Genomic DNA, 57,671 nt, shown 5'->3' with positions numbered 1-57,671 from the left:
ATGTCGCTTATCGCGGCTTCGGGCTGCAACGTCTGATCCCGGAGATGAATCTCGCTCCAGCCCGAAGCTCGTCTGCCTAGCCACCGCACTTCGCGGTGCGCTCGGCGGTGATGTCGGTCGCCGTTTCGTCTTTGAAATCGATGAAGCGCTTGGGCTGCGTCGCCGCGCAGAAGCGCGCCTGCAGGGCGTCGGGCGTTTCGCCTTCCACGGCCTTGATCGACATGTCCCGATAAACCACGCGAAGGGACGCGCCCGGACCATAGGAAATCGGGTTGTAAATGGGTTTCGCTCCTGAGACGAATACCGTCGTACCTCGCTCGACCTGACCCAGCGCCGCCTGAGCCGATTGGAGCTGCTTTTGATTAGTCATCCCCAACGTGCTGTAATACGTCACGATATCGAGGTATCGGCCGGTCGCAAGCGGAACGGCGAATATCGATACGCAGAGGAGAACCGAAAGCGCTTTGCCGGCATGCTTTTTCGAATAGACGGCGCCGAGGCTAATCGCGAGAAAGAAGTGCGGCGCGTACAGGTAAAGCTCGTCGCGATGCTTCGGAATGAGCAAGGTCGGTCCGAGCATGGCCGCAAATCCGAGTACGCCGAATCCGACGATCAGCCATTGCTTGCGCGACAAGGTAAATGCAGAAAGCAGTGTCAAGACAGCGAGCGCCAGCGCCCACCATTTACCAAAAAGATTGAGGTAAAGAAGGGTAGACGCATAGAACCACAAATTTCCGATGATCGAGAGCGGATTGAAATCGAGGCTATAAGGATTCGCGCTATCGAGAGGTTTGTGGGTCTGAAGAAAACCGTAGCAGACCAGATAGGCGAGAAATACGGCGAGGTAAGGCGCGAGTTGCTTTACCGCGAGTCCCGGTTTCTTTTGCTCCATTAACAGGCTAAGCACGAAAAGCAGCGCGATGTTGGCGAGCGCGAATTCCTTCGTCCTGATCGACAGCGCGAGAAGAATCGCACCACACAGATCGAGCAGCAACACGCCGCCACGTTGTATGGAGAGTTGTCGAACGAGGAGTGTGAGAAGACAAAGCGTTGCCCCGAGCACATCGAATATCGCTGCAGACCAGGTGAGCGAGGTTTGCGAGGACAGCCACGTAGCTGCGAGCAGGGCACTGAGAAGCGCGCCGGCACGCGGCATGAAGCGCGACGCGATCGCGTAGACCAGCATGCAGTTGAGCGTGTGCAGGCCGAGGAAAACCGCGGCATAGGCCTGATGGTTCAAGCCGAATAACTGGTACATGAGCTTGATCAACGCGCCGCCGACCGGTCGATCATTGTAGATCATGCTTGGGAATATCTTCAGATACGTAGGCCACGGCCAGGAGAGCGCGTGTTCGAGCCAGTTCCAGTCGTCGAAATAAAAGTACAGCTCATGCCCGATCAGCCACCGGTTATAAAGGAAACTCATCAGGATAATGGCGACGAGACACGACACGCCTTGCAGCGCGTTTGTACGGTCGGGCGTTGCAGCTTCACCGCCGCTCAGTATTCGGTTCAGCACATGTTCTCCACGTTTCAGAAGGCGCTATCAGGCCTGCTTCACAACTCTCGCCAGCGCGGCGATCGCATTGTCTGACTGGGTGCGAGCGGTTCAGGATCGCCGCTCTCCGGCGCGAAAACGCGCTCGCACGAGATAGACGGGTCGATGCTTCGACTCCATATAAATGCGCCCGACGTATTCGCCGACGATGCCGATTCCGATCAGTTGTACGCCCCCGAGAAACAGGATCGCGGTAATGATCGAGGCGTAGCCGGGGACGTCGATGCCAAGCACGATTGTGCGTATGACGAGATAACTCGCATAAACGAGCGAAAAGAGCGCGACCACGACGCCCAGATACGACCAGACGCGAAGCGGCAGGGTGCCAAAGCTCGTGAGGCCTTCGAGCGCGAAATTCCACAGCTTCCACGCGGAGAACTTCGTTTTCCCCGCGACTCTGGACTCTCGCGTGTAAGAGATCGTCGCCGTGCGGAACCCGACCCAGGAAAACAATCCCTTCATGAAGCGCCGGCTCTCGGGCAGCATCTTGAGGGCGTCCACCACTTCTCTCGACATCAATCTGAAGTCGCCGACGTTTTCGGGAATCTTCACTTCCGAAAGCATGTTGTGCATTCGGTAGAATGCGGCCGCCGAAAATCGCTTCATGAACGTATCGCTGGCGCGATCGGCACGGCGGGCCACGACCACGTCGAAACCTTCCTGCCACTTGGCGACCATTTCCGCGATCATTTCGGGCGGATCCTGCAAATCCGCGTCGAAGGGAATCACGACATCGCCGAGCGCCTCATTGAGACCCGCCGTCAACGCCGCCTCCTTCCCGAAGTTGCGCGACAGCTCGACGACGTGAATACGGGCATCGCCACGCGCGCATTCGATCAGTTTGAGCAGGGTCCGATCCCGGCTGCCGTCGTTCACGCAGACGATCTCGTAGTCCACGGCGGCGATGGCCTCGAGCGCCATCTGAACGCGGGGAAAGAACTGGTCGATGGTTTCTTCTTCGTTATAGAAGGGCACCACCAGAGACAGTAACGGTTTCTTCATCGCGTTTGATTCTCTTTGTACGTGAGCCGCATGCCGGATTGTCGGGAACGGGAGGCATCGCCGTCCCGTGAATGAACGCGGGGCGCGCGCACTGGCACCCGCTGCGTCTGAGGCCGGGCAATCACGTAGCGTTGCAGCTTGCCATCGGCATCGATAGGGATGACAGCAGTGTCGAAATGAGCGGCGACTCTGTAGAATGCCGAGCTTCATCGCGCGGGCGGCAGCCGCCCGAAGTATAGCGCCCCGGCATGTGAATCATTGATCAATCGTGTTCGATGCAACAATCCGCGAGAGAGGAATGGCGTCGGCGCGTATAAACGGCGTGATACCCTTAGGGTTTGCGCGAACGAGTAATTTTTACGGACGGCAGTTCATGGTAGACACTACCGTTGATTTTTCACAGCAGAATAGTTCGACGTCCGGGGGAGTCTCCGGCTTTCGTTTTCTGGGTTTGCTGGCAATCCCTCTTATTGTTGCATTAATCCTGCTCATTGCAGTCAATTTCGTCGTTTTTCGCGCGCTTGATTATTATCACTGGGTAAAGCCTGAATCCGTCATGGGGACCATGGTTCAGACCGAGGGCCTCGTCGAGCATCAAATCGTTCCGGGGAAGAAAAATATCATCGTCATTGGAGATTCGCGGGTGAGCGAAGGCTTTTCCGCGGTGATCGCCAATGCGACGAGCAACCGTCCGGACCTGAATTTCATCCAGGCGGGAATGCCCGGTACCGAGCCTCGAGTCTGGTATTACTTTCTCCGCAAGATCGATCCCAAGCAGCAGAAGTTTTCGGCCGTCGTACTCATGGCCTCTCATTTCGATGACGGCCATCAGCCCTACGATCCGGCGGCGCGAGTCGACGATCTGACCTATCTGCAACCGCTGGCAACCTACAAGGATGCATTCAAGATTGCCAGCACGTTCAACGGAATCGAAGCCGGGATTCATGCGTTCGCGACCATGATGCTGCCGCTCACGGCCGCGCGCGTCGATATTCAGGATTTCGTTCTCCACTCGAGAAAGCGCGTCGACGAGGCGCAGCAATGGCACGAGCATTTTTACGAATGGTCGCTTGGTTATCCGGGGCAGGAGGGAAGTGTGCCGTCGCTCGACAAAAACGACCTCGCGAAATTCGACTTCAAATCCGCAGGCTTGCCCCCGCTCAAGGTCAATGCGATGGATGTGTATGTGAAGGGCCTTCTCGGCCAGGGCAAGACGATTCCCGCTGCCGACTTCGGTCGTTATCGCTCGAAATGGTTTGGCTCGATCGCGGACGAGTATCAGCGGGCCGGGGTATCGGTCTTTGTGTTTCAGGCGCCGCGTGGGCCGTATGAGACGTCCGGGACGGCATCTGCCGCGGACACCCGCGACGGCTCGCTGCGTGTCATGGCGCGCGAGGGCCGCCTCAAATTGCTCGATTTCAAGCCGCTCGAACAACTCGAAGAGCCGAAATACTTCTTCGACTCGCTGCACGTCAACGCTGAAGGGCGCAAGATCATGAGCCCGGCGCTCGCCCATCTCGTCTCAGAACAAATCCCCGCGACCCGATAGCACGATGCTGTTCAATACCTTCGAATACTGGATTTTTTTCGCCGTCGTCGTCGTCATTCTGGCGTTTCTCCAGCCGTCAGCGAAGCGGCTCGTCATCGTCGTCGCGAGTTATATTTTCTATTCGTTCTGGGACCCGCGCCTTTGCGCGTTGCTTCTCGCATCGACGGCGGCCAACTATTATCTGGGATTGCTGATCGAGGGCGCACCCGAATCACGCAAGAAAGCTTTCGTGACGGGAGCCGTCGTATTCAATCTCGTGGTATTGGGTTTCTTCAAGTACTTCGATTTTTTTGCAAACTCATTGACAGCGCTGCTTGGGATTTCGGGACATCCATGGGCGCTCGACATCATTTTGCCGGTCGGTATCAGCTTCTTTACGTTTGAAGGCATCGCCTATTGCTGCGACGTCTATCGCAAGCACGTGCGCGCGGTGCGCAGCTTCGTCGACTTTGCGTTGTTCATCTCGTTTTTTCCTCACCTGGTTGCAGGTCCGATCATCCGGCCCGAGAACTTCTTTCCTCAGGTGCGAAACAACCACGGGCTGACCACCGTCGACATCAAATGGGGCTTCTGCCAGATCATCAAGGGCCTCGTAAAGAAGATCATTTTCGCCGACTACTTCGCGATAATCGCCGATGCATATTTCAACGATCCAGTGAACGCGACGGTGGCGCCGGTCATCGGCATCATTGCGTTTGCGATGCAGATCTATTTCGATTTTTCCGGCTACACCGACATCGCGCGGGGCTGCGCGGGGCTGCTCGGCTTTCGCTTCCCGTCTAACTTCGAGCGCCCGTACCTGGCGGTCAACATCGCCGATTTCTGGCGCCGTTGGCATATCTCGTTGTCGACCTGGCTGCGCGACTATCTGTACATTCCGCTCGGCGGGAACCGCGTGTCGCCCTCACGCGTGTATGTGAACCTGATGATCGTGATGGCGCTCGGTGGGCTGTGGCACGGCGCGAGCTGGAATTTCATGGTCTGGGGCATCGCGCACGGCGCCATGCTTTGCGTGCATCGTCTATGGGATCGAACGCTCGGCCGGCGATGCGTGGCGCCTGCCGTTCTCAAGCCATTTACGACCGCGTTGTGCGTCGCGTTGACCTTTGTTCTCGTGGTTCTTGCCTGGGTCCCGTTCAGGGCGAGCGACTTTGCGGTGACGGCGACCATTTTGCGTCAGCTCGCATCCGCGCGGGTGCTGAGCCTCGATGGCGCCACTGGCTTGTATTGGGGGCTGCTCGCCGCCTGTTCACTCTGGTGTCTCATTGACTGGAACCGGCGCTTGCAGCATTGGTTCGTCGAGCAGATGCCCTACATGCTGGTAGGCGTTCCCGTGGCGCTTGCGTTTATCGCGCTGCAGATTCTGGGGCAGTTCGGCCTTCAGATTCCGTTCATCTATTTCAAGTTCTGATACCTTGTCTGAGTGCGTGTCCCCGGGACACGCACTCAGACAAGAGACCGCGAACGCTCTTACGCGACCATCACGCAGGGCGCTGCTCGGAAAGGCGCTCGATGTTCGTCTGAAACCGGCGACGCGCCGTTTCATAGAGCAACATGTCGAGCGCATTCACTTCCATCAAATCGCGATACAGTGAAGCGCCCAATTCGGTCTTGATATGCTGGATGCGATCTTCGAGTCGACCGCTGCGGCCCGGAGAGGAGTTCTGAATATTAAACTGACTTTCCAGTTCTCCGATCGAAGGACGAAGTAGTTCGCGCAAACCCGCGAGCGATTCGTCGAAAGCTTCGACGAGCCCAAAGAAGGGCAGAGCGGCCAGAGCGGAAAGCGCCCGGACATAGTCTTCGTGCGTTGCGCGCGCATGGCGCATGTCGCCCTGAATCCCGGCCAGATGAAGGACCTGAAAATTGCGGCATACCGCAGTGGCATCGCGACTCACCGTCCACTCGGCAAATTCACGTAGTCCACCGCTTTGCGCGATTTTGACGCTCGGGCTCGTGCTGTCCGGTGATTGCCTCCGCTCGAATTCATACACGGAGGCGAAACGATCCAGCGGATGCCGCAGAAACAGGATTGGAATGAAAGTGAAATCGGCGTGACGCGGCAAGGGGAGTCGCGCCTGATGGCTCGATACCGCCCGAAGCCGCGGGTTCGCGACGACGAATTCCAATAATTCATCCGGACTCACCGTCGACCACGGATGCGGGCCCTCGATATGACCATGTTCATCTTCCGAGAAATTTCGACTCAGAATCGCGTCGACAGTCGAGCCTGCGTTTTTGAACAGGTGATAGTGAATGATCACTGAGCGCATCGGTTTTTCTTCCCTTTTGGTGTGATGCGGATCACTTCGCGCCGCTGTGCGTCAACGCGTAATCGGTCAACTTCCCGACGCATTCGAGGACATCGGAAGTCATGGTATTGACGACGAGTTCCGGCGTGCGAGGAATCTCATAGGGCGACGTGAGCCCCGTGAAGTTCTGTATCTGACCCGCCTCGGCGAGTTTGTAGAAACCCTTTACGTCCCGTGCGTTACAGGTCGGATAGTCGGCTTCCACATAGATCTCGTGAAATGTCGGGCCGATGATCTGGCGCGCTCGTGCCCGTCCGGCTTCGAAGGGCGAGACTAACGAGACGAACACGACAATCGAGGCCTTCGCGCATAAGGCGGCGACTTCGGCGGCTCGCCGCACGCTCTCGGCGCGACCGTCGGCGGAAAAATTCAGATCGGAATTCAGGCCTCCGCGAAGGACATCGCCGTCGAGAACGATGGTGTGAAATCCCTGTTCCGCGAGTTGCCGGCTGGTGCGGTACGCGAGCGTGGATTTTCCCGCCCCCGACAAGCCCGTCAGCCAGAAAACAGGCCCGGAACGGGTAGTAAGCCCAAAATCATCGAGACACATCGCTGCTGCACTCCCAACTGCCCGCGTCATATGTATGGCCACGCAAATTAACAGTTGAATTTTAGCAACTATATAAATCAGACAACAAAACAAGTACTTAGGAAAGTTTTTGTTACATAAAAGGGAGTCGGCTAACAGCTACATTTTTTGAGATGCTCTATACTGAGAGGTTGTGCGCTGAAAGGGCGCATCCATTGTCGTGCTGAGCGATCTGGAAGTCGGCTCACATTTGAAATGGAACGGGCCGCAATATCAAATGGAGTCGGAGGAACGAATTGAACAACAGGATTGCGGTGATCATCCCTTGCTATAACGAGGCGAAATCCATAGGAAAGGTGGTTGCGGACTTTCGGCAATCCCTGCCCGACGCAGACATCCACGTTTTCGACAACAACTCGACGGACGGCACCGCGGAGATCGCACGGCGCGCGGGTGCACACGTTCGCGGCGTCAGCCTGCAGGGCAAGGGCAATGTCATCCGGCGGATGTTCGCCGACGTGGAAGCAGACGTGTATGTGATGGTCGACGGAGACGATACCTATGACGCCAGCGTCGCGCCGAAGCTCATCGACGCACTGGTCAACGACGGACTCGACATGGTGGTCGGCTGCCGCGTAACGGATGAGGCCGCGGCGTACCGGCCGGGGCATCGCTTCGGCAACGCCATGTTGACCGGCTTCGCGGCGTCCATCTTCGGCCGCACGTTCCGCGATATGCTGTCCGGCTACCGGGTTTTCTCGCGCCGTTACGTGAAGTCTTTCTCGGCACACGCCAAGGGCTTCGAAACCGAGACGGAACTGGCCGTGCATGCACTCGAACTTCGCATGCCCGTTGTCGAAATCGACACAATTTACGGCAGCCGGCCCGAGGGATCGGAGAGCAAGCTGAACACCTATCGCGACGGCTTCCGCATTCTCATGACGATCCTTCGTCTGTTCAAGCTCGAGCGTCCGCTGGCTTTCTTCAGCATCTGCTTTGCGCTGATGCTCTTGCTCTCGATCGTCCTGGCCGTGCCGGTCTTCGAAACATATTTCGCCACGGGCCTGGTGCCACGGCTGCCGACCGCGCTGCTGTGCGCGGCGCTGGCCTTGCTCGGCTTTCTTTTTCTCGTGTGTGGACTCGTGCTCGATACGGTCACCAAAGGCCGGCTGGAAGTAAAGCGTTTCGCGTATCTTGCAACTCCCGGTCCTTCGATGGCGAACACCAGATGATCGTTCAGTTTTTCCGCTTTGGCGTAGTCGGCGTGATCGGCTTTCTGGTCGACAGCGCCGTCCTGTACGCGATGCTCTGGCTCTCGATGGGCTTCATGTCGGGGCGATTCGTATCGTTCCTCTGTGCCGCGACGGCGACCTGGGTTATAAACCGGCGCATCACGTTCTCGCCCAGCGCGCATCGCAGCGTGCTGCGCGAGTGGGTGAGCTATATTGTCGCGATGTCCGGCGGCGGGGTCGTCAATCTTCTGTGCTACCGCCTCGTGATGTCCTCGTTTCACTATCAGACGTATCTGCCTCTGCTGGCGGTCGGCGCCGGTTCGATCGCGGGTTTGCTGGTCAACTACACCGTGGCGAAATTCTGGGTGTTCCGGCGGCCGAAGCACGATCCGAATCCGCAGAACTGAGCCGTGTAGTCTGCGTTCACGCCGAATGCGCGGGAGGGTATCTCCGCGTGTGTGAGTTCCCGGTTGGCCCGCCTCCGCACACGTACGGACGGCGCGAGACTGTTCAATTCGATCAAACTTGATGACTTCGCGTTTCCCTTCAGGACTTCGATTTGCGGCTGCGCTTGCGAGCGCCGCCTTTGCGTTGATCATCGTCTGGATGCTCGTTCTGCTGTGGCGGTATGCGCTCGTTGCGCCGCCCAGCTTCGACGGCGCGATGAATCTCAACACGGCGCAATCGCTGTTGCACGGCACCGGATACGGTTTCTTCTATGACCGCTTCTTCGGCTTCCCTGCACAGACGGACGGCCCGTTCATACTGCCCGCTGCGCTTGCGTTCTGGATCGGCGGTGTGAGGCCGTTCACCACGCAGGTCGTCAATCTCGTGTACGTGTTCGCGCTTGTCATTGTCATCGTAACGCTCTTGCGGCGGCTGAATGTGTCGCTGTGGCTCGCGCTCTTCGCGGTCACGGGATGTCTGATGACGCCGGGCTTCGCCGAATTCTCGATGAACGGATACGGCGAGATTCCCATGCTCGTATGGTTCATTGGCGGTCTGATCGTGCTGCTGCCGACCGGACCGGACAGCGGACTCAGCGACCGTCGTCTCTTCGCGGCGGGGTTGCTGTTCGGCGTGTCCTACTTGACGAAGGTCGTGGCGCTCGTCTGCATTGCGCCCGCCGTGCTGGTTCTCGGCTGTGTGATCCTCGCGCAACCGCGCCGGTGGACCCGCCTGTTCGCGCTTGCCGCGGGCTTCGTGCTTCCGATCGTGGTCTGGGAAGTGTTCCGGCTCATACAGTTGCGCCACCTGCACGACTATGTCGACTGGTGGCGCTATCAGCTCGCACAGATCCGCTCGCAGTCCGGCGCGAAGCGCACGGGAGCGGTGCATCATGGACGGATCGAATCCGGGCTCCTGCATCTGAAGGCGCTCTCGGAGATGAGCGGCGTTCCACCCGTTGCGCTTGCCGCGCTGATCGTCGTGCCGATCGTCCTGGGCGTACTTCTGGCGATCAATCGGTCGACGCCCACGCGCGTGCGTCTGGGGATCGGCGTTTTGTCGGTGGTGTGCGGACTCTATTTCTTCTGGTGGTTGTTCATCACGCCGGAGGCCTACTTGTGGCTGCGCCGGATCATTGCCGGCTTGCTTCTGCTTCAGTGTCTTCTGGCCGCGATGCTCGTGGCAACGTACGCGCGGGTCGCATCGGTGTTCGCGAACTGGAAGGCACGTCGGGAGGTGCTGCCCGCGGTGGCGGCAGCGGCGCTCGCCTTCGCGGTATTCGGGCAGATCAGCCTCATGCGAACCGGCGAATTCATTTCGAATCCGCCGCAGCCGCCGGGCTATGCGCTTCAGATGTTGCGGGTCGCGCAGGACGTGAAGGCGCTGCCAGCCAACGCGACGCTCTTCGGAACGGGCTGGTGGCAGTCCCCGGTCATCGCGCTGTTCTCGGGGCGGCATTTCATGAACCTCGAACACTGGCCGGTCGACCGAATCAATTCGGTGCCGGTCAAATTCCTCGTGACCGATATCTATTCGCAGGGCATCGCAGAATCGACCATTCAGGGCGTGCTGGATCGCGCGTCTTACGTTCCCGTGATGAAATCGGATGGCGGGTCGATCTACCGTCTCGGTGCGGTCCGGCCCTATGTCCCGTTCACGACGAAGGATGAGAATCCGGCGAATCTGTCGAGCAGTCTCGACTTTTCGCGCGCTGATTACGATGCCCGGCGGGGGATATATCAACGCGAAGGCGATCGCGACGCCTGGATGTCGCCGGATGCCGCCGTGCTGCTCAAGCGCAAGCACCAGGATACGGTGCGCATCGGGATCGAGGTCACGCCTGAACTGATCCGGGACGTGGGTCCGCATTACCCCGTCCTGGAGATTTCGAGTCCCGGTTGCCTCGACCGGAAAGCGGATCTCACCGAGAGCGGGGTGCATACCTTCGTGCTTTCGCTGGACTGTCCGGGTTCGGATGAGGACAAGCCGCTCGAGATCGATTTCCATGTGGATCGGCATGTGCCGTTCATTCCTCAGATCGACTCGGATAATCGTCAGCGCTCGGTGCGACTGCGCTACGTGCGTCTGGAAGCCGATGCCGTGGCGCCTGCCGCACAAACCCTCGCTCCTCAGCCCGCCGCCCAGGATTGAGCCGCGCATTGGGCCCGGCCGCCGCGGCTGGCCGGTGCCCATGATTTGATTCAGAGCATCGCAGCTATCGGCCGCGGTGTTGGTCGACGGCGCCCGCGCGCGAATCGTCCTGACCATGCGGCTCGCGTTGCTCGTGGCACATCGACGTATTCCGCACGCTTCCTAAAGCGACGCGCGCTTGAACACGAAGCGCGGCACGTTGCGAATGATCAGCATGATGCCCCACCAGAACCACGGCGTATAAAGCACGTCCTTCTTCCTCTCGATACCCCGCACGATGTCCTTCGCCACTTTCTCCGGCGTCGCGACGAGCGGGCCGGGCAGCGGCAGGCCGGCGGTCATCGGCGTGGCGACGAAGCCGGGCTTGATATCGACGACATGCACGCCGACCTTGAACAACCGCGCGCGCAGGCCTTCGAGAAACGCCTGCAGCGCGGCCTTCGCGCTGCCGTACAGATAGTTCGACGGACGCCCGCGATCTCCCGCCACCGATGAAATCACCGCGAGCGTGCCGTGCCGCTGCGCTTCGAGCCGGTTGGCGATGGGCGTGAGCAGGGCGATCAGCGAGAGCGCGTTGGTGTGGAACTCGCGCACGGCGACGGCCGGATCGCTCTGACATTGCGCCTGATCGGGCAGGGTGCCGGATGCGACGAGCACGATATCGATCGAATCCATCTGCGCCGCGCAATCAGCGAGCATCGCGGCGTGATCGTCGAGCTTGTCGATATCGAGCCGATGCACCGCAGCCGACGCGGCCCCGCGCGCGGTCAGATCGGCGGCGACCTGCTCGATACGTTCCTGATTGCGCGCGACGAGAAAGAAGCGCGCGCCTTTCGCGGCCCACTCGCGGGCGCAGGCGATGGCAATGGCGGACGTGGCGCCCACGATGACGATGTTCTTCATAGGCCGGTCATTCGTTTCCAGAAATGCGACAGCATGGCCGGATCGCGAAGCGATTCGAGCTGCTGCCAGCGAGGATAAGCGGCGCGAAAATCGGCGCCCGGCATGTGCGCGTCCTTGGCCGGATAGATGCGTCCGCAGGCTTCGCGCACGATGGTGTCGAGCGCGGCGAAGAGTTGCGAATTGCGCAGTTCATGCTGCGGAAAATCGAGCGCGAGCGAGGTGCCTTCCATCGGAAAGGACAGCAGCCCGGGCGAGGGAGCGTCGCCGCAACGCTTGAGCACCGCGAGAAACGAACCCGTGCCGCTCGATGAAATGCGATCGAGCATCGCGCGCACGGCATCGCGCGCATGCGCCGCCGGCACGACGCACTGATATTGCTGAAATCCCGACGGCCCGTAGATGCGGTTCCATTCGAGCAGGCTGTCGAGCGGATAGAAATAGCCGTCGTAGCCGACGCGCGACCGCTCGAACGCCTTGCGCTGCTTCCGGTAATACAGTTCGTTGAACGCGCGCAGCGTGAGGCCGTTGATGAGCGAAACAGGCGGCGTGAACGGCACGCGGCGCGTGTTGCGCGGTTCGACATCGAGTGAACCGTGGATCGCGTGATCGCCCGCCATGAAGATGCCGCGTCCGAGCGCGGGTCCGCGGCTCGCGCAATCGACCCACGCGACGCAGTATTCGTGCTTCGCGTCGTACTCTTCCGACAGATCGAAGAACTCGTCGAGCTTGCCGAAGCGGATCGTCGTCACGTCGATGAGACTCGTGCGGATCGGCATCAACGAGAATTCGGCCCACAGGATGAGCCCTGTCAGCCCGAGCCCGCCGATCGTCGCGTTGAACAGTTCCGTGTTCGATTCGGGCGAACATTCGACGAGCGTGCCGTCGCTGCGCGCGAGGCCGAACGCGCGCACATGCCGGCCGAACGTGCCGCGCACGTGATGGTTCTTGCCGTGCACGTCGTTGGCGATGGCGCCGCCGAGCGTCACGTACTTCGTGCCCGGCGTGACGGGCAGCATCCAGCCGCGCGGCACGGCGAGCGCGAGAATCTGCTCGAAGGTGATGCCGGGCTCCGCGCGCAGGATGCCGCGCGTCCAGTCGGCGGCAATGATGCGATCGAGCGCAAGCGTCTGGAAGACGTGATTCGAACTCGCGAGGCAAACGTCGCCATAACTTCGGCCGTTGCCGAAGGCGAGCGTCGTGCCGTGTTCGCGTTGCACGTCACGCCATTGCGCCTGCGCTTCATCGCGCCAGTGCGCGGCGTGCGCGGTCTGCGGCAGGCGCGGGTAGCGGCCCCAGGAAAGCAGTTCGCTCATCGCTCAGATCGCGAGCCAGAACGCGAAGCCGCACAGCGCGACGACGAGCTGACTGATCCGGTCGCGCGCCGCGAACACAATGGGGTCGTCGTTCATCTTGCCGCGATGCGTGATGATCCATGTGCGGCTGAACCAGTAGAGCATCAGCGGACAGACCATCCAGATATATTGCGGATGCCGGTAAAGCGCCGTCGTGCGATCGTCCTGGATATACAGCGCGAGCACGAGCACCGAAAGATAGCCCGACGCTGTTCCCATCGACGACACGATGGGCAGATCGCTCGCCAGATAACCGCGTCCGCGCGCGCCTTCGCGTCCGGCTTTCATCATCGCGTGAAGTTCGGTGTAGCGCTTGACGAGCGCGAGGCTGAGGAACGCGAACATCGAGAAGGCGAGCAGCCAGAAGGTGAGCGGCACGTGGATCGCCGCGGCGCCGGCGACGATGCGCGACGTGTACAGCGCGGCGAGCACGACGACGTCGATCATCACCTGGCGCTTGAGCGCGAGCGAATAGGCGAGCGTCAGCATGTAGTAGCCGAGGAGCCACGCGTTGAATTTCCACGACAGGAAAGTCAGCGCGATCGAGAAGGCGGCGACGAGCAGGATGGGACAGAGCGCCACGCCCCACGCAAGCGGCATCGTGCCGGCGGCGAGCGGGCGCTTGCGCTTCACCGGATGCTGCCGGTCGTCCTGCAGATCGAGCAGATCGTTAAGCAGATAGACGCTCGATGCACACAACCCGAACGCGAAGAACGCCAGCACGGCGAACCCGACGGCCTCGGGCGATCTCAACTGATGCCCCGCGAGCAGCGGTATGAAAACCAGCACGTTCTTCAGCCACTGATGCAGCCGCAGCGACTTCGCCCAGACTTTGAACGTCGGCGGACGATTCTCGAAGACTTGCTCGATGTTGTCGTGCTTCGACGCGGCTCGCACGACGCCCGCATGCGGATTGACCACGTACGCGCGATCGGCGGCGGCCCAGACGGCGATGTCGTCGTGCGAATTGCCGACGTAGTCGAAGCCCTTCTCGCCGTATTCCGCGACGAGCCGGTCACGCTTGCGATGCGCCGAGAGATTGATTTGCTCGTTCGTGGCGAACACGCGATCGAAGATGCCGAGATGCTCCGCGATGCGGCGCGCGAAGGATTCGTGGCTGGCCGTTGCGAGCGCGATCGTGCGCCCCGCGGCGCGCATCTCCCGCAACCAGCCGACGACCTGCGTGTTGTAGGGCAGCGTCGTCACGTCGATGCTCACGTGTTCCGCGAGCCGGGACTTGAGTCCGGGCTTGCCGCCGCTCGTCAGCCATTGCAGCGGTTTGTAGAACTTCTGCGGGAACGCTCTCAGAAACGCGAATCCGCTCTCGACGAGGATGTCGGAGTGAATCAGCGTACCGTCCAGATCGACGACGATGGGCTTGCTCATTCGATTCACGATGAGGTGATTGGGTAAGCCCACAGCGAGGCCGAACCAGGCCTGGCGTGTAGCAAGGGCCGTTCGTTCGTCGCGGCAGGATGCCTTGTTTGCGAAATAAAAGCGCAAACAGTTGCACCATAGTCCGTTCCCGCAATGCTCCGCGACCCGTCAATTTTCGATGCTTCGTCAGCCGGGCTTCTGTGTGCGCGAGCGCATATAGAAGCGCTATTCGTGTTGCATGAATCAACGCAATGACGTACGTGCGCGACTTCCGCATGCGCGTGGCCGCGCCCGGCTTCGAGCCTCGGCTTTGTCGAGTTTTTCAAAGACATCGTATATGGTGTCGATTTTTGCTCCAAGCAGCCCGTACTAAAAGGTCGAGGGACGACTGTCCTGAGGAAGCTTCGCCTGCTCGCGTGAAGTCTGATGAAAATCAGCCTTGCGCATGTGTCACGGACGAAGCGCGGCAGCTCACTGCGGACAGGGTAGCCGGATTGAGCGCTGCCAAACATTCGCCGAATCATCGAACCTGGCTCCGAACACATGCAACTCGCGCTGCTCTACACCTTCTTCGCCGCCATTGCGACACTCGCCAACATCGGCGCGCAGGACCTCTCCATGCGCATGTACAGCGGTCCGTGGCACATCCTGTTGTCGGTATTCGTCGGTACGGGCGTCGGCCTCGTCGTGAAGTATCTGCTCGACAAGAAATGGATCTTCCGCTTCAAGGCGGAGAACGCGCGCCACGACGCGACCATGTTTACGCTCTACGTGACGATGGGACTCGTCACGACCGCAATTTTCTGGGGAGTCGAATTCGGCTTCAATCACATCTTCGGGACGACCACGATGCGCTACGTAGGCGGATGCATCGGCCTGGCGATCGGTTACGTCATCAAATACCGTCTCGACAAGCGCTACGTGTTCCGCACGTTCGCGTGACGCGACGCCAGACTGCTCGCCAACCCCAGCCATTGCCGAAACCCCCGACATTAAGGACAATCTTGACCTCCTCCACCCGTCGTTGCGGTCCGTTTTCCTTTCGTGGCGCGGACGCCCCATTTGTCCGATGAACGCGAACGCCCCGCCGATCACCCTCAGCATTTCCATCGTCGTCTACCGGCCCGATGCTGCGTTGCTCGCGCGCACCGTCGAAACGCTCGAAAGCGCGCTTGCGCAGTTGCACGACGTCGCCGGCCGACCGTGCCTGTATCTGATCGACAACGGCAATCCGGGCGAGCTCGCCGACCTGCCGGCGCCCTCGGACGCCGAATTCGACACCGTCGTGCTCAAAGGGCACGGCAACGTCGGCTACGGGCGCGGCCACAATCTCGCCATCGCGCGCGCGAACAGCCGCTTCCACCTGATCCTCAATCCCGACGTCGAGCTCAATGCCGACGGCCTGCGCCGCGCGCTCGCCTTCCTGCACGGATCGCCGGAAACCGGCCTGCTCGCGCCGTGGATCGGCGGCGACGATGGCCGTCAGCAGTTCCTCTGCCGCCGCTATCCGACCGTGCTCGACCTCTTCGTGCGCGGCTTTCTGCCGTCCGCGCTGCGCAAGCCGTTCGCGGGCCGCCTCGCGCGCTACGAGATGCGCGATGTCATCGGCGAGAACAACATCGTGTGGGATCCGCCGATCGTGAGCGGCTGCTTCATGCTCTTCAGAAGCGATGTGCTCAAGTCGCTCGGCGGCTTCGATCCGCGCTATTTCCTCTATTTCGAAGACTACGACCTGAGCCTGCGCACGCGCCGTGTCGCACGCATCGCGTACGTGCCGTCGGTGCGTATCCTGCATCACGGCGGCGGCGCGGCCAGGAAAGGCTCGGTGCACATCAAGCTCTTCGTCACGTCGGCGTACCGGTTCTTCAATCGCTTTGGCTGGAAGTGGCTATGAGCGACACCGGCCGACGCATCGCGATCACGGGCGCCAACGGCTTCGTCGGCCGCGCGGTGAGCCGCGCCTTGCTCGCACGCGGGATCGGCGCGACGGGACTCGTGCGGCGCGGCGCGCAGTGCGAGCCGGGCGTCGACGTTCGCCCGATCGACGGTCTCGAATCCATCACGCCGGACGCCTTCGCGGGCTGCGACGCGGTGATCCATCTCGCCGCGCGCGTCCACGTAATGGCCGACGCCGCTGCGCAGTCGCAGGCCGTGTTGGACGCGTACCGCGCCGTCAATGTCGAAGGCACGCTTGCCGCCGCCGAATCCGCGCGGCGCGCGGGCGTCACGCGCTTCGTGCTGATGAGCAGCATCAAGGCGCTCGGCGAAAGCGATCCGGGCCGCCCGTTCACCGAAGACGACGCGCGCAATCCGCCCGATGCCTACGGCGTCTCGAAAGCGGAAGCCGAAGTGAAGCTGCTCGAATTCGGCAGCCGCACGGGACTGGAGATCGCCATCGTGCGGCCGCCGCTCGTCTACGGGCCGGGCGTGCGCGCCAATTTCCTCGCGATGATGAGCGCCATCGCGCGCGGCATCCCGTTGCCGCTCGGCGCGATCGATGCGCGTCGCAGCCTCGTGTCCGTCGACAATCTGGCGAGCGCGGCCATCGAATGCGCGGTCAATCCGGCCGCCGTGGGCCGCGTGTTCCATGTCACCGACGGCTACGATCCGAGCGTCGCCGAACTCGCGCGCAAGCTCGGCGAGCATCTCGGCAAGCCCGCGCGGCTCGTGCCGGTGCCGGCCGCACTGTTGCGCGGCGTCGCGCGCGTGGCAGGCAAGACCGCGCAGATCGACCGGCTGACCGGCAGCTTGCGCGTCGATTCGAAGCGCATCCGCGAGACGCTCGGCTGGCAGGCGCCGCAATCGCTCGATGAAGGTCTCGCCGCCACCGCCGCCTGGTTCCGTTCGACGCGCGAACGTTAAAATACGCGCTGTTTCGACACCGGCATTTGCAAGACTTCCGACAGCTTCTGTCGGCGCGATTTTCCTTATCCGTCAGATATTTAAAACTAAACACGGCGAGCATTCGCGTATGCTTCGAGGTTTTCCCGAAAAAGAATTGCCAGGACGACCAGGGCCTCGTTTTCGACAACTCAATAACAACGCATGCTGCACTCGTATTTTGAAGCTTCGCCGCTTTTGACCGCGTCGGCGGTGGCGGTTCTGGCGTTCGCCGCGTGCGCGCTGATTCTGCGCACGCTCATCCGCACCGGCCTCGCGTGGCGTCTCGCCACCGACATCCCCAACGAGCGCTCGCTGCACGAACGGCCCACGCCGCGCGTCGGCGGCTGGGGCATCGTGCCGGTCGCGGTCATCGCGCTGTTCGTCGCGGCCCCGTCGATGTGGCTCGTCGCCGCATGCGCGATTTTCCTCGCCGCCGTGTCGCAGATCGACGACCGCCGCGGCTTGCCCGCGCGCGTGCGCTTCGCGGCGCACATCGTCGCGGTGGCGCTCGTCGTCGTCGCGCACCCGGCGGGCGTGCCGTGGTGGGCGCTCGCGTTCGTCGGCTTTCTGATGCTGTGGCTCGTCAATCTCTACAACTTCATGGACGGCTCGGACGGGCTCGCCGGCGGCATGGCGCTGTTCGGCTTCGGCGGCTATGCGCTCGCGGCGCTCGCCGGACCCGCGCCGCAGGCCGATCTGGGGCTGGCGAGCGTGGCCATCGCGGCAGCGGCGGCCGGATTCCTGACCCTCAATTTCCATCCGGCGCGGATTTTTCTGGGCGACGCGGGGTCTATTCCGTTGGGATTTCTCGCGGGCGCGCTCGGCTACTGGGGCTGGCAACGCGGCGCGTGGCCGGTCTGGTTTCCGGCAATGGTGTTTTCGCCGTTCATCGTCGATGCAACGGTGACCCTGCTCCGACGTCTCGCGCGTGGCGAAAAATTTTGGCAGGCGCATCGGGAGCATTACTATCAGCGCATGGTGCGCCTCGGGATGGGGCACGCGCGCACCGCGCTCACATGGTATCTGTTCATGCTGGCGGGCATAATGCTCGCAAATTGGGCGCTGTGGTTCTCCTTCACGGGGCAATGGGCGGCAGTGGCGGGCTGGGCAGTCGCGGTTGTGGCAGCGGGCGCGGTGGTCGACGCGCATTGGCGGCGTCATGAGACGCGCCATTCCGGACAATCTTGAGGGTCCAAGCTGATGAATCGAATAAAGGCTACATGGCTATCGGCGGGGGCGTTCGGCTTCGATCTCGTGGCCGTCGTCGGATCCTGGTTCGTGGCGTATCTGCTGCGCTTCAACGGCGCGGTGCCGCATGATTTCCGCGAGGGCGCGCTGCACGCGCTGTTCTGGGTCGTGCCGGTCTACGCCGTCGTCTTCCGCGTCTTCGGGCTGTATCGCGGCATGTGGGTGTTCGCGAGCCTGCCCGATCTGATGCGCATCTCGAAGTCGATCGTCGTCGGCGCGCTCGTCGTGATGGTGGGCGCGGTGATGTCGCAGCCGACGCCGATCATTCCCCGTTCGGTGCTCATCGTTTCGCCGCTCCTGCTGTTCCTCGCGATGGGCGGCGCGCGCGCGCTCTACCGCGCGGCCAAGGAGTTCTATCTGTACGGCGGACTCGTCGGGCAGGGCAAGCCGGTGATCGTGCTCGGCGCGGGCACGGCCGGCGCGATGCTCGCCCGCGAGTTGGCGCGTTCGAGCGAATGGCGTCTCGTCGGCTTGCTCGACGACGATCCCGCCAAGCAAGGCCGCGAAGTGCTCGGGCACAAGGTGCTCGGCTCGTTCGGCGATCTGCCGCGCGTCGCCGAGCAGTTGAAGACCGACTACGTGATCATCGCGATTCCGTCGGCGTCGGTCGAAGAGCAGCGGCGCGTCGCCACGTTGTGCGTGCGCGCGGGCGTCAAAGTCATGGTGCTGCCCGCGCTCACGCCGCTCACGCAAGGCGGCAACTTCCTGTCGCGCGTGCGGCAGATCGATCTCGAAGATCTGCTCGGGCGCGAGCCGGTGAAGATCGACATGCCGCACGTCGAGCAGTTGCTGCACGGGCGCGTCGTGATGGTGACGGGCGCGGGCGGCTCGATCGGCTCGGAACTCTGCCGGCAGATTCTGCGCTTTTCGCCGGCGCAACTCGTCGCCTACGATCTCTCCGAATACGCGATGTATCGCCTCATCGAGGAACTGCACGAGAAGTTTCCGGAGTGCTCGGTGATTCCTGTCGTCGGCGACGCGAAGGATTCGCTGCTGCTCGATCAGACGATGGCGCGCTTCACGCCGCACATCGTCTTCCACGCGGCGGCCTACAAGCACGTTCCGCTGATGGAAGAGCAGAACGCGTGGCAGGCGGTGCGCAACAACGTGCTCGGCACGCTGCGCGTCGCGCGCGCGGCGATCCGCCACGACGTGCGCCATTTCGTGCTGATTTCCACCGACAAGGCCGTCAACCCGACCAATGTGATGGGCGCCTCAAAGCGTCTCGCCGAGATGGCGTGCCAGGCGCTGCAGCAATCCGCGCCGCGCACGCAGTTCGAGACGGTGCGCTTCGGCAACGTACTGGGCAGCGCGGGCAGCGTGATTCCGAAGTTCCAGCAGCAGATCGCGAAGGGCGGGCCGGTCACGGTCACGCATCCGGAGATCACGCGCTTTTTCATGACGATTCCGGAAGCCGCGCAGCTCGTGCTGCAGGCGTCGAGCATGGGGCGCGGCGGCGAAATCTTCATTCTGGACATGGGCCAGCCGGTGAAGATCGTCGATCTCGCGCGTGATCTGATTCGTCTATACGGCTTCACGGAAGAGCAGATCCGCATCACGTTCACGGGTTTGCGTCCCGGCGAAAAGCTCTACGAAGAGCTCCTCGCCGACGACGAAACCACCACGCGCACGCCGCATCCCAAACTGCGGATCGCACAGGCGCGGGGCGTGCCGAACGATTTCATCGACGAACTGTTGCCGTGGCTCATGCAGCATCGCGTGCTGTCGGATGAAGAAGTGCGGCGCGATCTGCGCCGCTGGGTGCCCGAGTATCAGACGGCGACGCTGCCTGTGCTGCAAAGCGTGCCCGTCGCAAAGGCGGCGAACGAGCGCGGCGCGGCGCTCTGACCGCACGCGGGTCACGCATGACGACGCTCGACGAAGTTCATGCGCTGACCCACGCGGGCTCGCTGTTGTCGCCGCGCGGCGAGATCGTCGCGCCGTACGATCTCGAAGTCGCGCACGCCGATGCCGCCGGTTTCTCCGCCTTGCCCGCCAGCATCCTCAACGCGGACCGCGAACCCTTCGATCCTGATTACGCGCGCGCGCGTCGCGTGCATCTCGTCAACGCATTCGGCGTGACGCTCGGCGATTCGATCATCGGGCTGGCGGCGCTCTTCGCCGTGAAGCGCCTTTATCCGCATCTTCGATTCACGATCTACCGGCCGGCGCGCGCGCCGCGTCATGTGCAGCGGCTCTATGAACTCGCCGCGCCGCGTGCGGGCGATGTCGTCGAGCTGCCCGTGCCGCTCGCGAGCCTGCCTGCCGGCGAATTGACGATCGACATCGGCAATCAGCTTTTCTGGCCGCGCTTCGCCTCGATGCCGATGATCGACTTCTTCCTCTGGGCGATGGGCGTCGCGCCATCCGGCATCGCCGCCGGCGACAAACGCAATCGCTGGCTCGCCGATGTGCCGCTCAACGCCATCGACAGTGCGCCTTACGCGCTGTTTTGTCCGGACGCGAGCACGCCGGTGCGCAGCATTCCGGCATCGATGCGCGGGCGCATCGTCGCGCGTCTCGCGGATGAAACCGGCCTTCCGGTGATGGGATTCGGCGCGGTCGATCATCCGCGCTATCGCGATATCGCGCCGCTTTGCACGAACACGGACGACTTCCTCGCGTGGATCGGGCACGCGCGCTATCTCGTCACGGCGGACACGGCGGCGCTGCACATCGGCGCGGGCTTCGACATTCCGACGACCGCGTTCTTCACGACGATTCCCGCGTCCATGCGCGCGCGCGATTACGCGAACTGCGTCGCCGTCGAGTTCGGCCTGCCGCATCTGCGAGGCATTCACGCGAGCGCGCGCCCGGCGGATCTCGACGCGCTCGAGCGCGCGTATCGCGAGTACGACTGGCGCGCGATGCCGTTCGCGCGCGATGTGTCGTGGACAACGCCCGGGCTCAGCGCCCCTTGCTTACCTGAAACGTCGGCAGGCGGGCATACAGCTCCGCAACCCAGTCGATGAACACGCGCACGCGTCGCGGCTGATGCCGGTTGGCCGCGTACAGCACCGACACCACGCGCGGATACGACGGATACTCCTTCAGCACTTCCTTGAGCGCGCCGCTTTTGATCAGCGGATCGAGCGTGTAGCTCGAACCTTGAATCAGCCCGAGGCCCGTGACGCCCGCGGCGATGTACGAATCGCCATCGTTCACGGCGATCTTGTGCTTCAGCGCGACGGTGCGCGTCTCGCCATCGACGACGAATTCCCAGTTGCGCACGCGCCCCGAGTTGTTCAGCACGTAACCGACGGCGAGATGCTGTTCGAGTTCTTCGAGCGATGTCGGTTCGCCGTGCTTCGCGATATAGCCCGGCGACGCGCACGTGATCTGCGTATAAGCGCCGATGCGTTTGGCGACCAGCCCGACATCGCCGACCGCGCCCACGCGCACGACGCAATCGACCGCTTCCTCGACGAGATCCACTTGCCGGTCCGTGAGCAGCAGCTCGACGCCGATATCCGGAAACGCGGCGAAGAATTCCGGCAGCGCGGGAATGATCGTGTTCTTCGCCATGACCTGCGGCAGGCTGACTTTCACGTTGCCCTTGGGACTCAGCTTCGAATGCGCTAGCGACGCTTCCATGTCGTCCACTTCGCCGAGCACGCGCACGCAGCGCTCGTAATAGGCTTCGCCGTCTTCGGTGATGCTGATGCTGCGCGTCGTGCGATTGATGAGGCGCGCGCCGAGATGCGCTTCGAGCGCCTGCAGCGTGCGCGAGACGCTTGCGGGCGGCAGACGCAGGGCGTCGGCGGCTTTGGAGAAGCTGCCCGCCTCGACGACGCGCGCGAAGACTTTCATTGCAAGGAAGCGATCCATGCCCGGGTTCCGAAAAACGTGATCGCACGCGTCGATGGGCGCGCGAACGAACAGCCTGCAATTTTCACGCGACGATCATACTTGGGATCGACCGCACACGCGTCTCAAGCGAACAGGCTTTAGAGCCCGATGCCCTGACAGAGCCACCACGAGTAGTGTTCGATCATCCGTTGAAACGGCGCGTGATGGCCGTAGGCGATCGACGACACGGCGAGCAGCGCGCAACCCGCCGCGAGCGCGCGCGGCATCTTGCGCGGCTGTTCGAAAACGCGCGAGAGGAAGAGGGCGGCGATGACCGCGCCGAGCACCCAGCCCGCGACGACTTCGGCGGGCGTGTGCACGTCCTGCGCGATGCGGCTCGCCCCGACCGCCGCCGCGAGCGCGAGTCCGCCCGCTGCGCCCAGCCGATACCAGCCGCCGCCGAGGCCGCCCAGCAGCAATCCGCCCGCGACGGTGTAGATGGACGCGGCGAGCATCGTGTGACCGCTGATCATGCGCAACTGGATGACGGCGATCTCGACGCCGCAACCGGCGTAGAGAATCTTCGAGAGACCGACGAGGCCCATGCCGATCGCGAGCAGAACGGCCCAGCGCAGCGCGAGGCGTGCGTCGACGGTGCGCAGCCACAGTGCGCACACGAGCGCGAGCGGAAGAAGAAAGGCCGCATCGCCGAGGTTCGAAAGCGTCCAGAGTACCTTTGATTCCATGCGTATCCGTTTTAGGTCGGCTCGTGGGCCTGAGCGAATCCGCTTACGAGCTGTCGCTCTGTTTCCGGCGGCCCGCCATGCGGTATTCGGTCGGCGAAATCGAGAGCCGCTTGCGGAAGATTTTCGCAAGGCCGTCGCCGCTGCCCGCGCCGCAGCGCCGCGCGATCTTGTCGATGGGAAGATCGGTCGCGGCCAGCAGCATGCAGCTCGCATCGAGCCGCGCGCGCAGCAGATATTCCGAGGGCGTCAGCCCGATCTGCGCCTTGAACCGGCGCAGGAAATTGCGCTCGCTCATTGCGGCGACGCGTGCGGCATCGGTAATCGAAATCGGCCGCACGTAGTTTTCGCGGAGCCAGCGCGCGGCCGCGTCGATCTTCTGGCGCACGCCGCCGGCTTCGGTATCGTCGAGCACGGTGGCGAGCTTTTGCCACGCGCCGGGAATCGAGCGCTCCGAGACTTCACGCGCGAGCGCGGCGCCGTGATCGCGCTTGATGATCGACAGCGCCGCCGCGATCGGTCCTTTCGGATCGTCGAGCGTGAGCGTTTGTTCCGCGACGAAAAGCGGATTCGACAACGCCGGCGGAAGCGTGCGGTTCTGCACGTCGAGACTGGCCGCGGCGAGAATCTGCGCGCCTTCGCCGATCGCCTTGATGAACGGAATCTTCGGCGCGACGCGCGCGAGCCGCTTCTTCAGCATGGCATCGTTGCGTGCATGCCGCGCGCCCACGCCGCCCGCGATGAACAGCGCGTCGCAGGCGTTCATCCAGCGCGTTTCGAGGCTTTCGGTCCAGATGCGCATCGAGCAACTGCTCGCGACGCTGCCGCCATCGCTCGATAGAAACAGCAGCGAATAGTTCGGCGCTTCCGCGTGGCCGCTGGCATCGGCGGGCGGTTGCACCTGATTCGCGACGGAGAAGACCTCGGAAATCGAGCTGACTTCGACGAGCGAGAAATCCTCGAAGATCAGAACGCCGATTCGTTTCGCCGCGCTGGCCATATCGGCGGACGGCGTGTCGGGCGCCACCGCGCGCACGACCTGAAGCCTGCCCGTACCATTGGCGTACACCATCGACTTCTCCCCTGTGCGAACCGCGGCCGGCGTGAAATGCGTGTGGCCGGGGTCCCTCCATGCAGGACCGAAAGTAACGGGAAAGTGAGCTTACATGGCTCGCACTATACGCGGCGCCCGGCGGCCGCCGCGTCCCGAGTCCGAAATTGACGAACTGTTGGCAGATGATCTCGGTACCGGCGCAGGCGGAATTCGGGCGATGTACGGGCGCCCTGCCGCGTTGCGAAAGTGAACGCCATCGGGCGCGCGTCCGGCGAACTTCACGAATGAAACAAGCAAGCCTGACGAGCATCGGTCTGCGCAATCGTCATGTAAGCGGCAATCTTGACCGATTCGCAAGTTCATCCGGTAGAGAAAAATCATCGGTGCAGTGGCCGCGAACGCGCGCGTCGATTTAGCGGTTTTCGACCGAAGATTGAAACGCTTTGATTGGACGATTCGAGAAATAGTGTCGCAGCGTGCGCCGCCGCAAAACACTAGCCGATGGCGGACGGTGACAGTGCCGAAGTCCCGCGTGCACGCAGGGCTGGCGCCGACATGCGTACGTTGCGATGCAGCATCAAACCTCATATGAAAATACTGGATTATGCCGTTGAATAAAAATCGAAATGCTTAATCTAATATCGTGCGCGGCTGCTGAATTCGGGTAATGGAAAATCGCCGTTGATTAATCGGCAATCCGATCGGTCTTTTTAATCGGCGGCTGAAATTTCAATTACATCCGGTTCCTAAATGTAACGGTTAAACCAAAATTTTCCGATTTCGGCGCTTCGAAACTTCGCTTTGACGGCGTTGCATGTTTCATAAATGAATCAATTTCGCCGATCCAGGTTGGCGGTCATCGCGCCCGCCAACCCGCACAGGGCCGTAGATCAGGGCTTTGCGGCTGATGGCGTGTCCGATCTGGCGGCACGGAAACCCGTTTGCACTAACCGATCGCCTTTAAGTTTGTATGACAAATCGGAGTGGTTATCCTTGCTTTGAATGCAGACTTTCCGGAATTTGGGGAAGGATATCAATGTGCGCTCACCCTCATATCAGGACAGATTTTGTGGTTTAAGCGCGAAAATCTAGAGCACAAAAAAGATTGTCTGCTTATTATTCAAGCCAGCGGATCGATTCCGCCAACACTCCGTTCCAATCGGTCACGGCAACCCGGCGAAGTTCGGGAAAGTCCATTGATGCGCCGCAATGGCCGAGAAACTCTTGCGCACCTTCCAGGAAGCAAAGCTGCAGAGGATGACCATGCCTTACGCCACGCTTGAACCCGCCGTCATGGGCTGGACGCCACCCGCGACGAAAGCCTCGCAGACCGAAGTTCGTCAGGTCGCGATCCTGCTCTTCGAGGGCTTTTCCCTGCTCGGCGCAGGGATCGTCGCAGAGGTCTTCCACATGGCGAACGAGCTGTCGTCGGCGAAGGTGCGGCCGGACTGCACCTACGACGTGCGCTTTTTGTCGGTCGAGGGCGGCAACGTGGCGTGTTCGTCGTCGGTGCGCGTGTGGACGGACGGGCTGGATGCGCGCCACTACGGCGGCTTCGACGCGCTCTTCGTGGCCGGCGGACGCGGCGCGGATGAAGCCGCGAAGGACGATCGCATCATCGAATGGCTGCGGCGCGTGCAGTCGAAGACCACGGTCGTGCGGGCCGTCTCCGAGGGCCGCAAGGTGCTCGACGCGGCCGGCATCGGTCAGGCGCAGGACGCGCAGGCGCGCTACGGCAACGCGATGCAGCTCGTGCGCGACGACCAGCAGGGCGACGCCGGCGACCGCTACGAGTCGATGAAGGGCGCGCTCATGATCGTGAAGCGCGATCTGGGCATCGACGTGTCGCGCAGCGTCGCGGAACGTCTGATGCCGGGATCGGCGGCGAAGCTCGTGTCGATTCTTGGCGACAGCGGCGCGGCGTCCGCGGGCGACAAGATCCGCGCGGCGGCGCGCTGGTTGCAGGACAACTGCGAACGGCCGATTTCGGTCGTCGATGCGGCGCAGGTGGCCGCGATGAGCGAGCGCAACTTTTTGCGCCGCTTCAAGATCGAGATGGGCATCACGCCATCCGATTATTTGCTGCAGGCGCGCCTCGCCGTGACCTGTGCGCTTCTGACGGATTCGGAGTTGCCGGTCGACAAGATCGCGCGCAGAAGCGGCATGGGCAACGGCGACCGGCTCGCGAAGATTTTCCGCAAGCGTCTCCTGATCTCGCCGACGGAATACCGGATGCAGAGCAGACGCGAGGCGAACGGCTGACCCGCGCGCCAATGTGACGTGGGCCGCTCAGGCGCCGACGATGGCGTAAAACGTCGGACCTTTGGCCGGACCCGATCGGTCCGGCACTTAATCATTTCCCGGACGGCATCATCGTCCGTATGAACAGGCAGGCAGGAGTCCTCTATGACGAATGAAGCACGCACGGAGAGTGGGGTGAAGCAGGGAGCAGCAGGCGTTGAGGCAGGCCCGGCCAGGTTGGCCGGGCCGTGCCGCCGCCTCGTCCCTGTGATCCTCGCCGGCGGCTCGGGCACGCGCCTGTGGCCGATGTCGCGTGAACAATTCCCGAAGCAGCTGATCGGCGTCGTCGGGCGTGACTCGTTGTTGCAGGCTACCGTCTCGCGGCTGAAAGGCTTCTCGGGCGACTTCAAGGTCGACGGCGAGCCGATCATCGTGTGCGGCGAGGAGCATCGTTTCACGACGGAAGAGCAGACGCGCGAAGCGGGTGTCGATGCCCGCATCATCGTCGAGCCGGCGCGCCGCGACACCGCGCCCGCGCTGACGCTCGCGGCGCTCGCCGCCGTGAAGAACGGCGAGGACGCGATCATGGTCGCGATGCCGGCGGATCACTCCATCGCCGATATTCCGGCGCTGCATCGCGCGATCGCGATTGCGGCGGAGCACGCGGAGCGCGGCGTGATCGCGACGCTCGGCATTCCGCCGACGCGTCCCGACACCGGCTTCGGCTATATCCGTCTGGGCGCGGCGCTCGATGACGGCGCGCACGAAATCGACCGTTTCGTCGAAAAGCCGGCGGCCGAACTCGCGGCGCAATACGTCGCGGCGGGCACGTACTGGTGGAACAGCGGCATTTTCGTGGTGCGCGCGAGCGTGTGGCTCGCAGCGCTGCAACAACTGAACGCCGACATGTACGCGGCCTGCACGGCCGCCGCGCAGGAAGGCGAAGCGGACGGCAAGTTCTTCCGTCCGCACGCGGCGCAATTCGGCCGCGCGCCGTCCGACTCGATCGACTATGCCGTGATGGAGCACATCGGCACGCCGACGAAGCCGTGCGACGGCATCGTCGTGCCGCTCGTCGCGGGCTGGTCGGATCTCGGCTCGTGGGACGCCGTGTGGGACGCGATGGACAAGGACGAGGCGGGCAACGTCGCGAGCGGCCGCGTGGTGTTCGAAGGCGCGACGTCGAGCTATGCGCGCTCCGAAGGCGGGCGGCTCGTCGCGTGCGTCGGCACGACCAACGTGATCGTCGTCGAGACGGACGACGCCGTGCTCGTCGCGGACCGTTCGCGCGTGCAGGACATCAAGGGGCTGGTGGCGCGCATCCGCGAGCAGCATGCGCCCGAGGCGGACACGCATCGCAAGGTGCGCCGTCCGTGGGGTTTCTACGATTCGATCGAGCACGGCGAGCGTTTCCAGGTGAAGCGCATCGTGGTGTCGCCGGGCTCGAAGCTGTCGTTGCAGATGCATCACCATCGCGCGGAACACTGGATCGTCGTGTGCGGCACGGCGCTCGTCACGCGTGGCGAAGAACAGTTTCTTCTGAGCGAGAACGAATCGACGTTCATTCCGCTCGGCGTGCGGCATCGTCTGGAGAATCCGGGCAAGGTGCCGCTCGAGATCATCGAGGTGCAGTCGGGGAGCTATCTCGGCGAAGACGACATCGTTCGCTTCGACGATACCTACGGGCGCAGTTGACGGCTCGACGGGCGATGGCGTGACGGATCAGGCAGCAGAGTGTCTTGCAACGGCTTTCATTCTAAAAAGACGGGCCAACGCGAGGAGGAGACCGGAGAGGGGCGGTAAAGGGCTGATTGCGTTCCGGGGATAAAAACATGCGCGATTTACAGGGATTGCTCGCGCGCCTGTTCGACGTCGTGATGATCGTCGGCGGTGCGGCAGTGGCGTCGCAAATCAGGTTCGAGTACATCGAGGCACACACCTATTCGGTGGCGTTCGTCGCATTCGCGGCGGCGTTCTCGCTCGCGCTCTTTCCTGGATTCGGCGTCTACCAGTCGTGGCGCGGCCGCAGCAAGCTTCAGCTTGCCTGCCAGGTCTCGCTCGGCTGGCTCGTCGTGCAGGGCTGCGCGCTCGCGCTGATGTTCTCGCTGCATCGCCTCGACTATGTGTCGCGCCTCTGGTTCGCCTACTGGACCGCGATGTCCGGCGGCCTCATGATCGCCGGCCGTCTCATCACGCACGCGATCCTCGCGCATATGCGCAACGCGGGCCTGAACCTGCAACAGGTGGCGATCGTCGGTTGCGGCAGACATTGCGATTCGATCCTTCGCAAGATCGAGCGTTCGCAGGACACGGGCTTTCGCATGCGCGCGGCGTTCAACGCGGCGGCAGGCAAGGCGCGCCTGAATACGCGTGTGCCGGTCTACGACGACTTCGACGCGTTCGTCGCCTTCGTGCGCACGCAGAACGTGCATGAAGTTTGGCTTGCGCTGCCGCTTTCCGAGGAACGCACGATCCTGCGTTTCGTGAACGAATTCCGCGACGATCTCATCAACGTGCGTTTCATTCCCGACGTGCGCAGCCTCGCGCTCTTCGAAAGCGGCGTGACGGATCTGCTCGGCCAGCCCGCGATCAATCTGGTCGCGTCGCCGCTGTCGGCATCGGCGCAGCTGCAAAAGGAACTCTTCGACCGCGTGTTCGCGCTCGGCGCGATCATCGCGGTTTCGCCGGCGCTTATCTGCATTGCGCTCGCCATCAAGCTCACGTCGCGCGGGCCGGTGTTTTTCCGGCAACGCCGCAAGGGCGCGGACGGCCGCGTCTTCACCATCTACAAGTTCCGTTCGATGCGCATGCACACGGAACAGGCCGGAGTGCTCCAGCAGGCCACGCGCAACGATCCGCGCGTGACCCGTGTCGGGGCATTTCTGCGCCGCACCAGCCTCGATGAGCTGCCGCAGTTCTTCAACGTTCTGCGTGGCGACATGTCGGTCGTGGGCCCGCGTCCACACGCGCTCGAACATGACGACCTGTATCAGAAGGTCGTATCGGGGTACATCCATCGTTACCGGATCAAGCCAGGCATCACCGGCTGGGCCCAGGTCAACGGTTTTCGTGGGGAAACGGATCGGATCGAAAAGATGGAAGGACGCGTCGCTCACGATTTGTACTATCTGGGTAACTGGTCGTTCGGCCTCGACATGAGAATTATCGCCGCAACGATCTTCAAGGGACTACGCCACACCAACGCTTACTGATGCAGGGGACGACCATTATGCACAACCAACAACAACCGGGCACCACCTCCATGGCCGCCAACACCAACGTGTCGCGTATCTTCCGCCTCACGAGCGTGGCTGCGGCAGCTTCCATCGCCGTGATCCTGACGGGTTGCGGACTTTCGCCGGGCATGCACATGGAAAAGCCCGCCCAGCTCGTCGAGACATCGAACGATCAGGGCGATCCGGCCACGACCACCAACATCCCGATCACGACGATCGACGCCGCGCTCGTGAAGAAGATGCGCATGGCGCAGCCGGCGCCGGGCAACGATCCGAACGCGTCGCTTTACGGCAAGCCCGCGCCTTACAAGCTGGGCGTCGGCGATGTGCTGCAGATCACGGTGTGGGATCACCCCGAGCTCGTCGCAGCGCTCGGCCAGCCCGCCAACCAGACGCGCACGTCGGATGCCGCGCCGGGCTTCGTCGTCGATGCCGACGGCAATCTGCAGTTTCCGTACGTGAATCACTCGCTGCATGTCGCGGGCAAGACCGAGACGCAGGTTCAGCGCGAGCTGTACAACGAGCTCTCGAAGGTGTTCGTGAAGCCGCAGGTGACGGTGCGCGTCGCTTCGTTCCGCGCGTCGCAGGTGTATATCGACGGCGACGTGCGCACGCCGGGCTCGCAGCAGATCAACGACATTCCGATGACGCTCACCGAGGCCATCGGCCGCGCGGGCGGCTTCGCGACGACGGCGGATCAGAGCCGCGTCACGCTGATCCGCGATGGCGTCACGTATCACATCAACATGGCCGGCATGACGTCGAAGGGCCGCAGCCCGTCGGACATCATGCTCAAGCCGGGCGATGCGCTGCGCGTCGATTCGCGCGACGAAAACGGCGTCTACGTGATGGGCGAAGTGACCAAGCCGGCTACCGTCATCCCGATGCGCAACGGCAAGCTCACGCTGTCGGATGCGATCTCGCAGGCGGGCAGCTTCAATCCGGAAACGTCGAACCCGCGCGAGCTGTACGTGATCCGCAATGGCGCGACGGACCAGCCGGAGGTCTACAAGCTCGACGCGATTTCGCCGGTGGCGATGCTGCTCGCGAACAACTTCGAGCTTCAGCCGCATGACGTCGTCTACGTGGACAACAACGGCCTCGTGCGCTTCTCGCGCGTGCTCAACCTGCTCCTGCCGGCGATCAACGCTGGTTTGACGGCGGCCGTGCTGACGAAGTAAGCGCTTGACAGCAAGTGTCTGACCGGCGCGCGCGGGGCGCGCCGGAGTATCACGGTTCGACTTAAAAAATATAAGCGAGCGAGATCATGGCGATGAACTTTGATACGCGGTACGTGGATGTATCGACGGGCGACGAGTTGCGCCTGTCCGATTATCTGGCCGCGGTGATGCGCAACTGGAAGCTCGTGACGCTCGTCATGCTCGCCGTGGTCGCGCTCGGAACCTCTTATGCCTATCTCGCGCCGCCGACCTACAAGGCGGACGCGATGATCCAGGTCGACGAAACCGCCGCCGCCAACAACAGCGCGAACGCCGGCGCGAAGGCGCTGCAGGCCGTCGTTCCGCAACTGAGCGAGGCGAAATCGCCGACCGCCGCGCAGATCGAACTCCTGCGCTCGCGACTCGTCATCGAGGATACGGTGCGGCGTCTGCATCTCGACATCGACGCTGCGCCGCGCGCGTTTCCGGTCATCGGCAAGCTCGTCGCCAATGTATTCGCGATGCTGAACCGGCCGATTCCGCCGGGCTATCTGTCGCGTTTCGCGTGGGGCGGCGAAGCCATCGACGTGCCGCTCTTCGACACCCCGAAGGAACTCTACGATAAAAAGTTCACGCTCATCGCGGGCGAGCGCGGCGCATACGAACTGCGCGATGTGAACGGCCTGCGCGTGCTTGCCGGCCACGTCGGTCAGGAAGCGTCGGGCGCGACGCCGCAAGGCCCGGTGACGCTCAAGGTCGACAAGCTCGACGGCAAGCCCGGCGTGCAGTTCGAACTGCAACGCTTCTCGACGATCACGACCATCGATCGTCTTCAGCAGCGGCTGACCGTGGCGGAGACCGCATTGCAGTCCGGGATCATCGGCGTATCTCTGGAAGGTAGTAATCCGAAGCAAATTGCCGCGATCGTCAATAACATTGCTAACCGCTATGTGCAGCAGGATACGCAAAAGCGCTCGGCGGAAGCGGAGCAAACGCTCGCGTTTCTGGAGCAGCAATTGCCTCTCGTGAAGAAGCAGCTCGATGATGCCGAGCAACGCCTGAGCGCGTTTCGCAACAAGCAGGGTTCGGTGGATCTCTCCGAGGAAAGCCGCTTGCTCCTGCAGCAGATCGTCGACAACAAGACGAAGCTCTCGGATCTTCAGCAGCAGCGCGCGGAGCTGTCGCTGCGATTCACGGCGAATCATCCGTCGGTGCAGGCGCTCGATGCGCAGATCGCATCGCTCACCGCCGCGCAGACGCGTCTCGGCAAGAACGTGTCGACCTTGCCCGATACCGAGCAGACCGCGCTGCGCTACACGCGCGACGTGCGCTCGAACAGCGAGCTCTACACGAACCTGCTGAGCAGCGTGCAGCAACTGCGTATCGCGAAGGCGGGGCAGGTCGGCAATGTGCGCATCGTCGATCTCGCGCAGCCCGCCGACGATCCCGTGCGTCCGAAGCGCGCGCTCGTGATCCTGATCTCGGCGGCCATCGGCCTCGTGCTCGGCATCATCGCGGCGTTCGTGCGCAAGTCGTTGTGGGGCGGCGTCGAGCGACCCGAAGATATCGAACGGCAACTGGGCACGCGCGTCTTCGCGATCGTGCCGCGCAGCACGCAGCAGCTTCGCTTGCAGCGCCAGGTCGGCATGCGCCGCGAAGGGCTGCACGTGCTCGCCGCGCAGGCGCCGGAGGATGCGGCCGTCGAAGGCATACGCAGCCTGCGCACGTCGCTGCAACTGCAGCTCGGCGAGGCGCGCAACAACGTCGTGATGCTGACCGGCTCGCGGCCCGAAGCGGGCAAATCGTTTCTGTCGGCGAATCTCGCGACGCTCGTCGCGTCGACGAGAAAGCGCGTCTTGCTGATCGATGCCGACATGCGCCGCGGCGATATCCACTCGCATTTCGGCGTGCGCCATTCGCCCGGTCTCTCCGAAGTGCTGATGGGCGCCGACACGACCGACGTCATCATCCACGACGTGCTGCCGGGCGTCGATCTGATTCCGAAGGGCTCGCTGCCGTCGCATCCGGCGGAACTGCTCGCGAGCGATCGTCTCGGCGAGATTCTGGGCGAGCTGAAGCAGCGCTACGATCTCGTGGTCATCGATACACCGCCGGTTCTTGCCGTCACCGACGCGACCGTCGTCGGCCGGCACGCGGGCACGAGCCTGCTCGTCGTGCGGCACGGCAAGAATCAGGTGCAGGAAATCGGCGAAACGATGAAGCGCCTGTATCACGGCGGCGTGCACATGAAAGGCGTGCTGCTCACCGACGTGCCGCAATCGAAGGTGTTGATGGGCAGCACCTACGCAGGGTATTACGGCTACGAGAGCATCGCGGAGTAGACACCCTCAATACGGCGACTTGTAGATGTCGCGCGCTCGCGCGGCATTCGACGCCGGCGCCTTGAGACCCGGAGGCGCCGGATAGAGCGTCGCGGCCGCGCTTCGCGGCTTCATCAGCGCTTTCGCGCCGGTCTTGCGCGTGTCCGGACGCAGCCGCGCCCCGCCTGCCGGATGCCCCACATAACCGTTTTGCTGCCCGAGCAGCGCGTCCATCGACGATGCATCGGCGAGATCGTCCGCATGCGCCAACGATGGCGCGAGCGCGCCCAGAGCCAGCGACAAAAACGCCGCGCGTAATGCGTGCTTCATGCGTCACCTCCCGGTCGATCGATACAGCCGCGTTTTCGCGCGGCGAAAGCGGGCGTCGTTATAATCGCCGTCCGACCTGGTCTTTTGGCTTTCCGCCCGTGAAAAAGCTCATCGCACTCGCCATCGCATCGATCGTTCTCACCGCCTGCTCGTCCGCCGAGAAGGAGGAGCAGAAAGAGCGCACGTTCCTGCTCTCGCAGCAATCGCTCGACACGGCCCAACGCAATGCGACCGTCGCGTGCCGTGACGCCGCGCAGTGCGATGCGGCCTGGAAGCTCACGAAGACCTACGTCGAGCAGAATTCGAAGGAACGCCTGACCCGCGCCGACGATGCCGCCATCGAAACCGAAGTGCCTTCGGGTTCGGGCAAGCCGGTGTTCTCCGCGACGCGCGTCGCGAGCGGCAACGGCGCGACCATCTCGCTCTTCGCGCAATGCAAGGGCATGTACGAGGACGAGCGCGTGCGCGGCTCCGACTTCGACGACTGCGCGACGAAAATCATCTCCGTTCAGAACGGCTTCGCATCATATCTGCGGGCGCATCTGCCCGCGCAGTGAGCCGGTAGACGTTATTGCGCGGGCAGCGAGCCGGACGCGCGCGGCGGGTTCGCCGGGAGCATCTCCGTGAGCGGCTCGACGGGCGGCGCGCCATAGAACGGACTTCTCTGCGCGGTGCGCCCGGCCGCTTCGGCGGCGCGCGCCTGTATTCCGTGCGCGATGCGCGCATACGACGCGACGACGAGACCCAGCGCGACCCCGAACACGATGCCCGCAAAGCGCTCGCCGAGCGGATTGCCGCCGATCGATGCCGCGGGCAGCGCCGCGAGCACGAAGAGCGCGCGGCCGAGCACGGGCAGCCAGGGCGCATCGGGCGTGCCGTGACGCCACGCGCGATACGCACGCGAGCCGCGCGACAGCGCCCACAGAATGGCGATCGGCAGCGCGAGCCCGAAGAGCACACCGCCCGCGAAGAACTGATAGACCCAGAAGTCGTGGCCGGCGGCCCATTTCCTGAACGCGTAGAAATCCTTCGCGCTGATCTGATCGGCAAGATCGGGCAGATACGAAGGCGCGTAGCGATAGTCGTGTCCATAGCCCATGCCGACGAGCGTCGACAGCGCCGATGACGTCGTCTGATCGACCTGGTCCTTCATTTCCGCGAGCCGCGCGATGGCGACCGGATCGCGCACGGGCGGCGCGTCCTGCACGAACGACATGCGCTGCATCCAGGGCTGCGCGATGGCCGGGAAGAACGTGACCGTCGCGGTGGACATCGCGGCGAGCAGCGCGAGAATCACGGTTGCGCGCAGGCCGGTGGCGAAGAAGTGGCGCATCGATGGCGCGGCGAGCCACGTCGCGTAGACGATCAGCAGCACGGTGCCGGCCAGAAGGCTCGGCGTGCCGAACAGAATCTCGATGACGATCGTCGCGAGAAAGAGCAGCACGGCGGATTTCGTGATGCGCTGCGCGAAGATGAATTCGTGCAGCAGCAGCCCTTGGAGGCAGAGGAACGTGACCGGCGCGACGCGAAGGTTCATGCTGACGGGGCCATCGGTCATCGCGATCTCGAAGCCGGCGCTGAACACGAGCGATGCGATCATCGACCCGATCAGCGCGCGTTCGATCTGTTCGAGACGGCGCGCATCCCACGGACGGCAGGCGACGAAATAGCCGAGCAGCATCAGCAGGAACGGCAGGATCACGCGGGCGTAGCTGCCGGCGTCGTTGCCTTGCAGCCATTGCGTGGCGACGCTGCCGACGATCGTCAGCAGAAAGAGCGACGTGACCAACGTGCGCATGCGCGAGCGGCGCGCGAAACGCGGTGCGATGAGCAGAATCGCGCAGGCCGCGCCCATCGACGTCACCGTCAGCAGAACGTCGACGACTCTGCTCGATGCCTCCACGCTCTTGAAATCGAACGCGAGCGGAAGCAGGCAGAGCCAGATCCAGACGACGGCGAACTTGTTGCGCATGACGGCCCCGGGGAAGCGTATTTTTTCGTCGAATGTAGCAGCGTCTTTTGATGCACGCGGTCGCGGCGGCGTCCTGCAACTAGGCTTCGGCGCGAAACGACGGACGCGCATGTGCGCCGCACCACGCTTGGTCGCGCGCGTTCGGGAGCGCGTTGCGACGACGCCACGCCGGGCGCTCCGTGTCCGCAAAGCACGGCATTCTGGCGGATCGCCGCGGATCATTGCACCGAAGATTGATTGGCCGGGAGCGATGTTTCCGGCCAGAGACCACTCAATATGCGCGATGTGCGTGCACGCGCCGGAACGAGGTACCCCGCGAGAATCGGGGACAGCAGGCCCACGAGGACGCGCGGTTTTCGCCGCGCGAGCCATTCGATAACAATCGACCCTCGCAGAAGGGACATGGCATGGGCTTGTCTGGCGCGGCATGCATGCAAGGCCACGATCGATCGATACACTCGATTCATCCGTGGACTCGCGATCATCGCCGAGATGAGTGGTCCGCCCCTGATCCATGCCGGGCCGCTTCCACGGCGGCCCGCTCAACGCGCGCGGTCACTTCGCGGCGCCACTCGAGCGGACGGGTTTCTATATCATGATGCGGCGATCACCGTGCTTCGCCCATCGTTGAGGAGACTCCCATGTCCGACACACTCAGCATCTCCACGCCCGACGGCAATTTCGACGCGTATGTCGCGTATCCCTCGCAAACGCCCGCGCCCGCCGTGGTCGTGCTTCAGGAGATTTTCGGCATCAACGCCGACATGCGCGAAACGTGCGATGAATATGCGCGTCAGGGCTATGTCGCGCTGTGCCCGGATCTTTTCTGGCGGCTCGAACCGAACGTCGAACTCACCGATCGCACCGAAGCCGAATGGCAGCAGGCGCTGAAGTACTACAACGCATTCGACGTGAACACGGGCGTCGAGGACATCGCGGCGACCATCGGCTTTGCGCGCGGCCTTGCGCAGGTGCAGGGCAAGATCGGCTCGGTCGGATTCTGCCTCGGCGGGCTGCTGTCGTTTCTGACGGCGGCGCGCACGGATGTCGATGCATCGGTGTCTTACTACGGCGGCGGCACAGATCAATACATCGGCGAACTGCCGAAGATCAAGGTGCCGCTCATGCTGCATCTCGCCGAAGAAGACGAGTTCATTCCCGCCGATGCGCGCAATCGCGTCCTCGCGGCCGCGAAAGGGCAGTCGAACGTCGAGACGTTCACGTATCCCGGCTGTCATCACGCGTTCGCGCGCAATCAGGGCGTTCATTACGATGCAGCCGCCGCGCAACTCGCCAACGGCCGCACGGCGGAGTTTTTCAGAAAGCACCTGAAGTAACGCCGCAAACAAGAACGCCGCCCGGATCGGGGCGGCGTCGGTTCATTTCTTTATCGAATGAGGCCGGCGAAACACGAGCCAGCGCGGCGACTTGAATCGCACGATGCTCATGTAGAGCCACACGTAAGTCGCCGCGAACACGACGACGAAGCAGAACAGATGCAGCGTGTGCCGCCAGAAGAGCGTCGCGGGAATCACGGCGACGAGACACAGCAGCCACAGATACGGCGACGTCAGCGAATTGCGCCGCGTCAGTTCGTGCGCGTTCTTCACGCCCACGGCCCAGCGCATCAGACGCTTGTAGACGAGCATGTGCAGATGCACGCCGTCCGGAATGCCGGGCGAGATGCCGCGAATGAACTTCTTGCGATAGATCGAGAAGCACGTCTCGAAGATCGGGTACATGAAGAGCAGCACGGGATACCACGCGGAGACATCGCGGTTGCGCATCACGAGCATGATCGAGAGTTCGCCCAGCATGAAGCCGACGAAGTACGCGCCGCCGTCGCCGAGAAAGATCAGGCCGGCGGGGAAGTTCCAGATGAAAAAGCCCATCACCGCGCCCATCATGATGAGCGAGCCGGACAGCACGACCGGATCGTGCACCTGGAACGCCACGTAGGCGAGCGAGGCGAACATCATGAAGCTGACCATCGACGCGAGGCCGTTGAAGCCGTCGATGATATTCACCGCGTTCGCGAGCGCCGCGACGGCGAGCACGGTGACGCCGCATGATATGACCGCGTAGGACAGCAGGAAGTCGAGCGGCGGCACGCTGATGCGCGTGACCGCGATATCCAGGAACGCGTAGGCGAGACCCGCGGCGGCCATCGTGCAGATGAGGCGCGCGAGCGGCGAGACGCGCTTCGTCAGGTCTTCGATGAGCCCCGACAAAAACGCCGGCAACCCGCACGCGACGATGCCGAGAATGCCGCCCGATACGGCGGGATAGCCCCAGCGCAACTGCACCGCCGATGCCGTGAGCCCGCAAATGATGCCCACGCCGCCGATGCGCGGCACGGGACGCGCGTGAAACTTCTGCACGCCGGCGAGATCGGTGTCGCCGAGCACGCCTTCCTGCAGGTGTGCGAAGCGCACGATCAACAAGGTCACGAGCAGCGAGACCAGAAAAGCAAGCGCGAAACTAAGCATGAAATAGAACCGGTTGGAAGAAGCGGCCCGGCACGCCGGAAAGACGGCGCGGGCCGCAGCGAGACTTTACGCGAACCCTTGCGGATTCTGCGACTGCCAGCGCCAGTGATCCACGCACATGCGTTCGATGCCGTGCTCCGCGCGCCAGCCGATCAGTTCCGCGGCGGCGGCCGGGTCGGCGTAGCAGGCGGCGATATCGCCCGGGCGGCGCGGCACGAGCTCGTACGGCACGGGCTTGCCCGACGCCGCTTCGAACGCCTTCACGACATCGAGCACGCTGTAGCCTTGCCCCGTGCCGAGATTCACGACGAAGCTGCGGTCGAGCTTCTTCAGCGCATCGATGGCTGCGATATGCCCGCGCGCCAGATCCACGACGTGAATGTAATCGCGCACGCCGGTGCCGTCGTGCGTATCGTAGTCGCTGCCGAACACGCGCAGGCGCTCCAGCTTGCCGACGGCCACCTGCGCCACATACGGCATGAGATTGTTCGGAACGCCCGCCGGATCTTCGCCGATCAACCCGCTTTCATGCGCGCCGACCGGATTGAAATAACGCAGCGTCGCGATGCGCCACGACGGATCGGACACTTCGAGATCGCGCAGGATCTGCTCGGCGATGAGCTTCGACTGGCCGTACGGATTCGTCGCGGAAAGCGGAAACGATTCGTCGATCGGCACGCTCTTCGGCACGCCGTACACCGTCGCCGACGAGCTGAACACGAAGTTGCGCACGTTGCGCGCTTTCATCACCTTGAGCACGGCGAGCAGGCTGCCGATGTTGTTCTCGTAGTACTCGACCGGCTTCGCGACCGATTCGCCCACGGCCTTGAGCGCCGCGAAGTGGATCGCGCTGCTGATCGCGTGCGCGTCGAAGATGCGATTGAGCGCGGCTTCGTCGCGTGCGTCGGCGTCGTAAAAGGTGACGCTCTTGCCTGTGATGCGCTCGACGCGCTTCAGCGATTCGGCGCGGCTGTTCACGAGATTGTCGATGACCACGACGCCGTAACCCGCGTCGAGCAGTTCGACGCACGTATGCGAACCGATGAAGCCCGCGCCGCCGGTGACGAGAATCGTGCCCTTCGTCGGCTGATTGCCATTCATCTTGTGCTCTCCCGATTGCATGCAATCAAAGTGAAATGCCGGTAATGGCATGTATTGTGCCCTTGTAGCGTTCGACGACATTCCTTTCGTCGAATTCGCTCGCGACCTTTTCGCGGCCGCGCCGCGCCATGACCGCCCGTTCGTCCGATGACAGCGTCAGCATGCGTTCGAGCGCGTCGGTCAGGCTGTCGGCGCTCTTCACTTCGCAGAGCAGGCCGTTCACGCCGTCCTCGACGACTTCGCGGCAGCCGGGCACATCGGTGGCGACGATGGGACGGCCCATCGCCGATGCTTCCATCAGCGTGCGCGGCACGCCTTCGCGATACGACGGCAGCACGACGCAATCCGCCGCGGCGACGAGCGGCCGCACGTCGTTCGCTTCGCCCAGATATTCGACGATATGCTCCGCTTCCCACTTCTGCACGTCGGTGCGGCTGATCGCGCTCGGATTGTCGACGCCGACCGGCCCGAGCAATTGGAAACGCGCGTGCGGAAACTTCGCGCGAATCCTGCGCGCGGCTTCGACATATTCCGCGACGCCTTTATCCCACAGAAGCCGTCCGATCAGGATGAACACGAAATCCTCGCGCGCGGGCAGCGGGGCAAGCGTGAATTCGTCGAGATCGACGCCTTCGCCGTGCAGACGCCGCGCGCGATCCGGATGCGCGAGCAGATTCTCGTGCAGGAATGCTTCGTGATCGTCGCGATTGAGGAACCAGACTTCGCGCGGGAAACGGAACGCGAAACGGTACAGCAGCTTCGCGACCTGCGCCGTGCGGCTCTTCTGGATGAAGACGTAGCCTAAGCCCGTCGTCACCGCGATCGACGGCACGCGCGCGAGCATGGCCGCGAGCGAGCCGTAGATGTTCGGCTTGATCGTGTAGTGAAACACGATATGCGGACGCGTCGCGCGATATTCGCGATACAGCGCGGCGAGCGTCTTGAGATCGTCGCGCGGATTGGTGCTCTTCGATGCGACCGGCAACTCGACGCAGCGGCAGCCCATTGCCTCGAGCGGCTCGAAGGTGCGATCGCGCGGCGCGATGATCGTCACTTGCGCGCCGCTCGCGGTCAGCATGCGCAGCACGCCTTGCCGATAGGTGTAGATCGCCCACGCCGTGTTGCACACGAGCGCGATGCGCAGATTCGACTTTGCTTTCTTCATCCGGAAGTCATGGAATAAGGTCATGCGGACGATGCGCGCTTCAGCACGCGCGCCTTCAATCCACGTAATGCGCGATACGGCAGAACGAGATGCGCGATGCTCTTCGCGACGCCCGCCCAGTCGAGCGGATTCGTCACGCGCAAGTGGCGCAGTTGCAGCCGCAGCGTCGACATGACCTGCGCGCGCCGCTTCGTCGCGCTGATGCCGCTTTCGTTGAGTTCGTAGTAGAGGCCGAATTCGGGCAGATTCGCGCCGTCGTGATGTTGCAGGAGACGCAGGATCAGATCGAGGTCTTCGGCGGCGCGATACTGCGCGCGATAGTTGCCCGCATCGATCACGGCATCGACACGCAGCATCAGCGACGGATGCGTGAAGCACGTGCGCGCGAGCATCATGCGGCGGATCGCGGCGGGCTCGCCGGGCGGCGTGAGATCGAAGAGCGGCGCGCCTTCGGTCGATACGACGTGCGTCCACATGCCGAGCACCGCGACGCGCGGATGCGCCTCCATATACGCGCGCTGCTTCGCGAGCCGCGCGGGCGTCGCGAGATCGCCGGCGTCGATGCGCGCCGCGTAGCGCACGCCGCGCGCGTGAAGCGCCGCGATGCCCGCTTCGAGCGCGCGCTCGATGCCGCCGTTCTGCGGCATGCGCAGAATCTCGATGCTCATGCCGTCGATGACGGGCGCGGCGATCGGCGGCGTGCTGCCATCGTCAACGATCAGCACGTCCACCGTCGACGTTTCGCGAAACGACGCGAGCGTGCGTTCGACATCGGCCTGGCCGTTGAACGCGGGCATGAGCACGGCGACATCGTGGAGTTCGTTCATGCGCGCAGCCGGAAGCGGATGTAGTAGAAGTTCACCGATGCCGCCGCGACATAACCCGCCGCGAGCCCGATCAGCGCGCCATAGCCTTCGATGCGCGGTATCGCGATCCAGTTCACCACGCACGCGACCGCGAGCGCGAAGAGCCATTTCGACAGCAGCACGTACTTCGCCTGATATTTCAGCACGACGAGATTGCCGATCGCCTCGATGCCCGCCGGCACGGAAAGCCACACGGCCCAGCGGAATATGTCCGCCGCGCCCGCATAGTTCGGACCGAACACGCGCGCGATGATGAAGCCCGCGAGCGCATCGAGGACGGCGGCGCCTGCGATCATCAGCACGGCGGTCATCGCGAGAAGACGCACGAGATTGCGCTTCAACCGCGCGATGTCCTGCACGCGATACACGAACGCCGGCGCGATAGTCTGCGCGAGCATCAACGCAAGCGCGATCCAGTTTTCGTTCAGTTGCTGCGCGGCGGAGTAGAGCCCGAGTTCCGCGAACGACACGCGATGCGCGAGCATCAGCCGGTCGAGCTTCAGGAACAGGTACATGCAGATGAGCCCGAGCCAGAACACCGTGCCCGCGCTCGCGAAATGTCTGAACAGTGCGCGGTCGAAGCGCCAGCCGAGCTTGCCGCCGTGACGCCGCATGTAATACGCGACGAGCGCGGCGCTGATCGCCGCGGCTTCGAGCGCCCAGAGCCAGCCGAAGCGCGGCGGCGCCGCCGCGATGCGCACGAGCGCGAAGACGAGCGCCGCCTTGACGATGGCCGCCGCCATGCTCGCGATGAGCTGCGGCTTGCTATACGTGAGGCTTTGCAGCCACGAATTGACCACGCCGATGAACGGCTCGCGAAAGAGCATCGTGACGGCGAGGCCGGCGAGCATCAGTCCGACCATCGGATCGGTGCCGCCCGCCGCGATCCAGATCCACGTGACGCAGAGCGCGACGATCGAGACACCCATGCGCAGCACGAACGCGCTGCCGAGCACTGCGCCGGTTTCCGCGCTCGTTCGATGAACGATGGTCGGCACGAGAATCTCCGCGCCGCAGACCCAGGTGATCGGCGCGATCACGAGCAGCAGCGTGTTCGCGTACTGCCATTTGCCGAAGTCGTCCGGACCGAGATAGCGCGCGAGCAAACCCGAAATGACGATGGCGACCGCGATCTGCGTGAGCCGCTCCAGCCCGAGCCAGACGATGTTGGCGAGCGCGCGGGCGACGTCCGGATTGCCGGAGCGCGTCAGCGCCTTCATGCGGGCAGACCTTGCTCGCAGGCAGGCACGGCGCGTGCTACCCGAGCCTGACGACCCCGCGCAAGCGAGCGAAGAGTCAAGTTTTGTGTGTTTGCACGCAGACGCGCCTCATTCGAAGGCATCGAGGCGAAAGAGCGTTTGAGCATTGGATTAGAATGAACGCGCAGGCTCGAACCGGGGTTTTTCCCCGCGAGCGCGCAACCACGAGAGCGCCGAAAGACAGCGATTATAAGTGCGATCCGCGGCCCGCCCGCTGCTGCTCCGGTTTTGCATCCTTTTGCTTCCAAATGTTTCTTTCGTATTGATTTAACAGACGCATAGGCAGAATTCGATACGTCATCTGGCAGTCGTTCGCGCGCTCTGCACATTGCTGTGCCGCGCCAACCGTCACGACCTGCATGCCCTCATGGCTGCATCGCCGAGAAACCATCAATTAATAGAGAAGAGGTAGCCATCTCATGAGCCAAGTTTCCCAATCCATCTTCAAGGCCTACGACATTCGCGGGATCGTCGGCAAGACGGTCGACAAGGACGTCGCCAGGAGCATCGGCCAGTCGTTCGGCAGCGAGATCAAAAAGCAGGGCGGCGATTCCGTCGTCGTCGCGCGCGATGGCCGCCTGTCCGGTCCGGAACTCGTCGGCGCGCTCGCGGATGGCCTGCGCGCGGCGGGCGTCGATGTCGTCGATATCGGCATGGTGCCGACGCCGGTCGGCTACTTCGCGGCGAGCGTGCCGCTGCCCTTGCCCTCGGGCGAGCGTCGCGTGGATTCGTGCATCGTCGTGACGGGCAGCCACAATCCGCCCGACTACAACGGCTTCAAGATGGTGCTGCGCGGCGCGGCGATCTACGGCGAGCAGATTCAGGGCTTGTACAAGCGTATCGTCGACGGCGACTTCACCACGGGCGAAGGCACGTACACGGAATTCGACGTGTCGCAGATGTATCTCGACCGCATCGTGTCGGACGTGAAGCCGGTGCGCGGAATGAAGATCGTCATCGATACGGGCAACGGCGTCGCGGGCGGTCTCGCGCCGCGTCTGTTCAAGGCGCTCGGCTGCGAACTCGTCGAACTGTTCACGGAGATCGACGGCAACTTCCCGAACCATCACCCGGACCCGGCCCATCCGGAGAATCTGCAGGACGTCATCAAGGCGCTCAAGGAAACGGACGCCGAAGTGGGCTTCGCATTCGATGGCGACGGCGACCGTCTCGGCGTCGTCACGAAAGATGGTCAGGTGATCTATCCGGATCGCCAGTTGATGCTGTTCGCGCAGGAAGTGCTGTCGCGCAACAAGGGCGGCCAGATCATCTATGACGTGAAGTGCACGCGCAATCTCGCGAAGTGGGTGCGGGAGCAGGGCGGCGAGCCGGTCATGTGGAAGACGGGCCACTCGCTCGTGAAGGCGAAGCTGCGCGAAACCGGCGCGCCGCTCGCGGGCGAAATGAGCGGCCACGTGTTCTTCAAGGATCGCTGGTACGGTTTCGACGACGGTTTGTACACCGGCGCGCGCATGCTCGAAATCCTCTCGCGCGTGGCGGACCCGAGCAAGCTGCTCAACGATCTGCCGAATTCGCTTTCCACGCCGGAACTGCAACTGAAGCTGCAGGAAGGCGAGAACTTCGAACTCATCGCGCGTCTGCAGAAATCGGCGAAGTTCACCGGCGCGGACGACGTGCTGACCATCGACGGTTTGCGTGTGGAATATCCGGATGGATTCGGCCTCGCGCGCTCGTCGAACACGACGCCGGTCGTCGTGATGCGTTTCGAAGCGGACAACGACGCGGCGCTGAAGCGCATTCAGGAAGATTTCCGCCGGGTGATTCTGGCGGAGAAGCCGGACGCGCAGTTGCCGTTCTGAGTCTCTCGGGCGTCGCACGATGCCCGATGAAAAGCGGTGCGATCGTTCCGATCGCGCCGCTTTTTTGCTTATCCGACGCGCAAGCCGCGCTAAAATCCCCGTTTCCCTGCTCACCGCGCCGCGCCGTCCGCGCCTTCCCATCCCAGCGTGCAAAAGATCCTGATTGTCCGCGTGTCGTCGCTCGGCGACGTCGTCCACAACATGCCGGCCATCGCCGACATCCGCCGCCGTTATCCCGATGCGCAGATCGACTGGCTCGTCGAGGAAAGTTTCGCGAGTCTCGTCGAACTGGTTCACGGCGTGCGCCGCGCGATCCCGTTCTCGCTCAGACGCTGGCGCAAGGCGTTCGCATCGCCCGCGAACTGGCGCGAGATCGGCAAGTTCAAGCGCGAGCTCGCCGCCGAAAAATACGATCTCGTGATCGACTGCCAAGGGCTCATCAAGACCGCCTGGGTGGCAAGCTGGGCGCGCGGGCCGCTCGTCGGCCTCGGCAATCGCACCGACGGCGCCGGCTACGAATGGCCGGTGCGCTTCTTCTACGACCGGCGCGTGCCGATCGAACCGCGCACGCACGTCGTCGAGCGCACGCGGCAACTCGTGGCGGCGGCGCTCGATCTGCCGAAGCCGCAGATGACCGACGACATCGACTTCGGCATCGACACACGCCGTGCGACGCTCGCCGTCTCCGCGCTCGGGCTGAACCTGCCGGTGCCGTATGTCGTGTTCGTGCACGCCACCTCGCGCGCCGACAAGCAGTGGCCCGAAGCCGCGTGGATCGAACTCGGTCAGATGCTCGTGACGCGCGGCGCGTCGATCGTGCTGCCGTGGGGCAGCGAGGCCGAACGCGCGACGAGCGAAAAGCTCGCGAAGGAATTCGGCGCGGCCGCGATCGTGCCGCCGAAAATGTCGCTGCCCGCAGTCGTCGGGCTGATCGAAGGCGCCGCGGCGACCGTCGGCGTGGACACGGGTTTGGTTCATATTGCCGCGGCGCTGAAGCGTCCGACCGTCGAGTTGTACAATTTCTCGACCGCATGGCGCACCGGCGGGTACTGGTCGCCGCAGGTCGTCAATCTCGGCGACGCAAGCCGGCATCCGACGCTTTCCGAAGTCAAGACCGCGCTCGCGGGCTTCGGCCTGCTGTAGCCTGCTGCTGGTCCGTTTTCATCGCGCGCTGCGCCGTGCCCGGGCAACTCAAGGTCGTAGACACATGACGGAATCTCAAATCATCGAAGTCGCTTCGGGCGACTGGCAAGGCGGCAACTTGTCCGTGCCGCGCGAGACGCTGCTCGCCGGCGTCGAAAACGGCAAGGTGCTGTATTTCCCCAATCTGCGCTTTCCGATCGAAGGCGGCGAGCTCGCGCTGCTCGATCCGAACATCGCCGATCCGAAGCGCAAGAACATCAGCCTCGCGCCCAACGGCGGCGCCCTGAACGGCGTGCTCGGCGACAACGTGATGCAGTCGGCGGTGCGCTCGCTCATCAAGCGCTATCAGGATCACGCGCGCTCGCTCGTCGACGGGCTCTTTCCCGAATACGACGGCAAGCTGCGCGTCGCGCCCACGAGTCTGCGGCTGCGTCAGGTCGAGACGCGCGAAACGTCGTGGCGCAAGGACGACGCCCGCCTTCACGTCGATGCCTTCCCTTCGCGGCCGACGCACGGCGAGCGCATCCTGCGCGTGTTCACGAACATCAATCCGCAAGGCGCGCCGCGCGTGTGGCGCGTGGGCGAGCCGTTCGAGGACATGGCGAAGCGCTTTTTGCCCGGCATCAAGGCGCAGGCGCCCGGCTCGGCGTGGCTCATGAATCTGCTGCACATCACGAAATCGCCGCGCAGCGAGTACGACCATCTGATGCTGCATCTGCATGATGCGATGAAGGCCGATCTCGACTATCAGAAGGACGCGCCGCAGGAAACGATGCCGTTCCCGCCCGGCTCGGTGTGGGTCTGCTTCTCCGATCACACCTCGCACGCGGTGATGTCCGGCCAGTTCATGATGGAGCAGACCTTCTTTTTGCCCGTCAAGGCGATGGCGCGTCCCGACTGCGCGCCGCTCGGCATTCTCGAGCGCCTGAAGGGCAAGGCGCTCGTTTGAGCGGCGCCGCGTCTTCCGTCGCCACGCCCGGCGCATCGGCTTCGGTGCTGAGGCTCGTCTATCGCGCGCTCTGGTGGATCGTCGCGCCGCTCGCGGTACTGCGGCTCTATATCCGCTCGCGCAAGGAGCGCGGTTATCGCGAACATATCGGCGAGCGCTTCGGACACATCGCGCCGCGCCGCGCCGACGATCTCGCGCCGCTCATCTGGGTGCACGCGGTGTCCGTCGGCGAGACGCGCGCGGCGCAACCGCTCATCGACGCATTGCTGAAAGCGCATCCCGAAGCGCGCGTGCTGCTCACGCACATGACGCCGAGCGGCCGCGCGACCGGCGTCGAACTGTTCGGCGACCGCGTGCTGCGCGGCTATCTTCCCTACGATCTGCCCGTTCTCGTGCGGCGCTTTCTGCGCGCGTGGCGGCCGTCGCTCGGCATCGTGATGGAGACGGAGGTCTGGCCGACGCTCATCGACGAATGCAGGCGCGCCGACGTCCCGCTCGTGCTGACCAACGCGCGCATGTCGGAGCGTTCGTACCGGCGCGCGGCGAAGTTCGGACGGGCGGCGCGCGAGGTGTTCGGCGGCTTTTCGCGCGTGCTCGCGCAGACGCCGTCCGACGCGGAGCGGCTCACCGCGCTCGGCGCGCGCAATGTCGCGGTGCTCGGCAACCTGAAGTTCGACATGACCGCGCCGCCCGAACTGGTCGCGCGCGGTCAGGCGTGGCGCGCGGCGATCGGCGATCGGCCCGTGTGGGTCGCGGCGAGCACGCGCGAGGGCGAGGAGACGCTCGTGTTGCGCGCGTTCGCCGCGCTCGATGTGCCCGGTGCGCTGCTGATCCTCGTGCCGCGTCATCCGCAGCGTTTCGACGAAGTATCGGCGCTGATCGCGAGTCTCGGGCTGACGAGCGCGCGCCGCTCGGTTTGGGCGCCGAAGCCGGCCGCGGCGGGATCGGGCGCGGATGTGCCGGAGCCGTTGCCCGCGAACGTGCAGGTCTTGCTCGGCGATTCGATGGGCGAGCTCGGCGCGTATTACGCGGCGGCGGATCTGGCGTTCATCGGCGGAAGTCTGTTGCCGCTCGGCGGGCAGAATCTGATCGAAGCGTGCGCGGCGGGCGTGCCGGTGCTGATCGGGCCGCATACGTTCAACTTCACGCAGGCCACCAACGACGCGATCGCGGCAGGCGCCGCACTGCGCGTGCAGGACCCGCAGGAACTGGCGCGCGGGCTGCGTGAAATCTTCAATGACAAAGCGAGACGTCTCTCGATGAGCGCGGCGGCTTCGGCCTTCGCGGCACGGCATCGCGGCGCGACGGAGCGGACGGTGAGCGTGTTGAGCGCCTTGCTCGACGAGGAAAGCGGCACGGCGAAGTAAGTGCGCGCAACTGACGTTTCCAGCTTCAATCGTCTGACCAAAAGAGGGTTGTACGACAAAATAGATCGGGGGATACTGAACCTCCGTCCGGTCCCTTCGAACGGACAGCAAGGGGCCCGATGCCTGCGAACGTGCTTGCCACTCTTTTAGAGGACGCGCATGCAAGATCTCATCAAGTCCGTCGTGAAAGACATGATGCCGCCGGGACTGCTGCGCCTGCTGCGGCCATCTCCCGCACCGGCCGACGCCTGGGGCACCGTCCGATACGGCGCGCATGGCCTCGTTCTGCCGGGCCACAGACGTTTCGAATACCGGCCATGCCCGGCGGACCGCTCGGTCTGCAGGCAGATCTTCTTTCTGCGCGAATACGCCACCGACCATCTGATGCGCGCGAAGGAAATCGCGGCGTTCTATGAAGCCTGCGAGACGCCGCTGATCGTCGATGCCGGCGCCAATATCGGCGCTGCCGCCGTGTGGTACGCGCTCACGTATCCGAAGGCGAAGATCGTCGCCATCGAGCCGGATGTCGCGAATTTCGCGCTGCTCGAGAAGAACGCGCAGGCGTTTCCGTTGATCACGCCGCTGAACGCCGCGATCGCGGCCAGGCGCGGCACGCTCTATCTCAACGATCCGGGCGGCGGCGAGTGGGCATTCCGCACGTCCGAGCAGCCCGTCGACAAAGGTTATGCCGTCGACGCCCTCACGCTCGAAGACGTGATGCCGGCGTCGGGCGTGACGCCGTTCATCCTCAAGATCGATATCGAAGGCGCGGAGTCGGACCTGTTCTCGCGCCATTGCGACGCGTTGAACATGTTCCCGATCATCATGATCGAGCTGCACGACTGGATGCTGCCCGGCGAATCGAACAGCCGCAATTTCCTGCAATGGCACGTCGAGATGAAGCGCGACTTCGTGCAGATCGGCGAGAACGCGGTGTCGATATCGAATTCGATCGCGATGACCTAGCGCGCGCTTCTTCGCATCTCAGGCAAGCAGCAGCCCCTTCTTCTCGATGAAGCGGATCACGTCATCGAGTCCGTCGAGCGCTTTCAGATTGCACATCACGAAGGGACGCTCGCCGCGCATCTTTTTCGCATCGCTCGCCATGATGTCGAGATTCGCGCCGACGTGAGGCGCGAGGTCGGTCTTGTTGATGACGAGCAGATCCGACTTCGTGATGCCCGGCCCGCCCTTGCGCGGAATCTTCTCGCCGCCGGCGACATCGATCACGTAGATGGTCAGATCGGAGAGTTCCGGGCTGAACGTCGCCGCGAGATTGTCGCCGCCGGATTCGATGAAGACGATATCCGCATCCGGAAACTTCGAGACCATGCGATCGACGGCTTCGAGATTGATCGACGCATCCTCGCGAATGGCCGTATGCGGGCAGCCGCCCGTTTCCACGCCCATGATGCGTTCGGCCGGCAACGCGCCCGCGACGGTCAGAAGGCGCTGATCTTCCTTCGTGTAGATATCGTTGGTGATGGCGACGAGATCGTATTTCTCGCGCATCGCCTTGCAGAGCATTTCGAGCAGCGTGGTCTTGCCGGAGCCGACCGGCCCGCCGACGCCGACGCGCAACGGCGGCAGTTTCTTGGTTCGGCGAGCGGCGGAAGAGTAAGCGGGAGCGTTCATGATGTGTCGGTTCAGGAGCGGAAAAGCCGCGAATATTGCGATTCGTGCCGCGCGGACAAAATGCCGAGCTGCGGTGCAAAGGTGTTGATCTCATCGGGCGATGTGGCGAGCGCGCGGCGCACGGCATCGTCGATCGGCTTGCGCAACGCCACGATGATGCGCTGCCCCGCAAGCTGGCCGAGCGGCACGGCCTTGAGCGCGGCGGCCGCCTGATTCTCGACCCAGCTGAAGGCATAGGCCGCGAGCGCGGCTTCCGGCGCGGCATCGTGCGCGAACGCGGCGAAGGCGAAGGCGGTCGGCTGCGCGATCGGTTTGATCGCGGCGAGCGTCGCGCGGCGTGCTGCGTCGCCCCATTCGAGCGATGCGCACAACTGCGCGAGCGACCAGCCCATCTGCTCCGTTTCGCGTTTCAGTTCCGCCGACTCGCGGCTCGCGATGTATTCATCGTTCGCGGCCTTCAACGCGGATGCGTTGTGCGAACGCCAGTATTCGATCTGATGCGCGAGCATCGGCAATTCGCCGCGTGCGAGCACGTTCGCGAGGCCGCTCGCGATCCAGTCGCCCGCGCTGTCGCCGTCGTGAATCAGGCCGTGTTCGATGGCCGCTTCGAGTCCCTGCGAATAGCTGAATGCGCCGATCGGCAAGGCCGGCGACGCGAGATGCAGCAGCGCCGTCAGTTCAGCGATGCGCATGGCCATGATGATGATGACCGTGGTCGTGACTGTGATCGTGCCCGCACGACGAATGATCGTGGTCATGCCCGTGATGCTCGTCGAAGACTTTTTGCGCGAGCGCGTAGTCTTCGTTGAATGTCTCGTCGTGACCATGCTTGTGGCCGCCGCCGTACGCGCCCGTTTCGGGCTGGAACGGCTGCGCTTCATGCGCGACGAGCACGCCCAGGCGCTTCAACATGTCTTCGAGCACCGGATCGGCTTCGAGCTTCAGATAGTCCGCGCCGATTTCGACAGGCGTATGCCGGTTGCCGAGGTGATACGCGGCGCGCGTGAGAAGACGCACGCTCGGCGCGCGCACGATGAGCACATCCTCCGCCGCCGCGACGACGCGCACGAAGCCGCCGTCATCCGCGACGAGCATGTCGCCGTCCGCGAGCACGGTGCCGCGCGGCATCACGAGAGCGACTTCCTCGCCGTTGTCGAGCGTGGCGGCGAGCCGGCTCTTGCAGCGCGCATCGAAGGGAAGAGTCAGGGTGGGCGCGCGCTTGACGAGCACGGGCGCGAGCTTGGCGGTCAGACGTTTGTCGATGGTACGCATGGCGGCTCAGAACAGGAAATAGCGCTGCGCCATCGGCAGAACGGTGGCGGGATCGCAGGTAAGCAATTGGCCATCGGCGATCACCTGATAGGTCTGCGGATCGACGCTGATGGACGGCTGCCATGCATTGTGAATCATGTCGGCCTTCGTCACATTGCGGCAGTTCTTCACCGCGACGATCTGTTTCTGCAAACCATAACGATCTGCGATGCGCGCTTCCATCGCCATCTGCGAGACGAACGTCAGCGACGTCTTGCCGAGCGCGCCGCCGCGCGTCGCGAACATCTCGCGATAGTGCACCGGCTGCGGCGTCGGAATCGATGCGTTCGGATCGCCCATCTGCGCGGCCGCGATCATGCCGCCTTTCACGATCATCGCGGGCTTCACGCCGAAGAACGCCGGTTCCCAGAACACGAGATCGGCCCACTTGCCCGGCTCGATGGAACCGACTTCATGCGCGATGCCATGCGTGATCGCCGGATTGATCGTGTACTTCGCCACGTAGCGCTTCGCGCGGAAGTTGTCGTTGCGCGCGTTGTCTTCCGGCAATGCGCCGCGTTGCACCTTCATCTTGTGCGCGGTCTGCCACGTGCGGATGATGACTTCGCCGACACGGCCCATCGCCTGCGAATCGGAAGAGAGCATCGACAGCGCGCCGAGATCGTGCAAGATGTCCTCCGCCGCGATGGTCTCGCGGCGAATGCGCGATTCCGCGAACGCGATATCTTCCGCGATTGACGGGTCCAGGTGATGGCACACCATCAGCATGTCGAGATGTTCGTCGAGCGTGTTGACGGTGTAGGGGCGCGTGGGATTCGTGGAAGAGGGCAGCACGTTCGATTCGCCCGCCACCTTGATGATGTCCGGCGCATGGCCACCGCCCGCGCCCTCCGTGTGATACGTGTGGATCGTGCGGCCCTTGAACGCGGCGATGGTCGTCTCGACGAAACCCGCTTCGTTCAGCGTGTCCGTGTGGATGGCGACTTGCGTGTCGGTGTCGTCGGCGACCGAGAGGCAATTGTCGATTGCGGCGGGCGTCGTGCCCCAGTCCTCGTGCAGCTTCAGGCCGATCGCGCCCGCCTTCACCTGTTCGATCAGCGGCTCGGGCAGGCTCGCGTTGCCCTTGCCGAGAAAGCCGAGATTGACCGGCCAGCCATCGGCGGCTTGCAACATGCGCTCCATGTGCCACGGGCCGGGCGTGCAGGTTGTCGCGTTGGTGCCGGTGGCGGGGCCGGTGCCGCCGCCGAGCATCGTCGTGACGCCGCTCGCGAGCGCTTCGTCGATCTGTTGCGGGCTGATGAAGTGGATGTGCGTATCGACACCGCCCGCGGTCACGATCATGCCTTCGCCCGCGATCACTTCCGTCGCCGCGCCGATCGCGATGTTCACGTTCGGCTGAATGTCCGGATTGCCCGCCTTGCCGATTGCGAAGATGCGTCCGCCCTTGATGCCGATATCGGCCTTCACGATGCCCCAGTGATCGAGGATCAGCGCATTGGTCACGACGGTATCGACCACGTCGGCGGCGGGGCGTTGCGACTGGCCCATGCCGTCGCGAATCACCTTGCCGCCGCCGAACTTCACTTCTTCGCCGTAGGTCGTGAAGTCGCGCTCGACTTCGATGATGAGATCGGTGTCGGCGAGGCGCACGCGGTCGCCGGTGGTCGGGCCGAACATTTCCGCATAAGCGCGGCGGCCGATGCGTAGCGTCATATCTGTCCTTTTTTAGAGCGGGCCCATGACGAGCGCGTTGAAGCCGTACACGTGGCGGTCGCCCGCCAGCGCGACGAGTTCCACGGTGCGTTCCTGACCGGGTTCGAAGCGCACTGCCGTGCCCGCCGCGATGTTCAACCGGAAGCCGCGCGCTTTCTCGCGCTCGAACTTGAGCGCCGCGTTGACTTCGTAGAAGTGGAAGTGCGAGCCGACCTGCACGGGCCGGTCGCCATGATTCGCGACGACGACCGTGACCGTCTCGCGGCCCGCGTTGAGCTCGTGCTCGCCGTCGTCGATGAAATATTCGCCGGGGATCATGGTGTCAGGGAATTGGATGATGAACGGTGACGAGCTTCGTGCCGTCGGGGAAGGTCGCTTCGATCTGGATGTCGGGAATCATCTCGGGCACGCCTTCCATCACGTCGTCGCGCGTGAGCAGCGTGGTGCCGTAGTGCATGACTTCGGCGACGGTCTTGCCGTCGCGCGCCGCTTCCATCAACGCTGCCGAGATGAACGCGACCGCTTCCGGATGATTGAGCTTCAGGCCGCGCGCGCGGCGACGCTCGGCGAGCAGGGCCGCGGTGAAGATCAGCAGCTTGTCCTTTTCTCTGGGCGTGAGTTTCATGGGCTTCTTTTATGGAGAAAAGTGTTTCGGGCTTTGCAATGCTAGCACCGGAATGCCTTGTTTTACGGGACTTTCGGGAAGCTTGCGGCTCACTGGATGAAGCGCTGCAATTCCACGGTCGAAGGCCGCTCGAAAATCTCGTCCGGCGCGCCCGATTCCCACACGCGCCCCTGATGCATGAACACGACCTTGTCGCTCACCTTGCGTGCGAAGCGCATTTCGTGCGTGACCATGATGAGCGTCATGCCGTCGCGCGCGAGGTCTTCGACGACCGCGAGCACTTCGCCGACGAGTTCGGGATCGAGCGCCGACGTGATCTCGTCGCAGAGCAGGACGCTGGGCTTCATCGCGAGTGCGCGCGCGATCGCGACGCGCTGCTGCTGGCCGCCGGAAAGCTGATCGGGATAGGCATCGAACTTGTCGCCGAGGCCGACGCGTTCGAGCACCGTATGCGCACTCGCGCGCGCCTTCGCCTTATGGATCTTCTTGACGACGGTCTGCGCGAGCATCACGTTTTCGCCGGCAGTGAGATGCGGAAAGAGGTTGTACTGCTGGAACACCATGCCGACTTTGAGACGCAGCGCGCGCAGGTCGGCATGACGGGCATCGATATGCTCGCCGTCGATTTCGATCGAGCCTTCGTCGATGCTTTCCAGCCCGTTCAAGGTGCGCAGCAACGTGCTCTTGCCCGAGCCGCTGCGCCCGATGATCGACACGACCTGTCCCCGCTCGACGGCGAAGTCGATACCCTTCAGCACCTGAATCGCGCCGAACTGCTTCTGAAGATTGCGGGTTTCAACGAGCGGCATTCCATTTCCTTTCGAGCGTGCGCGCATAGCGCGTCAGCGGATAGCAAAGCAAGAAGTAGATGACGGCGACGAGCCCGTACACGAGAAACGGCCGGAACGTGGCGTTCGAAATCATCGTGCCGGCCTTCGTGAGTTCGGTGAAGCCGATGATCGACACGAGCGCCGTGTCCTTCACCGCCTGCACCGCGAAGCCGACCGTCGGCCCGACTGCGATGCGCGTCGCTTGCGGCAGGATCACGTGACGCAGTTGTTCGATGTAATTCATCGCCAGCGACGACGATGCTTCCCACTGTCCCTTCGGCACCGCTTCGACCGCGCCGCGCCAGATTTCCGCGAGATAGGCGCTCGTGAAGAGCGTGAGGCCGACGCTCGCCGCGAGCCACGGCGATACATCGATGCCGACGAGCGGCAAGCCGAAGAACACGAGGAACAGTTGCATCAGAAGCGGCGTGCCCTGAAAGACCTGGATATAGCCTTTGACGAGCACGCGCAGCACCTGCGACTTCGACACGCGCATCACGAGCAGCACGAAGCCGACAATGCCGCCCAGCACGAACGACACGATCGACAGCACGACGGTCCAGCGCGCCGCGAGCAGCAGATTCTCGAAGATCTGCGCGAGGGTGAATTCGATCATCGCGCGGCGCTCCGGTTGTTCATCAGCCAGCGCTTGCCCATTGCGTTCAGCGCGGCGCGCAACACGAGCGCCATCACGAGATACGCGGCCGTGATGAAGAAGCACGTCTCGAACGCGCGGAAGTTGCGCGACTGGATATAGCTCGCGGCGTAGGTCAGATCGGGGACCGAGATCTGCGATACGACCGCCGAGCCGAGCATCGTGATGACGATCTGACTCGTCAATGCGGGGAATACTTTAGCGAGTGCTTGCGGCAGCACGACATGACGAAACGTCTCGCCACGCGACATCGCAAGTGAAGCAGCGGCTTCGTGATGACCTTTCGGCACCGCGGCGATGCCCGCGCGGATGATCTCGATCGAATACGCGCCGAGATTGAGCGTCATCGCGAGAATGGCCGCTACATATTCGCTCAGGTGAATGCCGAGCGCGGGCAGTCCGAAGAACACGAAGAACAGTTGCACGATGAACGGCGTGTTGCGGACCGCCTCGACATAACCGCCGACGATTCTCGCGAGCCACGCGTGCCGGCTGTTGCGCGCGGCGGCGCCGAGCACGCCGACCGACACGCCGAGCGTCGTCGAGACGGCGGTCAGCGCGAGCGTCGTCGCCGCGCCGCTCGCGAACATGCCCGCGTATTGCGCGAGATCGGCGAAGTGGAGTTCATAGGCCATACGATGCCGCGCTCTCGATCAAAGGCTCGCGGGCAGCGGCTGATTGAACCACTTCTTCGACATCGTGTTGAGCGTGCCGTCCTTCTTCGCCTGCGCGATGGTGTCGTCGACCTTGGTCATCAGACGCGGCTCGTTCTTGTTCATGCCGACGAAGCACGGCGAATCCTTGATGATGAACTTCGCTTCGGGACGGCGCGGCGGATTCTTCGACAGGATCGCCGCCGCGACGATGTTGCCCGCCGCGATCAGTTGCACCTGTCCCGAGAGAAACGCGGAGATGGTCGCGTTGTTGTCCTCGAAGCGCTTGATGGTTGCGTTGGGCGCCATCTGCGAGAGCGCGATTTCTTCGAGCGCGCCGCGCGTGGCGCCTACCGTTTTGCCGGTGAGATCGGCGGGATTCGTCACCTTGATGTCGGCGGGACCGAACACACCCTGGAAGTAGGGGGCGTAGGCGGTCGAGAAATCGAGCACTTTCTCGCGCTCCGGCGTCTTGCCGAGCGATGAGATCACGAGATCGACCTTGTTGGTCGTCAGATACGGAATGCGGTTCGCGCTGTTGACGGGCACGAGTTCGAGCTTCACGTTCATCGACTTGGCCAGCAGCGCGGCCATGTCGACGTCGTAGCCTTGCGGCTTCATGTCCGCGCCGACCGAGCCGAACGGCGGATAGTCTTCGGGCACGGCCACACGCAGTGTGCCGTTCTTCGCGATGGTGTCGAGTGCGTCAGCGTGCGCGGCGAGAGGCGCGAGGGAAAGCAGCAGCGCGGCGATCGCGGTGCGTCGCGCGCGGGAGAACGAGGTGAGCGTGGTGAACATCGATGATCCTTCGGTCTTGAACGGCCGCGTTGGAATGCGCGGCTCTCGAGCGAAGGCTTAAAGCGAGAGTCGTGCCATCGATGCTTCTTTCTTATGCTGTCTGCGTCTGCCGGTTTCGCGCATGCCGTCGCGCACAAGGTCTGTGCAGACGCATGCGCTTCGATGGTGCGGACTAGGTAGTCCACAACCGAAGCGGCCGCGCATCGACGCCATGCACGATTGGACGCAGATGCGCCCAGCAAGCGGTGAGTGCGTTTTGCAGCGGCTCCATCGAGCGGCCGATCGCGCGCAGGATGAGCACGCCTGGCGCGACGCACGATGCGCCCGCGCGGAGTTCATCGTCGAAGGGCAGTTGCGCGGTGAGGGCTTCGGCGAGCGCATCGTCGCAGGCGGCGCCGATGGCCCAGAGCGTGCCGTATGCGGGAAATCCCGCGAGACCTTGTGCGGCAACGCGCAGCGGATCGCGTGCGTCGACGAGCGCGCGCTCGAACCAGAGCGTCGTGCCGTCGGCATGCGCAATACGCGACGTGGCCTTGATATACCCTTGCGTCCACTTCTCGCCGGCGGCGGCGCGGCCGAGCAGCATCGCGTCCCAGCCGATCGCGCTCGCGCCTTCATCGAGCGTGAGATTGAATTCGAGTTCGATGTTCGACGATTCGAACACGATGTTGTTCTGCGGCAGCCAATCGAGCTTTGCGTGCGCGGCCAGACCGATATCGATGCGCTGCGTCGCGAGCCTGCCGTTGGCCTTGTACCACTTGGTTGCGCCGGGCGTCGTGATGACGGCGTGTGTGTGTTCTTGCAGACGAACGTCGATGGACAGACGATCGCCGCCCGCGACGCCGCCGGGCGGATGCACGATCACCGAATGACAGATATCGCCTTCGGGGTAGAGCGGCCGTTGCAGACGCAGCGGACCTTCGTGCTTGCGATGAACGCAAACCGTGCGGCCATGCTGATGTGCGTAGCCGAGTTCGAGCGAGCCGCGCCAGATGTTTGGATCGGCGAGCGTTGCGTGCGATTCGTGGTGCATGAGCGATGCGTGTCGGAGCGGAGCCTAGATCATACGGCGATCAGCTCGCGCACTCCATGCGCGTCCATTTCCGAGCCGGCGCCGCCCGCGACGATTTCGCCGCGGCTCATGACCCAGTACTGGTCCGCGAGCTCGCGCGCGAAGTCGTAATACTGCTCGACGAGCAGCACCGTCATGCCCATTTCGTCGACGAGTTGGCGCAGCGTCCTGCCGATGTCGCGGATGATCGAAGGCTGGATGCCTTCGGTCGGTTCATCGAGGATGAGCAGTTGCGGCTCGCTCATCAGCGCGCGGCCGATTGCGAGTTGCTGTTGCTGACCGCCGGAGAGATCGCCGCCGCGGCGGTTTTTCATGTCTTTCAGGACTGGGAAGAGGGCGTAGATGTGGTCGGGAATTTTCGACGGAGCTTTGCGGCTCGCTGCGCCGACTAGCAGGTTTTCTTCGACGGTGAGTCGGCCGAAGATGTCGCGTCCTTGTGGCACGTAGGCGAGACCGTGCGCGACGCGCGCATGGGTTGGCATCGACGAGAGCTTGTTGCCACGCCAGGCGATGGTGCCGCTTTTCGTTGGCACGACGCCCATCAGACAGCGCAGAAGCGTCGTTTTGCCTACGCCGTTGCGACCTAGCAGGACGGTCAGCTTTCCGTCGGGGACGGTCATCTTCACATCGCGGAGGATGTGGCTGCCGCCGTAGTATTGGTTCAGGTTTTCTACTTCTAGCATTTTCGCCGGATCCCGTATTCGTGTTGGTCTATTAGCACTGCCCCTGTGCGGGGCGGCAGTCACTTTCTTTGCTGCTGCAAAGAAAGTAACCAAAGAAAGCAGCTTTTCAGGCCCGCGGTCACACGCACGTTGGGTAGTTCTCTCGTCCTCGATGGCACTCGCCTAAAGAGTGCCCTCATCACAATCA

52 protein-coding genes are annotated in these 57,671 nt (G+C 63.3%); 23 read left to right on the top strand and 29 right to left on the bottom strand.

The window, feature by feature from the left end; genetic code table 11:
- Positions 1-76 precede the first annotated feature (76 nt).
- Together AWB76_RS24625 and AWB76_RS24620 are read right to left on the bottom strand one after the other, a co-directional pair.
- Positions 77-1,519: a hypothetical protein gene (locus AWB76_RS24625; RefSeq protein WP_167357783.1), complete on the bottom strand. Its 1,443-nt coding sequence runs from the start codon at positions 1,517-1,519 to the stop codon at positions 77-79.
- Between the two features lie 90 nt (positions 1,520-1,609).
- Positions 1,610-2,560 carry a glycosyltransferase family 2 protein gene (locus AWB76_RS24620; protein WP_061162751.1) on the bottom strand — a complete coding sequence of 317 codons (951 nt, stop codon included), beginning with the start codon at positions 2,558-2,560 and terminating at the stop codon, positions 1,610-1,612.
- Between the two features lie 373 nt (positions 2,561-2,933).
- On the opposite strand from AWB76_RS24620, the gene AWB76_RS24615 reads away from it, so the two are divergent.
- On the top strand, positions 2,934-4,109 hold the full coding sequence (locus tag AWB76_RS24615; RefSeq protein ID WP_157696204.1) for a hypothetical protein: 1,176 nt from the start codon (positions 2,934-2,936) through the stop codon (positions 4,107-4,109).
- 148 nt (positions 4,110-4,257) lie between these two features.
- Positions 4,258-5,520 carry an MBOAT family O-acyltransferase gene (locus AWB76_RS24610; protein ID WP_157696203.1) on the top strand — a complete coding sequence of 421 codons (1,263 nt, stop codon included), beginning with the start codon at positions 4,258-4,260 and terminating at the stop codon, positions 5,518-5,520.
- Between the two features lie 70 nt (positions 5,521-5,590).
- On the opposite strand, the gene AWB76_RS24605 is transcribed toward AWB76_RS24610, so the two are convergent.
- Positions 5,591-6,382: a sulfotransferase family 2 domain-containing protein gene (locus tag AWB76_RS24605; protein ID WP_061162748.1), complete on the bottom strand. Its 792-nt coding sequence runs from the start codon at positions 6,380-6,382 to the stop codon at positions 5,591-5,593.
- 31 nt (positions 6,383-6,413) lie between these two features.
- Positions 6,414-6,971, bottom strand: coding sequence for an adenylyl-sulfate kinase (gene cysC, locus AWB76_RS24600; RefSeq protein ID WP_157696202.1), 558 nt, complete (start codon positions 6,969-6,971; stop codon positions 6,414-6,416).
- 275 nt (positions 6,972-7,246) lie between these two features.
- Here cysC and AWB76_RS24595 point away from each other — a divergent pair, with 275 nt between their 5' ends.
- The 3 genes from AWB76_RS24595 to AWB76_RS24585 all read left to right on the top strand — a co-directional run bounded on the left by AWB76_RS24595 (position 7,247) and on the right by AWB76_RS24585 (position 10,780).
- Entirely contained in the window at positions 7,247-8,182 is a 936-nt protein-coding gene (locus AWB76_RS24595) for a glycosyltransferase family 2 protein (protein WP_061162746.1), read from the top strand.
- Positions 8,179-8,589, top strand: coding sequence for a GtrA family protein (locus tag AWB76_RS24590; protein WP_061162745.1), 411 nt, complete (start codon positions 8,179-8,181; stop codon positions 8,587-8,589). Before AWB76_RS24595 ends, AWB76_RS24590 begins: the two co-directional genes overlap by 4 nt.
- A gap of 121 nt (positions 8,590-8,710) precedes the next feature.
- Positions 8,711-10,780 carry an ArnT family glycosyltransferase gene (locus tag AWB76_RS24585; protein ID WP_157696201.1) on the top strand — a complete coding sequence of 690 codons (2,070 nt, stop codon included), beginning with the start codon at positions 8,711-8,713 and terminating at the stop codon, positions 10,778-10,780.
- A 162-nt stretch (positions 10,781-10,942) separates the two neighbouring features.
- Here the strand turns inward: AWB76_RS24585 and AWB76_RS24580 are convergent, their stop codons facing one another.
- The 3 genes from AWB76_RS24580 to AWB76_RS24570 are packed head-to-tail and all read right to left on the bottom strand — an operon-like array spanning position 10,943 to position 14,421.
- A complete protein-coding gene (locus AWB76_RS24580; RefSeq protein ID WP_061162743.1) occupies positions 10,943-11,683 on the bottom strand; it encodes an SDR family oxidoreductase in 741 nt (246 codons plus the stop codon).
- Entirely contained in the window at positions 11,680-12,996 is a 1,317-nt protein-coding gene (locus AWB76_RS24575) for an FAD-binding oxidoreductase (protein WP_061162742.1), read from the bottom strand. Before AWB76_RS24575 ends, AWB76_RS24580 begins: the two co-directional genes overlap by 4 nt.
- Before the next feature lie 3 nt (positions 12,997-12,999).
- A complete protein-coding gene (locus AWB76_RS24570; protein WP_061162741.1) occupies positions 13,000-14,421 on the bottom strand; it encodes a UbiA family prenyltransferase in 1,422 nt (473 codons plus the stop codon).
- A 534-nt stretch (positions 14,422-14,955) separates the two neighbouring features.
- On the opposite strand from AWB76_RS24570, the gene AWB76_RS24565 reads away from it, so the two are divergent.
- The 6 genes from AWB76_RS24565 to AWB76_RS24540 all read left to right on the top strand — a co-directional run bounded on the left by AWB76_RS24565 (position 14,956) and on the right by AWB76_RS24540 (position 21,515).
- Positions 14,956-15,354, top strand: coding sequence for a GtrA family protein (locus tag AWB76_RS24565; RefSeq protein WP_061162740.1), 399 nt, complete (start codon positions 14,956-14,958; stop codon positions 15,352-15,354).
- Between the two features lie 127 nt (positions 15,355-15,481).
- Entirely contained in the window at positions 15,482-16,306 is an 825-nt protein-coding gene (locus tag AWB76_RS24560) for a glycosyltransferase family 2 protein (protein ID WP_061162739.1), read from the top strand.
- On the top strand, positions 16,303-17,274 hold the full coding sequence (locus AWB76_RS24555) for a UDP-glucose 4-epimerase family protein (protein WP_061162738.1): 972 nt from the start codon (positions 16,303-16,305) through the stop codon (positions 17,272-17,274). The genes AWB76_RS24560 and AWB76_RS24555 overlap by 4 nt, the downstream gene beginning before the upstream one ends.
- A 183-nt stretch (positions 17,275-17,457) precedes the next feature.
- Positions 17,458-18,483 (top strand): MraY family glycosyltransferase, encoded by a 1,026-nt coding sequence (locus AWB76_RS24550; protein ID WP_061162737.1) that lies wholly within the window; start codon positions 17,458-17,460, stop codon positions 18,481-18,483.
- 12 nt (positions 18,484-18,495) lie between these two features.
- Positions 18,496-20,391, top strand: coding sequence for a polysaccharide biosynthesis protein (locus AWB76_RS24545; RefSeq protein WP_061162736.1), 1,896 nt, complete (start codon positions 18,496-18,498; stop codon positions 20,389-20,391).
- Positions 20,392-20,408: 17 nt separating this feature from the next.
- Complete coding sequence (locus tag AWB76_RS24540; protein WP_061162735.1) at positions 20,409-21,515, top strand: glycosyltransferase family 9 protein; 1,107 nt, start codon at positions 20,409-20,411, stop codon at positions 21,513-21,515.
- Here AWB76_RS24540 and AWB76_RS24535 read toward each other — a convergent pair.
- The 3 genes from AWB76_RS24535 to AWB76_RS24525 all read right to left on the bottom strand — a co-directional run bounded on the left by AWB76_RS24535 (position 21,451) and on the right by AWB76_RS24525 (position 24,147).
- Positions 21,451-22,371 carry a LysR family transcriptional regulator gene (locus tag AWB76_RS24535; RefSeq protein WP_061162734.1) on the bottom strand — a complete coding sequence of 307 codons (921 nt, stop codon included), beginning with the start codon at positions 22,369-22,371 and terminating at the stop codon, positions 21,451-21,453. The genes AWB76_RS24540 and AWB76_RS24535 overlap by 65 nt on opposite strands.
- 119 nt (positions 22,372-22,490) lie before the next feature.
- Positions 22,491-23,078 carry a phosphatase PAP2 family protein gene (locus AWB76_RS24530; RefSeq protein ID WP_061162733.1) on the bottom strand — a complete coding sequence of 196 codons (588 nt, stop codon included), beginning with the start codon at positions 23,076-23,078 and terminating at the stop codon, positions 22,491-22,493.
- A 43-nt stretch (positions 23,079-23,121) separates the two neighbouring features.
- Entirely contained in the window at positions 23,122-24,147 is a 1,026-nt protein-coding gene (locus AWB76_RS24525; RefSeq protein ID WP_061162732.1) for a GlxA family transcriptional regulator, read from the bottom strand.
- A 1,245-nt stretch (positions 24,148-25,392) separates the two neighbouring features.
- Between AWB76_RS24525 and AWB76_RS24520 the strand changes: the two genes are divergently transcribed.
- From AWB76_RS24520 to AWB76_RS24500, 5 genes are all read left to right on the top strand, one after another.
- A complete protein-coding gene (locus tag AWB76_RS24520) occupies positions 25,393-26,391 on the top strand; it encodes a GlxA family transcriptional regulator (protein WP_061162838.1) in 999 nt (332 codons plus the stop codon).
- A 144-nt stretch (positions 26,392-26,535) separates the two neighbouring features.
- A complete protein-coding gene (locus AWB76_RS24515) occupies positions 26,536-28,065 on the top strand; it encodes a mannose-1-phosphate guanylyltransferase/mannose-6-phosphate isomerase (RefSeq protein ID WP_061162731.1) in 1,530 nt (509 codons plus the stop codon).
- Between the two features lie 137 nt (positions 28,066-28,202).
- Positions 28,203-29,582 (top strand): undecaprenyl-phosphate glucose phosphotransferase, encoded by a 1,380-nt coding sequence (locus tag AWB76_RS24510; protein ID WP_061162730.1) that lies wholly within the window; start codon positions 28,203-28,205, stop codon positions 29,580-29,582.
- 50 nt (positions 29,583-29,632) lie between these two features.
- A complete protein-coding gene (locus tag AWB76_RS24505; protein ID WP_061162729.1) occupies positions 29,633-30,787 on the top strand; it encodes a polysaccharide biosynthesis/export family protein in 1,155 nt (384 codons plus the stop codon).
- An 86-nt stretch (positions 30,788-30,873) separates the two neighbouring features.
- Positions 30,874-33,108: a polysaccharide biosynthesis tyrosine autokinase gene (locus AWB76_RS24500; protein ID WP_061162728.1), complete on the top strand. Its 2,235-nt coding sequence runs from the start codon at positions 30,874-30,876 to the stop codon at positions 33,106-33,108.
- Between the two features lie 6 nt (positions 33,109-33,114).
- On the opposite strand, the gene AWB76_RS24495 is transcribed toward AWB76_RS24500, so the two are convergent.
- Entirely contained in the window at positions 33,115-33,417 is a 303-nt protein-coding gene (locus AWB76_RS24495; RefSeq protein WP_061162727.1) for a hypothetical protein, read from the bottom strand.
- Between the two features lie 98 nt (positions 33,418-33,515).
- Here AWB76_RS24495 and AWB76_RS24490 point away from each other — a divergent pair, with 98 nt between their 5' ends.
- Complete coding sequence (locus tag AWB76_RS24490) at positions 33,516-33,974, top strand: hypothetical protein (protein WP_061162726.1); 459 nt, start codon at positions 33,516-33,518, stop codon at positions 33,972-33,974.
- 11 nt (positions 33,975-33,985) lie between these two features.
- Here the strand turns inward: AWB76_RS24490 and AWB76_RS24485 are convergent, their stop codons facing one another.
- A complete protein-coding gene (locus tag AWB76_RS24485) occupies positions 33,986-35,389 on the bottom strand; it encodes a hypothetical protein (RefSeq protein ID WP_061162725.1) in 1,404 nt (467 codons plus the stop codon).
- Between the two features lie 641 nt (positions 35,390-36,030).
- Here AWB76_RS24485 and AWB76_RS24480 point away from each other — a divergent pair.
- A complete protein-coding gene (locus AWB76_RS24480) occupies positions 36,031-36,726 on the top strand; it encodes a dienelactone hydrolase family protein (RefSeq protein ID WP_061162724.1) in 696 nt (231 codons plus the stop codon).
- 42 nt (positions 36,727-36,768) lie between these two features.
- Here the strand turns inward: AWB76_RS24480 and AWB76_RS24475 are convergent, their stop codons facing one another.
- The 5 genes from AWB76_RS24475 to AWB76_RS24455 form a co-directional block, all read right to left on the bottom strand.
- Positions 36,769-37,878 carry an MraY family glycosyltransferase gene (locus AWB76_RS24475; protein ID WP_061162723.1) on the bottom strand — a complete coding sequence of 370 codons (1,110 nt, stop codon included), beginning with the start codon at positions 37,876-37,878 and terminating at the stop codon, positions 36,769-36,771.
- A gap of 66 nt (positions 37,879-37,944) precedes the next feature.
- Positions 37,945-38,979, bottom strand: coding sequence for a UDP-glucose 4-epimerase GalE (galE, locus tag AWB76_RS24470; protein WP_061162837.1), 1,035 nt, complete (start codon positions 38,977-38,979; stop codon positions 37,945-37,947).
- A gap of 25 nt (positions 38,980-39,004) precedes the next feature.
- Positions 39,005-40,144 (bottom strand): glycosyltransferase family 4 protein, encoded by a 1,140-nt coding sequence (locus tag AWB76_RS24465; protein ID WP_061162722.1) that lies wholly within the window; start codon positions 40,142-40,144, stop codon positions 39,005-39,007.
- Positions 40,145-40,164: 20 nt separating this feature from the next.
- Entirely contained in the window at positions 40,165-40,971 is an 807-nt protein-coding gene (locus AWB76_RS24460; protein ID WP_061162721.1) for a glycosyltransferase, read from the bottom strand.
- Positions 40,968-42,230 (bottom strand): oligosaccharide flippase family protein, encoded by a 1,263-nt coding sequence (locus AWB76_RS24455; protein ID WP_061162720.1) that lies wholly within the window; start codon positions 42,228-42,230, stop codon positions 40,968-40,970. The genes AWB76_RS24460 and AWB76_RS24455 overlap by 4 nt, the downstream gene beginning before the upstream one ends.
- A 458-nt stretch (positions 42,231-42,688) precedes the next feature.
- On the opposite strand from AWB76_RS24455, the gene AWB76_RS24450 reads away from it, so the two are divergent.
- The 5 genes from AWB76_RS24450 (at position 42,689) to AWB76_RS24430 (ending at position 48,514) form a co-directional block, all read left to right on the top strand.
- Entirely contained in the window at positions 42,689-44,089 is a 1,401-nt protein-coding gene (locus AWB76_RS24450) for a phosphomannomutase/phosphoglucomutase (RefSeq protein ID WP_061162719.1), read from the top strand.
- 147 nt (positions 44,090-44,236) lie between these two features.
- Positions 44,237-45,232 (top strand): lipopolysaccharide heptosyltransferase I, encoded by a 996-nt coding sequence (gene waaC, locus AWB76_RS24445; protein WP_061162718.1) that lies wholly within the window; start codon positions 44,237-44,239, stop codon positions 45,230-45,232.
- A gap of 64 nt (positions 45,233-45,296) precedes the next feature.
- Positions 45,297-46,181: a Kdo hydroxylase KdoO gene (kdoO, locus tag AWB76_RS24440; protein ID WP_061162717.1), complete on the top strand. Its 885-nt coding sequence runs from the start codon at positions 45,297-45,299 to the stop codon at positions 46,179-46,181.
- A gap of 44 nt (positions 46,182-46,225) precedes the next feature.
- Complete coding sequence (gene waaA / locus AWB76_RS24435; protein WP_061162836.1) at positions 46,226-47,548, top strand: lipid IV(A) 3-deoxy-D-manno-octulosonic acid transferase; 1,323 nt, start codon at positions 46,226-46,228, stop codon at positions 47,546-47,548.
- Between the two features lie 159 nt (positions 47,549-47,707).
- Positions 47,708-48,514, top strand: a complete 807-nt coding sequence (locus AWB76_RS24430) for an FkbM family methyltransferase (protein ID WP_061162716.1) — start codon at positions 47,708-47,710, stop codon at positions 48,512-48,514.
- 18 nt (positions 48,515-48,532) lie between these two features.
- On the opposite strand, the gene ureG is transcribed toward AWB76_RS24430, so the two are convergent.
- The 12 genes from ureG to urtE all read right to left on the bottom strand — a co-directional run bounded on the left by ureG (position 48,533) and on the right by urtE (position 57,484).
- Positions 48,533-49,183, bottom strand: a complete 651-nt coding sequence (gene ureG / locus AWB76_RS24425; protein ID WP_061162715.1) for an urease accessory protein UreG — start codon at positions 49,181-49,183, stop codon at positions 48,533-48,535.
- Positions 49,184-49,194: 11 nt separating this feature from the next.
- The gene (locus tag AWB76_RS24420) at positions 49,195-49,875 is read right to left on the bottom strand and encodes an urease accessory protein UreF (RefSeq protein WP_061162835.1); all 681 of its coding nucleotides are present in this window, start codon (positions 49,873-49,875) and stop codon (positions 49,195-49,197) included.
- Positions 49,862-50,455, bottom strand: coding sequence for an urease accessory protein UreE (gene ureE, locus AWB76_RS24415; RefSeq protein WP_061162714.1), 594 nt, complete (start codon positions 50,453-50,455; stop codon positions 49,862-49,864). Before ureE ends, AWB76_RS24420 begins: the two co-directional genes overlap by 14 nt.
- A gap of 6 nt (positions 50,456-50,461) precedes the next feature.
- A complete protein-coding gene (ureC, locus tag AWB76_RS24410; RefSeq protein WP_061162713.1) occupies positions 50,462-52,168 on the bottom strand; it encodes an urease subunit alpha in 1,707 nt (568 codons plus the stop codon).
- A 12-nt stretch (positions 52,169-52,180) separates the two neighbouring features.
- The gene (locus AWB76_RS24405) at positions 52,181-52,486 is read right to left on the bottom strand and encodes an urease subunit beta (protein WP_008342484.1); all 306 of its coding nucleotides are present in this window, start codon (positions 52,484-52,486) and stop codon (positions 52,181-52,183) included.
- A gap of 4 nt (positions 52,487-52,490) precedes the next feature.
- Positions 52,491-52,793 (bottom strand): urease subunit gamma, encoded by a 303-nt coding sequence (locus AWB76_RS24400; protein ID WP_008342482.1) that lies wholly within the window; start codon positions 52,791-52,793, stop codon positions 52,491-52,493.
- A gap of 89 nt (positions 52,794-52,882) precedes the next feature.
- The gene (locus tag AWB76_RS24395; protein ID WP_061162712.1) at positions 52,883-53,602 is read right to left on the bottom strand and encodes an amino acid ABC transporter ATP-binding protein; all 720 of its coding nucleotides are present in this window, start codon (positions 53,600-53,602) and stop codon (positions 52,883-52,885) included.
- Positions 53,589-54,239, bottom strand: coding sequence for an amino acid ABC transporter permease (locus AWB76_RS24390; protein WP_061162711.1), 651 nt, complete (start codon positions 54,237-54,239; stop codon positions 53,589-53,591). The genes AWB76_RS24395 and AWB76_RS24390 overlap by 14 nt, the downstream gene beginning before the upstream one ends.
- Positions 54,236-54,913 (bottom strand): amino acid ABC transporter permease, encoded by a 678-nt coding sequence (locus AWB76_RS24385; RefSeq protein WP_061162710.1) that lies wholly within the window; start codon positions 54,911-54,913, stop codon positions 54,236-54,238. The genes AWB76_RS24390 and AWB76_RS24385 overlap by 4 nt, the downstream gene beginning before the upstream one ends.
- Positions 54,914-54,931: 18 nt before the next feature.
- Positions 54,932-55,729 carry a transporter substrate-binding domain-containing protein gene (locus tag AWB76_RS24380; protein WP_061162709.1) on the bottom strand — a complete coding sequence of 266 codons (798 nt, stop codon included), beginning with the start codon at positions 55,727-55,729 and terminating at the stop codon, positions 54,932-54,934.
- A gap of 172 nt (positions 55,730-55,901) precedes the next feature.
- Positions 55,902-56,762 (bottom strand): urease accessory protein UreD, encoded by an 861-nt coding sequence (locus AWB76_RS24375; RefSeq protein ID WP_061162708.1) that lies wholly within the window; start codon positions 56,760-56,762, stop codon positions 55,902-55,904.
- A gap of 29 nt (positions 56,763-56,791) precedes the next feature.
- Positions 56,792-57,484, bottom strand: a complete 693-nt coding sequence (gene urtE, locus AWB76_RS24370; protein WP_061162707.1) for an urea ABC transporter ATP-binding subunit UrtE — start codon at positions 57,482-57,484, stop codon at positions 56,792-56,794.
- Positions 57,485-57,671 lie beyond the last annotated feature (187 nt).

Source organism: Caballeronia temeraria, assembly GCF_001544795.2.
Lineage (GTDB): Bacteria > Pseudomonadota > Gammaproteobacteria > Burkholderiales > Burkholderiaceae > Caballeronia > Caballeronia temeraria.
Note: the sequence above shows the minus strand (reverse complement) of the source record. Positions and strands in the feature narration are given on the sequence as shown.

Coding starts and splice junctions, on each gene's coding strand:
- AWB76_RS24620 (WP_061162751.1), bottom strand. CDS start 2,560: ATGAAGAAACCGTTACTGTCTCTGGTGGTGCCCTTCTATAACGAAGAA.
- AWB76_RS24615 (WP_157696204.1), top strand. CDS start 2,934: ATGGTAGACACTACCGTTGATTTTTCACAGCAGAATAGTTCGACGTCC.
- AWB76_RS24605 (WP_061162748.1), bottom strand. CDS start 6,382: ATGCGCTCAGTGATCATTCACTATCACCTGTTCAAAAACGCAGGCTCG.
- cysC (WP_157696202.1), bottom strand. CDS start 6,971: ATGTGTCTCGATGATTTTGGGCTTACTACCCGTTCCGGGCCTGTTTTC.
- AWB76_RS24590 (WP_061162745.1), top strand. CDS start 8,179: ATGATCGTTCAGTTTTTCCGCTTTGGCGTAGTCGGCGTGATCGGCTTT.
- AWB76_RS24585 (WP_157696201.1), top strand. CDS start 8,711: ATGACTTCGCGTTTCCCTTCAGGACTTCGATTTGCGGCTGCGCTTGCG.
- AWB76_RS24580 (WP_061162743.1), bottom strand. CDS start 11,683: ATGAAGAACATCGTCATCGTGGGCGCCACGTCCGCCATTGCCATCGCC.
- AWB76_RS24575 (WP_061162742.1), bottom strand. CDS start 12,996: ATGAGCGAACTGCTTTCCTGGGGCCGCTACCCGCGCCTGCCGCAGACC.
- AWB76_RS24570 (WP_061162741.1), bottom strand. CDS start 14,421: ATGAGCAAGCCCATCGTCGTCGATCTGGACGGTACGCTGATTCACTCC.
- AWB76_RS24565 (WP_061162740.1), top strand. CDS start 14,956: ATGCAACTCGCGCTGCTCTACACCTTCTTCGCCGCCATTGCGACACTC.
- AWB76_RS24560 (WP_061162739.1), top strand. CDS start 15,482: ATGAACGCGAACGCCCCGCCGATCACCCTCAGCATTTCCATCGTCGTC.
- AWB76_RS24555 (WP_061162738.1), top strand. CDS start 16,303: ATGAGCGACACCGGCCGACGCATCGCGATCACGGGCGCCAACGGCTTC.
- AWB76_RS24550 (WP_061162737.1), top strand. CDS start 17,458: ATGCTGCACTCGTATTTTGAAGCTTCGCCGCTTTTGACCGCGTCGGCG.
- AWB76_RS24545 (WP_061162736.1), top strand. CDS start 18,496: ATGAATCGAATAAAGGCTACATGGCTATCGGCGGGGGCGTTCGGCTTC.
- AWB76_RS24540 (WP_061162735.1), top strand. CDS start 20,409: ATGACGACGCTCGACGAAGTTCATGCGCTGACCCACGCGGGCTCGCTG.
- AWB76_RS24535 (WP_061162734.1), bottom strand. CDS start 22,371: ATGGATCGCTTCCTTGCAATGAAAGTCTTCGCGCGCGTCGTCGAGGCG.
- AWB76_RS24530 (WP_061162733.1), bottom strand. CDS start 23,078: ATGGAATCAAAGGTACTCTGGACGCTTTCGAACCTCGGCGATGCGGCC.
- AWB76_RS24525 (WP_061162732.1), bottom strand. CDS start 24,147: ATGGTGTACGCCAATGGTACGGGCAGGCTTCAGGTCGTGCGCGCGGTG.
- AWB76_RS24520 (WP_061162838.1), top strand. CDS start 25,393: ATGCCTTACGCCACGCTTGAACCCGCCGTCATGGGCTGGACGCCACCC.
- AWB76_RS24515 (WP_061162731.1), top strand. CDS start 26,536: ATGACGAATGAAGCACGCACGGAGAGTGGGGTGAAGCAGGGAGCAGCA.
- AWB76_RS24510 (WP_061162730.1), top strand. CDS start 28,203: ATGCGCGATTTACAGGGATTGCTCGCGCGCCTGTTCGACGTCGTGATG.
- AWB76_RS24505 (WP_061162729.1), top strand. CDS start 29,633: ATGGCCGCCAACACCAACGTGTCGCGTATCTTCCGCCTCACGAGCGTG.
- AWB76_RS24500 (WP_061162728.1), top strand. CDS start 30,874: ATGGCGATGAACTTTGATACGCGGTACGTGGATGTATCGACGGGCGAC.
- AWB76_RS24495 (WP_061162727.1), bottom strand. CDS start 33,417: ATGAAGCACGCATTACGCGCGGCGTTTTTGTCGCTGGCTCTGGGCGCG.
- AWB76_RS24485 (WP_061162725.1), bottom strand. CDS start 35,389: ATGCGCAACAAGTTCGCCGTCGTCTGGATCTGGCTCTGCCTGCTTCCG.
- AWB76_RS24480 (WP_061162724.1), top strand. CDS start 36,031: ATGTCCGACACACTCAGCATCTCCACGCCCGACGGCAATTTCGACGCG.
- AWB76_RS24475 (WP_061162723.1), bottom strand. CDS start 37,878: ATGCTTAGTTTCGCGCTTGCTTTTCTGGTCTCGCTGCTCGTGACCTTG.
- galE (WP_061162837.1), bottom strand. CDS start 38,979: ATGAATGGCAATCAGCCGACGAAGGGCACGATTCTCGTCACCGGCGGC.
- AWB76_RS24465 (WP_061162722.1), bottom strand. CDS start 40,144: ATGAAGAAAGCAAAGTCGAATCTGCGCATCGCGCTCGTGTGCAACACG.
- AWB76_RS24460 (WP_061162721.1), bottom strand. CDS start 40,971: ATGAACGAACTCCACGATGTCGCCGTGCTCATGCCCGCGTTCAACGGC.
- AWB76_RS24455 (WP_061162720.1), bottom strand. CDS start 42,230: ATGAAGGCGCTGACGCGCTCCGGCAATCCGGACGTCGCCCGCGCGCTC.
- AWB76_RS24450 (WP_061162719.1), top strand. CDS start 42,689: ATGAGCCAAGTTTCCCAATCCATCTTCAAGGCCTACGACATTCGCGGG.
- kdoO (WP_061162717.1), top strand. CDS start 45,297: ATGACGGAATCTCAAATCATCGAAGTCGCTTCGGGCGACTGGCAAGGC.
- AWB76_RS24430 (WP_061162716.1), top strand. CDS start 47,708: ATGCAAGATCTCATCAAGTCCGTCGTGAAAGACATGATGCCGCCGGGA.
- ureG (WP_061162715.1), bottom strand. CDS start 49,183: ATGAACGCTCCCGCTTACTCTTCCGCCGCTCGCCGAACCAAGAAACTG.
- AWB76_RS24420 (WP_061162835.1), bottom strand. CDS start 49,875: ATGCGCATCGCTGAACTGACGGCGCTGCTGCATCTCGCGTCGCCGGCC.
- ureE (WP_061162714.1), bottom strand. CDS start 50,455: ATGCGTACCATCGACAAACGTCTGACCGCCAAGCTCGCGCCCGTGCTC.
- ureC (WP_061162713.1), bottom strand. CDS start 52,168: ATGACGCTACGCATCGGCCGCCGCGCTTATGCGGAAATGTTCGGCCCG.
- AWB76_RS24405 (WP_008342484.1), bottom strand. CDS start 52,486: ATGATCCCCGGCGAATATTTCATCGACGACGGCGAGCACGAGCTCAAC.
- AWB76_RS24400 (WP_008342482.1), bottom strand. CDS start 52,793: ATGAAACTCACGCCCAGAGAAAAGGACAAGCTGCTGATCTTCACCGCG.
- AWB76_RS24395 (WP_061162712.1), bottom strand. CDS start 53,602: ATGCCGCTCGTTGAAACCCGCAATCTTCAGAAGCAGTTCGGCGCGATT.
- AWB76_RS24390 (WP_061162711.1), bottom strand. CDS start 54,239: ATGATCGAATTCACCCTCGCGCAGATCTTCGAGAATCTGCTGCTCGCG.
- AWB76_RS24385 (WP_061162710.1), bottom strand. CDS start 54,913: ATGGCCTATGAACTCCACTTCGCCGATCTCGCGCAATACGCGGGCATG.
- AWB76_RS24380 (WP_061162709.1), bottom strand. CDS start 55,729: ATGTTCACCACGCTCACCTCGTTCTCCCGCGCGCGACGCACCGCGATC.
- AWB76_RS24375 (WP_061162708.1), bottom strand. CDS start 56,762: ATGCACCACGAATCGCACGCAACGCTCGCCGATCCAAACATCTGGCGC.
- urtE (WP_061162707.1), bottom strand. CDS start 57,484: ATGCTAGAAGTAGAAAACCTGAACCAATACTACGGCGGCAGCCACATC.